This window comes from Achromobacter semiaridum (assembly GCF_053543755.1).
Window position 1 is genome coordinate 63,126 of the sequence record NZ_JBLVOL010000038.1, and the last position, 45,172, is coordinate 108,297.

General features: G+C 65.3%; 38 protein-coding genes. 25 read left to right on the top strand and 13 right to left on the bottom strand.

The genetic code is table 11. The annotated features are described in order from the left end of the window. Window positions 1-111 precede the first annotated feature (111 nt). Window positions 112-1,725, bottom strand: coding sequence for an NAD(P)/FAD-dependent oxidoreductase (locus ACNPP0_RS12060; RefSeq protein ID WP_332607785.1), 1,614 nt, complete (start codon window positions 1,723-1,725; stop codon window positions 112-114). 61 nt (window positions 1,726-1,786) lie between these two features. Beyond that, window positions 1,787-2,881, bottom strand: a complete 1,095-nt coding sequence (locus ACNPP0_RS12065) for an MBL fold metallo-hydrolase (RefSeq protein WP_448706009.1) — start codon at window positions 2,879-2,881, stop codon at window positions 1,787-1,789. Between the two features lie 170 nt (window positions 2,882-3,051). Here ACNPP0_RS12065 and ACNPP0_RS12070 point away from each other — a divergent pair, with 170 nt between their 5' ends. The 3 genes from ACNPP0_RS12070 to ACNPP0_RS12080 all read left to right on the top strand — a co-directional run bounded on the left by ACNPP0_RS12070 (window position 3,052) and on the right by ACNPP0_RS12080 (window position 4,400). Beyond that, complete coding sequence (locus tag ACNPP0_RS12070) at window positions 3,052-3,669, top strand: TetR/AcrR family transcriptional regulator (protein ID WP_332607787.1); 618 nt, start codon at window positions 3,052-3,054, stop codon at window positions 3,667-3,669. 93 nt (window positions 3,670-3,762) lie between these two features. Then, window positions 3,763-4,008 (top strand): AbrB/MazE/SpoVT family DNA-binding domain-containing protein, encoded by a 246-nt coding sequence (locus tag ACNPP0_RS12075; RefSeq protein WP_332607788.1) that lies wholly within the window; start codon window positions 3,763-3,765, stop codon window positions 4,006-4,008. Further along, on the top strand, window positions 4,005-4,400 hold the full coding sequence (locus ACNPP0_RS12080; RefSeq protein WP_448706010.1) for a type II toxin-antitoxin system VapC family toxin: 396 nt from the start codon (window positions 4,005-4,007) through the stop codon (window positions 4,398-4,400). Before ACNPP0_RS12075 ends, ACNPP0_RS12080 begins: the two co-directional genes overlap by 4 nt. Before the next feature lie 62 nt (window positions 4,401-4,462). On the opposite strand, the gene ACNPP0_RS12085 is transcribed toward ACNPP0_RS12080, so the two are convergent. Further along, window positions 4,463-5,095, bottom strand: coding sequence for a hypothetical protein (locus ACNPP0_RS12085; protein ID WP_448706011.1), 633 nt, complete (start codon window positions 5,093-5,095; stop codon window positions 4,463-4,465). A 328-nt stretch (window positions 5,096-5,423) separates the two neighbouring features. On the opposite strand from ACNPP0_RS12085, the gene ACNPP0_RS12090 reads away from it, so the two are divergent. The 6 genes from ACNPP0_RS12090 to ACNPP0_RS12115 all read left to right on the top strand — a co-directional run bounded on the left by ACNPP0_RS12090 (window position 5,424) and on the right by ACNPP0_RS12115 (window position 14,189). After that, complete coding sequence (locus ACNPP0_RS12090) at window positions 5,424-6,137, top strand: gluconate 2-dehydrogenase subunit 3 family protein (RefSeq protein WP_448706012.1); 714 nt, start codon at window positions 5,424-5,426, stop codon at window positions 6,135-6,137. Between the two features lie 6 nt (window positions 6,138-6,143). Continuing rightward, the gene (locus ACNPP0_RS12095) at window positions 6,144-7,919 is read left to right on the top strand and encodes a GMC family oxidoreductase (protein WP_332607792.1); all 1,776 of its coding nucleotides are present in this window, start codon (window positions 6,144-6,146) and stop codon (window positions 7,917-7,919) included. Window positions 7,920-7,931: 12 nt separating this feature from the next. Further along, the gene (locus tag ACNPP0_RS12100) at window positions 7,932-9,248 is read left to right on the top strand and encodes a c-type cytochrome (RefSeq protein WP_332607793.1); all 1,317 of its coding nucleotides are present in this window, start codon (window positions 7,932-7,934) and stop codon (window positions 9,246-9,248) included. Between the two features lie 221 nt (window positions 9,249-9,469). Beyond that, window positions 9,470-10,051: a P-loop nucleotide/nucleoside kinase family protein gene (locus tag ACNPP0_RS12105; RefSeq protein ID WP_448706013.1), complete on the top strand. Its 582-nt coding sequence runs from the start codon at window positions 9,470-9,472 to the stop codon at window positions 10,049-10,051. Between the two features lie 83 nt (window positions 10,052-10,134). Further along, the gene (locus ACNPP0_RS12110) at window positions 10,135-11,922 is read left to right on the top strand and encodes a VRR-NUC domain-containing protein (protein ID WP_448706014.1); all 1,788 of its coding nucleotides are present in this window, start codon (window positions 10,135-10,137) and stop codon (window positions 11,920-11,922) included. Then, window positions 11,919-14,189, top strand: a complete 2,271-nt coding sequence (locus ACNPP0_RS12115; protein WP_332607796.1) for an ATP-dependent DNA helicase — start codon at window positions 11,919-11,921, stop codon at window positions 14,187-14,189. Before ACNPP0_RS12110 ends, ACNPP0_RS12115 begins: the two co-directional genes overlap by 4 nt. On the opposite strand, the gene ACNPP0_RS12120 is transcribed toward ACNPP0_RS12115, so the two are convergent. Beyond that, a complete protein-coding gene (locus ACNPP0_RS12120) occupies window positions 14,167-15,702 on the bottom strand; it encodes an MFS transporter (protein ID WP_448706015.1) in 1,536 nt (511 codons plus the stop codon). The two genes, ACNPP0_RS12115 and ACNPP0_RS12120, sit on opposite strands and share 23 nt — an antisense overlap. Window positions 15,703-15,816: 114 nt before the next feature. On the opposite strand from ACNPP0_RS12120, the gene ACNPP0_RS12125 reads away from it, so the two are divergent. From ACNPP0_RS12125 to ACNPP0_RS12165, 9 genes are all read left to right on the top strand, one after another. After that, window positions 15,817-16,701 carry a LysR family transcriptional regulator gene (locus ACNPP0_RS12125; protein WP_448706016.1) on the top strand — a complete coding sequence of 295 codons (885 nt, stop codon included), beginning with the start codon at window positions 15,817-15,819 and terminating at the stop codon, window positions 16,699-16,701. Between the two features lie 101 nt (window positions 16,702-16,802). Next, on the top strand, window positions 16,803-18,284 hold the full coding sequence (locus ACNPP0_RS12130; RefSeq protein WP_448706017.1) for an amidase: 1,482 nt from the start codon (window positions 16,803-16,805) through the stop codon (window positions 18,282-18,284). A 317-nt stretch (window positions 18,285-18,601) separates the two neighbouring features. Then, window positions 18,602-20,218, top strand: coding sequence for a methyl-accepting chemotaxis protein (locus ACNPP0_RS12135; protein ID WP_332607800.1), 1,617 nt, complete (start codon window positions 18,602-18,604; stop codon window positions 20,216-20,218). 7 nt (window positions 20,219-20,225) lie between these two features. Continuing rightward, complete coding sequence (locus tag ACNPP0_RS12140; protein WP_448706018.1) at window positions 20,226-20,759, top strand: chemotaxis protein CheW; 534 nt, start codon at window positions 20,226-20,228, stop codon at window positions 20,757-20,759. Next, window positions 20,756-22,156 carry a CheR family methyltransferase gene (locus ACNPP0_RS12145; RefSeq protein WP_448706019.1) on the top strand — a complete coding sequence of 467 codons (1,401 nt, stop codon included), beginning with the start codon at window positions 20,756-20,758 and terminating at the stop codon, window positions 22,154-22,156. The genes ACNPP0_RS12140 and ACNPP0_RS12145 overlap by 4 nt, the downstream gene beginning before the upstream one ends. Continuing rightward, complete coding sequence (locus ACNPP0_RS12150) at window positions 22,149-22,835, top strand: chemotaxis protein CheW (protein WP_332607803.1); 687 nt, start codon at window positions 22,149-22,151, stop codon at window positions 22,833-22,835. The genes ACNPP0_RS12145 and ACNPP0_RS12150 overlap by 8 nt, the downstream gene beginning before the upstream one ends. After that, window positions 22,832-25,273 (top strand): hybrid sensor histidine kinase/response regulator, encoded by a 2,442-nt coding sequence (locus ACNPP0_RS12155; protein WP_448706020.1) that lies wholly within the window; start codon window positions 22,832-22,834, stop codon window positions 25,271-25,273. Before ACNPP0_RS12150 ends, ACNPP0_RS12155 begins: the two co-directional genes overlap by 4 nt. Then, window positions 25,270-26,280: a chemotaxis response regulator protein-glutamate methylesterase gene (gene cheB, locus ACNPP0_RS12160; RefSeq protein WP_448706021.1), complete on the top strand. Its 1,011-nt coding sequence runs from the start codon at window positions 25,270-25,272 to the stop codon at window positions 26,278-26,280. The genes ACNPP0_RS12155 and cheB overlap by 4 nt, the downstream gene beginning before the upstream one ends. A gap of 33 nt (window positions 26,281-26,313) precedes the next feature. Then, the gene (locus ACNPP0_RS12165) at window positions 26,314-27,339 is read left to right on the top strand and encodes a diguanylate cyclase (protein WP_332607806.1); all 1,026 of its coding nucleotides are present in this window, start codon (window positions 26,314-26,316) and stop codon (window positions 27,337-27,339) included. A 6-nt stretch (window positions 27,340-27,345) separates the two neighbouring features. Here ACNPP0_RS12165 and ACNPP0_RS12170 read toward each other — a convergent pair whose 3' ends face one another. Then, window positions 27,346-27,825, bottom strand: a complete 480-nt coding sequence (locus tag ACNPP0_RS12170; protein WP_332607807.1) for an Lrp/AsnC family transcriptional regulator — start codon at window positions 27,823-27,825, stop codon at window positions 27,346-27,348. A 179-nt stretch (window positions 27,826-28,004) separates the two neighbouring features. Here ACNPP0_RS12170 and ACNPP0_RS12175 point away from each other — a divergent pair, with 179 nt between their 5' ends. After that, complete coding sequence (locus tag ACNPP0_RS12175) at window positions 28,005-29,288, top strand: cystathionine gamma-synthase family protein (RefSeq protein WP_448706022.1); 1,284 nt, start codon at window positions 28,005-28,007, stop codon at window positions 29,286-29,288. 10 nt (window positions 29,289-29,298) lie between these two features. Here ACNPP0_RS12175 and ACNPP0_RS12180 read toward each other — a convergent pair whose 3' ends face one another. Further along, entirely contained in the window at window positions 29,299-30,819 is a 1,521-nt protein-coding gene (locus ACNPP0_RS12180) for an MFS transporter (protein WP_448706023.1), read from the bottom strand. Between the two features lie 141 nt (window positions 30,820-30,960). On the opposite strand from ACNPP0_RS12180, the gene ACNPP0_RS12185 reads away from it, so the two are divergent. The 6 genes from ACNPP0_RS12185 to ACNPP0_RS12210 all read left to right on the top strand — a co-directional run bounded on the left by ACNPP0_RS12185 (window position 30,961) and on the right by ACNPP0_RS12210 (window position 36,133). After that, on the top strand, window positions 30,961-31,827 hold the full coding sequence (locus tag ACNPP0_RS12185; protein WP_448706024.1) for a LysR family transcriptional regulator: 867 nt from the start codon (window positions 30,961-30,963) through the stop codon (window positions 31,825-31,827). Between the two features lie 213 nt (window positions 31,828-32,040). Beyond that, window positions 32,041-33,033, top strand: a complete 993-nt coding sequence (locus tag ACNPP0_RS12190) for a tripartite tricarboxylate transporter substrate binding protein (protein WP_448706025.1) — start codon at window positions 32,041-32,043, stop codon at window positions 33,031-33,033. 28 nt (window positions 33,034-33,061) lie between these two features. Beyond that, on the top strand, window positions 33,062-33,775 hold the full coding sequence (locus ACNPP0_RS12195) for a class II aldolase/adducin family protein (RefSeq protein WP_332607814.1): 714 nt from the start codon (window positions 33,062-33,064) through the stop codon (window positions 33,773-33,775). A 98-nt stretch (window positions 33,776-33,873) separates the two neighbouring features. Continuing rightward, on the top strand, window positions 33,874-34,455 hold the full coding sequence (locus ACNPP0_RS12200; protein WP_319300736.1) for a TetR/AcrR family transcriptional regulator: 582 nt from the start codon (window positions 33,874-33,876) through the stop codon (window positions 34,453-34,455). A 90-nt stretch (window positions 34,456-34,545) separates the two neighbouring features. After that, window positions 34,546-35,649, top strand: coding sequence for an alkene reductase (locus ACNPP0_RS12205; RefSeq protein ID WP_448706026.1), 1,104 nt, complete (start codon window positions 34,546-34,548; stop codon window positions 35,647-35,649). 97 nt (window positions 35,650-35,746) lie between these two features. After that, window positions 35,747-36,133, top strand: coding sequence for a nuclear transport factor 2 family protein (locus tag ACNPP0_RS12210; RefSeq protein WP_448706027.1), 387 nt, complete (start codon window positions 35,747-35,749; stop codon window positions 36,131-36,133). A 57-nt stretch (window positions 36,134-36,190) separates the two neighbouring features. On the opposite strand, the gene ACNPP0_RS12215 is transcribed toward ACNPP0_RS12210, so the two are convergent. The 7 genes from ACNPP0_RS12215 to ACNPP0_RS12245 all read right to left on the bottom strand — a co-directional run. Continuing rightward, window positions 36,191-36,877, bottom strand: coding sequence for a GntR family transcriptional regulator (locus ACNPP0_RS12215; RefSeq protein ID WP_332607817.1), 687 nt, complete (start codon window positions 36,875-36,877; stop codon window positions 36,191-36,193). 192 nt (window positions 36,878-37,069) lie between these two features. Next, window positions 37,070-38,056: a tripartite tricarboxylate transporter substrate binding protein gene (locus ACNPP0_RS12220; protein WP_448706028.1), complete on the bottom strand. Its 987-nt coding sequence runs from the start codon at window positions 38,054-38,056 to the stop codon at window positions 37,070-37,072. Between the two features lie 89 nt (window positions 38,057-38,145). After that, window positions 38,146-40,077 carry an acyl-CoA synthetase gene (locus ACNPP0_RS12225; protein ID WP_448706029.1) on the bottom strand — a complete coding sequence of 644 codons (1,932 nt, stop codon included), beginning with the start codon at window positions 40,075-40,077 and terminating at the stop codon, window positions 38,146-38,148. Window positions 40,078-40,094: 17 nt separating this feature from the next. Beyond that, window positions 40,095-41,228: an acyl-CoA dehydrogenase family protein gene (locus tag ACNPP0_RS12230; protein WP_332607820.1), complete on the bottom strand. Its 1,134-nt coding sequence runs from the start codon at window positions 41,226-41,228 to the stop codon at window positions 40,095-40,097. Window positions 41,229-41,237: 9 nt separating this feature from the next. Then, entirely contained in the window at window positions 41,238-42,434 is a 1,197-nt protein-coding gene (locus tag ACNPP0_RS12235) for an acyl-CoA dehydrogenase family protein (RefSeq protein WP_448706030.1), read from the bottom strand. 18 nt (window positions 42,435-42,452) lie between these two features. Continuing rightward, window positions 42,453-43,637, bottom strand: a complete 1,185-nt coding sequence (locus ACNPP0_RS12240; protein ID WP_332607822.1) for an acetyl-CoA C-acyltransferase — start codon at window positions 43,635-43,637, stop codon at window positions 42,453-42,455. Between the two features lie 32 nt (window positions 43,638-43,669). Further along, window positions 43,670-45,172 (bottom strand): 3-hydroxyacyl-CoA dehydrogenase (locus tag ACNPP0_RS12245; RefSeq protein WP_448706031.1); only part of this gene is annotated, 1,503 nt, incomplete at its 5' end.

Here is a 45,172-nt window from a genome sequence, read left to right on the forward strand (position 1 = left end):
GGCCTTTGTCCCGGGGGGGGGGCTTATCTATCCGGCCTCAGCCTTGGCTATTCAGCCTCAGCCTGCTATTCGGCCTCAGCCTGCTATTCGGCCTCAGCCTGCTATTTGGCCTCAGCCTTGGCGGCCCATGATGCTCAGCGCTACGGCTTCGGCAATCTTGATGCCGTCCACGCCCGCCGACAAGATTCCGCCCGCATAACCGGCGCCTTCGCCGGCCGGGAACAATCCCCGGGTATTCAGGCTTTGCAGCGTGTCGTTGTCGCGCTTGATGCGCACGGGCGACGACGTGCGCGTTTCCACGCCGGTCAGCACGGCGTCGTGCATGCCGAAGCCCTTGATGGTCTTGTCGAACGCGGGCAGCGCTTCGCGAATGGCCGTGATGGCAAAGTCGGGCAGCGCTGTGGCCAGGTCGGTCAGGTGCACGCCGGGCGTGTACGACGGCAGCACGGACCCGAATTCCGTGGACGCCTTGCCCGCGATGAAGTCGCCCACCAACTGGCCGGGCGCGCTGTACGTTTCGCCGCCCAGCACAAAGGCCTGCGATTCCCACTTGCGCTGGAAGTCCACGCCGGCCAGCACGTGTTCCGGGTAGTCTTCTTCGGGCGAAATCCCGACCACGATGCCGGCGTTGGCATTGCGTTCGTTGCGCGAATACTGGCTCATGCCGTTGGTCACGACGCGGTTCGGCTCCGACGTGGCGGCCACCACCGTGCCGCCCGGGCACATGCAAAAGCTATAGACCGACCGCCCGTTGCTGGCGTGATGCACCAGCTTGTAGTCGGCCGCGCCCAGGATGGGGTGGCCGGCGCTGGGGCCAAAGCGCGCCTTATCGATCAGCGACTGCGGGTGTTCGATACGGAAGCCGATCGAAAACGGCTTGGCTTCCATGAACACGCCTTGCTCGTGCAGCATCTGGAACGTGTCGCGCGCGCTGTGGCCGATGGCCAGCACCACGTGGTCGGCTTCGATGTGCTCGCCACTGGCCAGCGTGACGCCGGTGACCTGGCCGTTTTCGCGATGCAGCGTTTCCACCTTGCTGGAAAAGCGCACTTCGCCACCGAGCTTGGTGATGGTGTCGCGCATGACTTCCACCATGCCCACCAACCGGAACGTGCCGATGTGCGGCTTGCTGACGTACAGGATTTCTTCCGGTGCGCCGGCCAGCACGAATTCCTTCAGGACCTTTTCGCCGTAGTGCTTGGGGTCCTTGATCTGGCTGTACAGCTTGCCGTCCGAAAACGTGCCCGCGCCGCCTTCGCCAAACTGCACGTTGGACTCGGGGTTCAAGATGCGCTTGCGCCACAGGCCCCAGGTGTCCTTGGTGCGTTCCCGCACCGCCTTGCCCCGTTCCAGGATGATGGGCTTGAACCCCATCTGCGCCAGCACCAGGCCGGCGAACAGGCCACAGGGGCCGGTGCCGATGACGATGGGGCGCTTGGTCAGCGTGGCGGGCGCCTGGGCGACGAATTTGTATTCGGTGTCGGGCGTAGGCTTGACGTGGCGGTCGTCATGAAAGCGCGCAAGCAGCGCGGCCTCGTTTTCCACGTCGATATCCAGCGTGTAGGTCAGCAGGATATTGTGCTTTTTGCGCGCGTCGTAACTGCGCAAAAAAATGGTGAAGCCGTGCAGGTCGCTGGCCGGTATGCCCAGTTTCTTGAGAATCGCGGCGGGCAATTCCTCGGGCGTGTGGTTCAACGGCAGCTTGATTTCGGTCAGTCGCAACATGCTTCGGGTCCAGAAGGTGGGCGATCACAACGTCGCCAAACGCGGGATTGTACTGGAGCGATCAGGCGGCGGCGTGGCCGATTCGCCACCAGGGGGAGCCCACCTCCGGGGTCTCTATCGCCACCCGTTCCCCCATGACCGGCGTTGTCAGCGCGACGCCTTTGGCCGCTGCCAGCGCGGCAATGCGTTCAAACGGGTCTTCCCATGCGTGCAGCGCCAGGTCGAACGTGCCGTTGTGGATCGGCAGCAACCAGCGGCCGCGCAGGTCCAGGTGGGCTTGCAGGGTTTCTTCGGGCTGCATGTGTACGAAGGCCCAGCGCTTGTCATAGGCGCCGGTTTCCATCAGCGTCAGGTCGAAGGGGCCGTAGGTGTCGCCGATGGTTTTGAAGCCGTCGAAGTAGCCGCTGTCGCCGCTGAAGAAGACGCGCAGGTCGGCGTCCTGGATGACCCACGAGGCCCACAGGCTGCGGTCTGAGTCGGTCAGGCCGCGTCCCGAAAAGTGTTGGGCCGGTGTGGCGGTCAGGCGCAGGCCGTCGACCTCGGTGGATTGCCACCAGTCCAGTTGCTCGACGCGAGCGGGGTCCACGCCCCAGGCGATGAGCTGGTCGCCGACGCCCAAGGGCGTGATGAAACGGGCGGTCTTGGCGGCCAGCTTGGCGATGGCGGCGCGGTCCAGGTGGTCGTAGTGGTTGTGCGACAGGATCACGCCGGCAATGGGCGGCAGGTCTTCGATGGAAATGGGCGGGGCGTGAAAGCGCGCGGGGCCGGCCCATTGCACGGGCGAGGCGCGCTTGGAAAATACCGGGTCGGTCAGCCAGAAGCGGCCGCGCAGTTTCAAGAGGATGGTGGAGTGACCCAGGCGATACAGGCTGCGGTCGGGCGCGGCTTGCAGGTCGGCCAGGGTGAGGGTGCGCACGGGAATCGTTTGCTCGGGGACCGTGCCACGGGGCTTGGCGAAGAAGAACGTCCACATCAGTTTCACGCCTTGCCAGAAGCCCAGCGAGGGGCGCGGCAGTGGATTGTGGAAACGGCCTGCATGGTGTTGGGGCGACTGCGGATAGCTGGGCTGGGCGGACGGGCAGGAGGTGAGGGCGGTCACGGCTAGAGTTCCAGGCAGGGGAAGGGGCAAGGGCGTTGCGGCTGATACAACATGCATCGCGCAAAAATTACACTGCGCAGTGTTGTTTTGATTTTCTGAAAAGTACACTGGGCGGTGTAAAATTTCGCGTCGCCAATGGGGCGTATTTCGGCCACATACTTCAGCCGCGCACATCGACGCGCACCGCTCGCCCGCGTGCGCCACCCACCTGACAACGAGCCCGCTTCATGCCCAATCCCCCGCTCCGCCTGACCGACCGCAAACGCCAGGCCATCGTGCGCGCGGCGGTGGAAGAGTTTCGGTCAGCCGGATTTGATGCCACTAGCATGGACCGCATCGCCGCCGCGGCGGGGGTCTCCAAGCGGACGGTCTACAACCATTTCCCCAGCAAGGAAACGCTGTTCTCGTTGATTCTTGAAGAGCTATGGGCCAGCAGCGCGGCCAGTGTTGCGCTGGCGTATCGGGCCGACGAGGCGCTGGACCAGCAGTTGCGGCAGTTGCTGATGCAAAAGCTGGACCTGCTGGCGGACCCCAACTTCATCGACCTGGCCCGCGTGGCCATGGCTGAAATCATCCATTCCCCCGAACGCGCCCAGGCCATCGTGTGCCGCATGGGCGAAAAAGAGGGCGGCGAAACGGCCTGGATACGGGCGGCCGTCCAGGATGGGCGGCTAATGGACGTGGACCCCGAGTTCGCCGGCCACCAGTTGCAGGGGCTGGTCAAGAGCTTTGCCTTCTGGCCGCAAGTCACGCTGGGGCAACCGCCATTGAGCGCCACCGAGCGTAAGCGCGTGGCAGATTCGGCGGTGGAGATGTTCCTGGGATGCTACGCGCGGCGCGGGTGACGGGGCGCATAGGGTTGCTGCAATCCGATGGCGCGGCCTTGCGCAAGCGCGTGCCTTACATTATGGTAAGGCACACTTCCAAGGAGCTAGCCAATGCCTTCCGCCACCGTGACTTCCAAGGGCCAGATCACCATTCCGGTCGATGTACGGAACCGTCTGGGCCTGTCGACTGGCGACAGAATCGAGTTTGTTCTAAACGAGGCAAGCGGCCGTTACGAAATGGTGCCGGCAACGTACTCGGTTACGGCGCTCAAAGGCATCATCGCGAAACCACGCAAACCCGTCACGATTGAAGAGATGAACGACGCGATCGCCGAGCAGGGCAAGTCAGCGCGATGATTGGCCTGGATACCAATGTGCTGGTGCGCTACTTCGCGCAGGATGATCCGGTGCAGACGCGGAAAGCAAATGCCCTGATCGAATCTTTGACTGCCGAGCAACCCGGTTTCGTCACCTTGGTGGCTCTGGTCGAAACGGTATGGGTGCTTGGTCGGGCCTACGATGCGCCGCGCTCTTCCATTGTGGTGGTCATCGAAACCCTGCTTCGCACGAAGGAAATTCATGCCGAGGCGGGCGAGACGGTATGGAAGGCAGTGCGTTTGTACGCCGCCTCCACAGCGGATTTTGCAGATTGTCTGATCGAGCGCACCGGACACGAGGCGCTGTGTGAATACACGGCGACCTTTGACGTGAAGGCGGCAAAAGCCACCGGCATGCGCCTGATCAAATAGTCCGTGCGGGATGCATTGGCGGACGCAAAGCACTCGTGTCGTGTCGCGCGACGGCAATCGCCCTAAAACACATTCAACGCCCGCGCCACCCAAAGCGCCAAGCCCACGGCGATGCCGATTAAAAGCGCGCGCCGCAGGCCGCCGCTTTTGGGCACGGCGCCGGGGGACGCGGCGGGGTCCATCTCGACGCGCGCGCCCTGCGCGGCGGCAGTGCTTGGGGGCCTGCCGGTTTCAGCGGCGTCCGGCGCGTCAGCCACCGGCGCAGACGTTGCCGCTATCGCACCCGCGCCATCACCGTCCGTCTCAATCGTGAACACAGGTTTGCCAGTGCGGGCAGCGTGATCACCGGACATATCTTCAATCTGCACCCCGGCGTTTTTCAGCATGTCCCACAGGCCTTTCATGCCTTCGCCGTCGCGCAGCGCCTCGATGCGTTCGCGCAGGGCGCGCGGAACCTCGTCAAGGCTGTCGTAGTGGCGGCCGTTGACGGTGACGGCGCCGTTGTCGATATCAACCTTGAACGCTTCGCCGTTTTCCGTGCCGGCGTAGCTCCATTTTTCTTGGACGTTCACGGTGCCCGGCCCACCGCCCAATAGTTCTTCGATGCTTGCCTGCTGTTCGGGCGTCAAGTTCGTTGTGGAACTCCAGCTGCGTGTTGTCGTCGAACTTTTCCAGATCTTCGTCTTGTCGTTCATGCCTGCCATCCGTGGTGTTCCAACCGCGAAATATACAGAATCCGTTCACCCGGCTGTCAGAAAAGCCCGCTTTTGCGGGCTTCTTACTTTGTCCTTAAAGCAAAAGACTTTTCCATGTCAAGAATTTCGGTCTGATCCGCTCAGATGGGCAGATCAGATGCGTGAATCAGCGCATAATGCAACACCTTCTCTTACGTCCCTAATGAAGAGAAGGATCAGCTTGTTTCTGTAAGTACAGAGCGTGTTGTCACTAGCTCGGCAGTTCGTGTTTCCAGGGTTCATGTTCGGTAGCGCGCTAGGACAACTTGGAAAATTCACGGAGATGTCTATGACAGATGATGCAAAGCCGCGTCGTCGGTTTCTTCAGGCGTTGGCTATCGTGCCGGCGTCGACATTGGCGGTTGGTGCACTGACCACCGGCTGTACCAACGCTGCGGACACCAAGACCGCCGCGCCCGCCAAGCCCTACGAGCCCACCTATTTCACCAAGCCCGAATGGGACTTCATCGTTGCCGCGGTGGATCACCTGATCCCCGCCGACCAATACGGTCCCGGCGCGATCGAAGCGGGTGTGCCCGAATTCATCGACCGTCAGATGGAAACGCCGTTCGGCCACGGCAAGCTCTGGTACATGCAGGGCCCGTTCCACACCGACCAGGTGCCTGAACTGGGCTACCAACTGAATCAAAACCCGCGCGAGGTCTATCGCCACGGCATCGAAGCCTGCAATGCCTGGTGCGTGAAAACGCACGGCAAGGTGTATGCCGAACTGGACAGGGCCTTGCAGGAACAGATCCTGAAAGACCTGCAAGGCAACAAGATCAAGCTGGAAGCCGTTCCCGCTTCGACCTTCTTCAGCTTCCTGCTTTCCAACACCAAAGAAGGCTTCTTTGCCGACCCGATCTACGGCGGCAACAAGAACATGGTGGGCTGGAAGATGGTGGGCTTTCCCGGCGCGCGCGCCGACTACATGGACTGGGCTGACCAGCCCAACGTCAAGTATCCCTATGGCCCCGTGTCGATCTCTGGGGAAAAGGGTTAATCAATCATGGCAATCAAGAAAGACAAAGTTGATGCGGTCCTGGTCGGGTTCGGCTGGACCGGCGCAATCCTGGGCCAGGAGCTGACCGAAGCCGGCCTGCACGTGCTGGCGCTGGAACGCGGCGGCATGCAGGACACCCCCAAGGACGCCGAATACCCCAAGGTGATCGACGAGCTTGCCTATTCGGTGCGCGGCAAGTTGTTCCAGGACCTGTCGAAAGAAACCGTGACCATCCGCCACGGCGTGGACGACGTGGCCGTGCCGTATCGGCAGAACGGTTCGTTCCTGCTGGGCACGGGTGTGGGCGGCGCGGGCTTTCACTGGAACGGCATGCACTACCGCGTGCTGCCCGAAGAACTGGAACTGCGCACGCGCTACGAAACGCGCTACGGCAAGAACTTCATCCCGGAAGGCATGACCATCCAGGACTTCGGCGTGACCTACGACGAACTGGAACCGTACTTCTCCAAGTTCGAATACGTATGCGGCACGTCGGGCAAGGCCGGCAACCTGAACGGCAAGATCGTGGAAGGCGGCAACCCGCTGGAAGGCAAGCGCAGCAAGGAATTCCCGCTGCCCCCGCTGACCACCACCTACGGCGCGCAGCTGTTTGAAAAGGCCGCGCGTGAAGTGGGCTTCAACCCGTATCCCGCGCCCGCTGCCAACGCGTCCGGCCCGTACACCAACCCGTACGGCGTGCGCCTGGGCCCCTGTAATTTTTGCGGCTTCTGCGAAAACTACGGCTGCTACATGTATTCCAAGGCATCGCCGCAGACAACGATTCTGCCGGTGCTGCTGAAGAAGCCGAACTTTGAATTGCGCACGCATTCGCAAGTCATCAAGGTGAACCTGGATTCGACCGGCAAAAAGGCCATTGGCGTGACGTATATCGACGCCCAGGGCCGTGAAGTCGACCAGCCGGCCGACCTGGTGATCCTGTCCGCCTACCAGATGCACAACGTGCGTTTGCTGCTGCTGTCAGGCATCGGCAAGCCGTATGACCCCAAGACCAACGAAGGCGTGGTGGGCAAGAACTACGCTTACCAGATGAACGGCGCGGTCAACGTGCTGTTGCCCAAGGGCACGCAGCTGAACCCCTTCGTGGGCACGGGCGCGGGCGGCGTCGGCATGGACGACCTGAACGGCGACCAATTCGATCACGGCCCGCTGGGCTTTGTGGGCGGCGCCAGCATCCGCCACGTGCGTTACGGCGGCCGTCCGATCAAGCAGACGCCCACCACGCCGGGCACGCCGTCGTGGGGCACCGCCTGGAAAGCCGGTGTGCAGGACGCGTACCAGCGCTACATGACGATTGGCATCTCGGGCTCGGTGATGTCGTACCGCGACGCCTATCTGTCGCTGGACCCGACCTACAAGGACGCCTTCGGCCAACCGCTGCTGCGCATGACGTTCGACTGGCACGACAACGAATTCGACATGCTGGGCTACATGGGCAAGCGCATGGAAACCGTGGCCAAGGCCATGAACCCGGAAAAGCACTTCGTGGCGGTGCGCAAAAAGGGCGCGCGCTACGACACGCGCGTCTACCAAAGCACGCACAACACGGGCGGCGCGATCATGGGCTCGAACCCCAAGGAAAGCGTGGTCAACAAGTACCTGCAAAGCTGGGATGTGCCGAACGTCTTCGTGATGGGCGCCTGCGTGTTCCCGCAGAACATGGGCTACAACCCGACCGGGTTGGTGGGCGCCTTGGCCTATTGGGCCGCGCAGGCGATCCGCGATCAGTACTTGAAGAACCCCGGCCCGCTGGTCCAGGCATAAGGAGACGGAACAATGTTCAAGCAAACCATTGTTGCGGCCTTCTCGGCCCTGGTCGCCAGCGCCGCTTTCGCGGCGGACGGCACGCCGGCCTCGAACGACGCGCAGATGATCAAGCAGGGTGAATACCTGTCGCGCGCCGGCGATTGCATCGCCTGCCACACGGCCGGGGGCGGCAAGCCCTTTGCCGGCGGCCTGGGCATCGAATCGCCACTTGGCACGATCTATTCGACCAACATCACCCCCGACAAAGAAACGGGTATCGGCAACTACACGTTGGAGGACTTCGACCAGGCCGTGCGCCACGGCAAGGCCAAGGACGGGCATTCGCTGTATCCGGCCATGCCTTACACCGCGTACGCCAAAGTCACCCCCGAGGACGTGAAGGCGCTGTACGCGTACTTCATGCATGGGGTCGAGCCGGTCAAGCAGGAAAACAAGGACACGGATATCTCGTGGCCCATGTCGATGCGCTGGCCGCTGACGGTGTGGCGCTGGATGTTTGCGCCGGACGTGGTGAACGGCCCGGCTGCCAGCGACCTGAAGGGCGCCGACCGCGCGGCACTGCTGCGCGGCCAGTACCTGGTCGAAGGCCTGGGCCATTGCAGCACCTGCCACACCCCGCGCGGCTTTGCCTTGCAGGAAAAGGCGCTGAGCGATGCGGACGGTTCTGCCTTTTTGTCGGGCGGCGTGGTCGAAGGCTGGCTGGCCAAGAACCTGCGCGGCGACATGGTCGACGGCCTGGGCAGCTGGACCAAGGAAGACATCGCCGTCTTCCTGAAGTCCGGGCGCAACGGCCATTCGGCCGCGTTCGGAGGCATGGCGCAGGTGGTGCAGGACAGCACGCAACACCTGACCGATGACGATTTGAACGCCATCGCCGTGTACCTGAAGAGCTTGCCGCCGGTGAACAAGGACGCCGCCACCAAGCCCCTGGCCTATGACGAGACCGTGGCGCAAGCGCTGCGTACCGGCAAGGACAAGGGCGACGGCGCCATGGCCTTCCTGAACAACTGCGCCGCCTGCCATCGCAGCACCGGCAAGGGCTACACGGAAACGTTCCCGCAGTTGGCGCTGAGCTCGACGGTGAATTCGGCGGACCCCACGTCGCTGATCCACATCGTGCTCAAGGGCGCGCAGATGCCGGGCACGACGGCGGCCCCGACCGCCTACGCCATGCCCGGCTTTGACTGGCGCATGACCGACAAGGAAGTGGCCGACGTGGTGACCTTTGTGCGCTCCAGCTGGGGCAACAAGGGCGCGGCGGTCAGCGCCGCCGACGTGGCCAAGGTCCGCAAGGACGTCGGCGCGGCAGCGCAGCCGGCGCGTTAAGGCAGTGTGGAAGTGGCCGCTTTTCGAGGCGGCCATTGACAACATTGCGCGCCAGGCGCAATGTTGTGCCCATGCGCCTAACCCTGAACGCGTTCGCCGTGATTATTAGCCGCCTTGTCACCAAGGTGGGTTAGCGCGCATCGGTACAACGCCACACAAACCCGCCAACCGGCGGGTTTTTTGTTGGCTCGCCAGGCATAGATTCCCCAGGAGAGCCTTGCATGACGCCGCCGTCCCCGACCCAGACCCCCGCCCAAATTCGAACCCAGGCCCAAGGCCAAGCTCAAACCGAAGCTCAGGCCCGAAGCCCGTCCTTCACGCCTGCCACCCTGCATTTTCTGTGCGGCAAGATTGCCGCCGGCAAGTCCACCCTGGCCGCGCAGCTTGCCGCGCAACCCCATACGGTGCTGATCAGCGAAGATGCGTGGCTGGCGGCTTTGTATCCCGGCGAGATCCTGGGCATCGCGGATTACGCCCGCTGCGCGGATAGGCTGCGCAACGCCATGGGTAGCCATGTGGCGGCTTTGGTGGGGGCAGGGGTGTCCGTGGTGCTGGACTTTCCGGCCAATACGCTGGCGGGCCGGCAATGGCTGCTGGACGTGGCGCGGCAAGCGGGCTGCCCGCATCAGTTGCACTACTTGCGCGCGTCGGATGCGCTGTGCAAAGCGCGGTTGCGCGCGCGCAACGCGTCCGGTACGCATGCATTTTCCACATCGGATGCGCAGTACGACGCCATCACCGCCTATTTTGTCGAGCCCGATCCGCGGGAAGGGCTGACCATCGTGACACACGCGCAAGGCTGAGACCCGTCGCAAGAATGTCCCGGTACAACGCCGGGCCGCCTGCTATGATTACTGGATAAAACCCCAGCTATCCGGCCCGGCCGATGTTTCCTCCGCACCGTTACTACTATCTGCACAATTTTCAGCGCGCCCTGGCGTGGGTCGGCGACCGCTATGCCGACCTGCTGGACGCCGCCGAGCGCCGCTTCCTGGCGGACTTCCAAGCCTTGCCGCAAGCCTCGCAGGCGTTGATGGTGCGCATGCTGATGCGCCGTGGGCCGTGGTTTCGGGCCAGCCGGCTGGTTTACGAGGAAATCGGCAACGCGGTCGACGCCGCCGGGCCGCTTGCGGCGCTGGGTTGGCTGGATGCCCGGGCGCCGATGACGCTGGATGAATTGTTCGACCTGCATACCAAGCCTGAGCTTTGCCGGCTGTTTTTCGGCGCAAGTTCGGGCGCAAGTTCGGGCTCAAACTCGGGCTCAAAATCGGGCTCAAACTCGGGCTCAAATTCGGGCGCAAATCCGGGCTCAAATCCGGGCTCAAATCCGGCATCAAATTGCGGCCCAAGCACAGGCCCGGATCACTTCGCCAGCCTCAAACCCACCGCGCGCAAAGCCGATCTGCTGATCGCGCTGCGTGCCGTGCACGACGCGCCCCGGCCTTATGCCGAATGGAACCCCGTTGCGCAAGAACCCGTCTGGCGCGTCATGGTCGGCGACTTGTGCGAACGCTTGCGCCTGATGTTCTTCGGCAATCTGCACCAGGACTGGTCGGAATTCGTGTTGGCTGACCTGGGCGTCTTCCAGTATGAAACCGTACCGTTTGATGCCTCGTCCCGCGCGTTCCAGACGCGGGCGGACGTAGACGCTTATCTGGCGTTGCACGCCTGCCGGACGGCATTGGAAGAAGGCGCGAACATGCCCGACCTGCTGGCCCGAGTACACGGCTGTGTCAGCCAAAACCCCTGGCTGGAAAAGCGCCGCGCCAAGGTGCTGCTGCGCATCGGGCAGGCATGTGAACGGGCCCGCGACTGGCCCACTGCGCAAGCCGCCTATGAGCAATGCGCGTACCCCGGCGCGCGCCACCGCCGCATCCGCGTGCACGAGCGCATGGCCCGGTATGACAAAGCGCTGACCCTGGCGCTGCAAGCGCGCGACGCACCCGAAAGCGAAGAAGAAAGCCAGCGCGTGGCGCGCATGTTGCCGCGGCTGTATCGCGCGGTGGGGCAGGGCCGGCCGACCCGCCCGCCCGTTCACCCCGTGCCGCGCACCGATCTCACGCTGCAACGGCCGCCCACGCCGGCGTCGGTTGAATTCATCACGCGCGATCACCTGCATCAAGACGACGCGCCCGTGCACTACGTGGAAAACGCGCTGCTTAATTCCCTGTTCGGCCTGCTGTGCTGGCCCGCCGTGTTCGCGCCGTTGCCGGGTGCGTTCTTTCATCCGTTCCAACGCGGCCCGGCCGACCTGGACGCGCCTGATTTTTACCAGCGCCGCCAAGACCTGTTCGCCGACTGCCTGGCGCAACTGGACACGCCCGAATATCGCGACGTGATCTTGCAGCGCTACGCCGATAAAGCCGGTGTGCAATCGCCGTTTGTGTTCTGGGGCGCCTTGTCCGAAACCTTGCTGACGCTGGCGCTGGATTGCCTGCCCGCCGCGCACCTGAAACTGGTTTTCACGCGCCTGCTGCGCGACGTCAAGACCAACCGTTCCGGTTTGCCGGACCTGATTCGTTTCTGGCCCGCCCAGCGCCGCTATGAACTGATTGAAGTGAAAGGCCCGGGCGACAAGCTGCAAGACAACCAGATCCGGTGGTTGCAGTACTGCGTGTCGCACGGCATGCCGGTGCGCGTGTGCCACGTCAGCTGGCAGGAGGGCGCAGCATGAGCTATGCCGTGGCGGTGCGCGCGCTGTGCGAATTCACGGCGCGGGCCGGTGACCTGGACTTGCGCTTTACCCCCGCGCCGACCGGCCTGGAGGGCATGGCGGGGCACGCGGTTGTGACGGGGCGGCGCGGCCCGCGGTACGAAACCGAGGTCTCGTTGTCGGGCCGGCACGAGGGCCTGCTGGTGCGGGGGCGCGCCGATGGCTTTGACCCCGTCTTGAACCAGCTTGAAGAGGTCAAGACGTATCGCGGCCAGTTGGACAGCGTGCGCGACAACCACCGCGCCGTGCATTGGGCGCAGGCGCGGGTCTATGGGCATCTGCTGTGTGAATCGCGCGGGCTGGAGCAGGTGCGCGTGGCGCTGGTGTACTTCAACGTGGTCACCGAAGAAGAAACGGTGCTGACAGAAACGCATGACGCAGCAAAGCTGCGCGCGTTCTTCCAGGAACAATGCAAGCGTTTCCTGGCCTGGGCCAAGACTGAACTGGCGCATCGGCAGGCGCGCGACGCAGCACTGGAAAAACTGGCGTTTCCGCATGGCGAATTCCGTGCCGGGCAGCGCGAGCTGGCCGTGGCCGTGTACCGCACCGCGCGCGACGGCCGCTGCCTGATGGCGCAGGCGCCCACCGGTATCGGCAAGACGCTGGGCACGATTTTCCCGCTGCTCAAAGCCAGCCCCGGCGCGGGCCTGGACAAGATTTTTTTCCTGGCGGCCAAGGGCTCGGGCAGGGCGCTGGCCGTTCAAGCGCTGGACACCGTCAACGCGCAACCCGCCGCGCCCGGCCTGCGCGTGCTGGACCTGCAAGCGCGCGACAAGACCTGCGAGCATCCGGATTTGGCCTGCCACGGGGATTCCTGCCCCTTGGCGCAGGGCTTCTACGACCGCCTGCCACAAGCCCGCGCGGCGGCGGTGCAGCACGCACGGCTGGATGCGCCCACGGTGCGTGCCGTTGCCCGGGAACACCACGTTTGCCCGTATTACCTGTCGCAAGAGCTGATTCGCTGGAGCGATGTGGTGGTGGGCGACTACAACTATTACTACGACGCGTCGGCCATGCTGTACGCCATGACGCAGGCGTACCAATGGAAAGTGGCGGTGCTGGTGGACGAGGCGCACAACCTGGTGGACCGGGCGCGTCGCATGTACACGGGCGAGCTGGACCAAGCCTCGTTGTCGGCGGCGCGCTATGCCGCGCCCAAAGAACTGAAAAAGCCGCTGGATGGCTTGCAGCGGTCGTGGAACGCGCTGAACAAAAAGCAGACGGAACGCTATCAGGCGTACGACGCGGTGGCGGCCGGTGTGCTGTCGGCCGTGCAGAAAGCGGTGGGCGCCATCATGGAATACATGGCGCAAACGCCCTTGCCGCAAGACGACCCCGTGTTGAGCTTCTACTTTCAGGCGCTGCAATTCATGCGTCTGGCGGAACAATTTGGCTCGCACGCCTTGTTCGACGTGACGCTGTCTGACGTGGGAGTGGCCAGCGCCAAGACCCGGCCATCCACCCTGTGCGTGCGCAACGTGATACCCGCCCCGTACCTGGCGGCGCGCTACGCGGCGGCGCACGCTACCGTGCTATTTTCCGGCACGCTAAGCCCGCAGCAGTTCTATCGCGACACGCTGGGCTTGCCGCGCGATACGCCGTGGATCGACGTGGCCGCGCCGTTCCAGGCCGAGCAGTTGGCGGTGCGCGTGGTGGGCAATGTGTCCACCCGCTATCGCGACCGCGAGCGCTCGCTGGCGCCCATCGTTGACCTGATAGCCACCCAGTACGCCGAGCGGCCGGGCAATTACCTGGGGTTTCTCAGCAGCTTTGATTACCTGCGCCAGGTGTCCGACCTGATGCGCGAGCGCCATCCCGCCGTGCCGATCTGGTTGCAGACGCCCGGCATGGACGAAGCGGGCCGGGCGGCATTTCTGGCGCGCTTTACCGAAACGGGGCAGGGCGTGGGTTTTGCGGTGCTGGGCGGCGCGTTCTCGGAAGGGGTGGACCTGCCCGGCAAGCGTCTGATCGGCGCGTTCATCGCCACGCTGGGCTTGCCGCAGGTCAACCCCGTGAATGAAAACATGAAGCGGGCAATGGACCAGCGCTACGGCGAGGAAAACGGCTACGACTACACCTACCTGTACCCCGGGATGCAAAAGGTGGTGCAGGCGGCCGGGCGCGTCATCCGTACGGAAAACGATGTGGGCACGGTGCACCTGATCGACGACCGCTACCGCCGCGCCAAGGTGCGCGGCCTGCTGCCTAGCTGGTGGCGGGTGGACTGAGCCGCGCGGCAACCGGGTCGCGACGGCCCAACAGCAATGTGACGGCCAGCGCGGTCAGCACGGCGATGGCGGCCAGGGCATGCAAGACGTGGCGAAAGGCGTAGTCGTAGGCGCGGTGCAGCAGCGGCATGGCATCGGTCACGGATGCCGGCAGCCGCGCCGCCGCGGCGTCCAGCTGCCCCAGCGCCGCGCGGTTGGCGGCCGCCACCAAGCCTTGCGCGTCAGGCATCGCCGCCGTCAACTGCGTCTGGATCAGCAACGCCAGCAGCGCGCTGACCACGGCGATGGCCACGCCGTCCGCCGACACGCGCACCGTATTAAAAATGCCGGTTGCCATGCCGACGTTGCGGGCGTCGACCACGCTGACCGCCATTGCGTCCATCAAGCCCCACGGCAAACCGATGCCGCACCCGATCAGCAGCATCGGCATCCAAAGCGCCGCCGTGCCCGCGTCCAGGATGCCGGCCAGCCACACCAGGCCAGCCGCCACCGCCAACAGCCCCATGGCCGACAGCACGCCGGGCCGAAACCAGCGGGTCAGCAACGCGGCCACGAAGGGCACGACCAGCAAAGGCGCGGCCAGGCCGATCATCAGTTGCCCCGCTTGCAGCGCGCTATGGCCATCGATGCCGATGAAGCGGCCAGGCAGCAGCGCGACCAGCACAATGAACAAAAACGCCGGGGAAGCCGCCAGCACCTGCACGCCGACAAAGCGGGCGCTGCGGAACAGGCGCAAGTCCAGCATGGGCCGAGCCACCCGGCGTTCAATGCGCACGAAGGCCACGGCCAACAGCACGGACGCCAGCAGTGCGGCCAGGACGTGCTTGTCCGTCCAGCCCGCTTCGGGCGCCAGCAGGATGCCGTAGGTGAACAGCCCCAGCGCGCCGGTAAAACTGATGGCGCCCGGCCAGTCCAGCCGGCCTTGCACTGCGCGGGCCGTGGGGCGCACGCTGACGGCGACCATGGCGGCGCCCAACACGCCCACCGCACCGGTAGCCAGGAACACCCACTGCCAGCCGGCCGCGTCCCCCATCCAGCCGGCAGCCAGTGGCCCGAACGACAGGCCCACGCCAAACGTGGTGCCCAGCAGGCTGAACGCGCGGGTGCGCGCTACGCCGTGGAAAAGCGGCGCCAGCGACGACATGGCGGCGGCGAAGGCGGCCGCGCCACCCACGCCCTGCATCAGCCGCAACAGGTTGATCCAGCCCGTCGTCGGCACGAACGCGATGGCGAAGGTCGTGACGCAAAAGCCCGCCAGGCCCAGCAGCCAGACGCGGCGCGGCCCGTACAAATCGGTCAGACTGCCCGCCACCATGATGACGCTGCCATAGGCCAGGATGTAGCCGTTCAAGATCCAATTCAGTTGCACGGGCGTGCCGCCCAGGTCGTGGCTGATGGACGGCAGCACGACGGCGGGGCCGGTAAAGCACAGTGGAATCAACAACGCGGTCAGGCAGGCCGACAGCAATTGCAGCCACCGGTGGCGGGGGGCGGAATGATCGTGGGTGGGCATGGGACGCGCCAGGGAAATCGAAAGGACGGCCAGCTTAGGGCGCGACGCACCAAAGAAAAATAGGCTAGGATTCCCGACATTCCGGACATTCATGTCCGTATTGGAGGGCGTGGAATGGATAGCCTGAGCGGCATAGGGGTGTTTGTGCTGGTGGCGCAGGCGGGCAGCTTTGCCGAGGCGGGGCGCGCGCTGGGGGTGTCGCCCTCGGCGGTGGGCAAGAGCATCGCGCGGATGGAAGCGCGCTTGAAGGTGCGGCTGTTTCATCGCAGCACCCGGCAGCTGGCGCTGACGCCGGAAGGCGAGAAATTCCTGGATCGTTGCCGCCGTATCCTGGCCGAGGTCGAAGCGGCGGAGCTGGAGCTTTCCGCCGCCTCGCACGCCCCGCAAGGCAAGCTGCGAGTGAGCCTGCCGCGTTACAGCGGTTTGTTCGATATCAGCATCGCCAGCTTCATGCGGCAGTATCCCGATGTCGAACTGGACCTGGACTTTACCGACCGCATGGTCGATGTCATCGGCGAAGGCTACGACGCCGCGGTCCGCACGGGCGAGATGGACGACTCTGGCCTGAAGCGCCGCCGGCTGGGTCCGTTCCGCCGGGTGCTGGCGGCTTCGCCCCACTATCTGCGTCAGCATGGCACGCCCAAACGCGCCGCCGATCTGCTGGGCCACGCCTGCCTGCATTACCGGTATCCCGCCACGGGGCGCCTGGAAAAATGGCCGTTCAAGCTGGGGCCGGATGCGCAGGCGCCCGAGCTGCCGTTGACGCTGGTGTGCAACAGCGTGGAAATGCGGATTGCGCTTGCCGTGGGCGGGCAGGGCATTGCCTGCCTGCCCGACTTCACGATCCGCCGGGAATTGGCGGCGGGGCAACTGCAACTGGTGATGGAAGACCGCACGCGCGGCGGCGGCACGATGTGGGCGTTGTGGCCCGCCAGCCGTCAGGCCTCGCCCAAACTGCGCGTGTTCATTGACCACCTGGCGCAGCATTTGTTTGCGTAGCGGCGCTGGCCGGGGGGCGCCCAGGTTGCGTAGTATGTCGCCTGGGCGCACTGGCCCAGCCAGCCAGTCCGACAACCATCACGATAATCCGGAGACCCCGCATGCCTCTCGCCACGTCGATCGACGCCGTCAGCCTGAACCCCATCGTCGCCATGCCGGCGCATGCCTTGTCGGACGCGATCCGGCGCCGCGAGCTGTCCTGTGTCGAGGTCATGCGCGCCTATCTGACCCATATCGGCCAGGTCAACCCCAAGATCAACGCCATCGTCGCGCGCCGTGATGCCGACGAACTGCTGCGCGAGGCGGCTGAGCGCGATGCGCAACTGGATGCGGGCCAGTGGCTGGGCTGGATGCACGGCATGCCGCAAGCGCCGAAAGACCTGACCGCCGTGCGCGGCATGGTCACGTCGATGGGCTCACTGGTCTACAAGGACCAGGTTACGCAACACGATTCGATCATCGTCGAACGCATGCGGGCCGCGGGCGCCCTCTTTATCGGCCGCACCAACGTGCCGGAATTCGGGCTGGGGTCGCACACCTATAACCCTGTGTATGGCACCACGGGCAACCCCTACAACCCCAGCAAGACGGCGGGCGGCAGCAGCGGCGGCGCGGCGGCGGCGCTGGCCGCGCGCATGCTGCCGGTGGCCGACGGCAGCGACTTTGGCGGGTCGCTGCGCAACCCGGCGGCGTTCTGCAACGTGTACGGCATGCGGCCGTCGGCGGGGCGCGTGCCGTTCGGGCCGTCGCCCGAAGTGTTCTTGAAACAGCTGTCCTACGAAGGCCCCATGGGCCGCACTCCGCGCGATGTGGCGATGCTGCTGTCCGTCCAGGCCGGGCACGACAAGCGCTCGCCCTTGTCATTGCGTGACGACCCGGCGCAGTTCAGCGCTGCGCTGGACGCAGATATGCGCGGCAAGCGGGTGGGCTGGTTGAGCGACTGGAAAGGCTACCTGCCGATGGAGCCCGGCATTCTTGACGTTTGCGCGCAGGGCCTGGCCACGCTGGACACCGTGGGCTGCGACGTGGTCGATTACGACGTGCCGTTCGCCGGCGACCGGCTGTGGCGAATGTGGCTGACGCATCGGCACCTGATGGTGGGCGGGCAGTTCCGGGCGTTGGTGCAGGATCCGGCCACGCGCAAGCTGGTCAAGCCCGCGCTGATCTGGGAAGTGGAGGGCCTGGACGGCATCAGCGGGCTGGACGTCTATCAGGCCACGCAAGAGCGCAGCGCGTGGTACCAGACGGTGCTGCGCATGTTCGAGGAGGTGGACTTCCTGGCGGTCCCGTCGGCGCAGGTGTTTCCGTTTGACACCACGCTGGACTGGCCTAAGCACATCGCCGGGCGCCCCATGGATACCTATCACCGCTGGATGGAAACCGTTACGCCGTGGACGCTGGCCGGCTGCCCGGTGATCAGCGTGCCGGTGGGCTTCAACCCCGACGGCCTGCCGATGGGCATGCAACTGATCGGGCCGCCCCAAGCGGACCTGGACGTGCTGCGTCTGGCCCAGGCGTACGACCAGGCCTGCGACTGGGTCGCGGCGTATCCGCCCGCGGCGCTGTGGTCCGCGTCGGCGTAGCGTCGGCAGCGGCCTGAGCGTTCCGGGCTGCCTGCGCGATCCTGGCTGCCTGAGCGTTCCGGGTGGCCAAGTGTTCCGCATCGCCAGAGCGGCCCGCGCCGCGTCCCCCTGCGCGCTACGCATCCTCGTCCAGAAAATACAAGCTTTGTAAGTGATCTTTGCTTTTTTCTGACGAATGCGCCATTTTTACGGGGATTTCCCTAGTTTTTCATGGCTGGGTGGTCCGGGCTTTGCAATAATCAGCCAAATTCCCCACATCCTGTCATGGGTTCAGGGGCGGGCGTTGTCGTGTGGCACCACCACAAAGGTCTTCCAGTATGAATAATCTGACTCTTCGCCAGCGCATTTTGGCCAGCTTCATGGTCATCCTGGCCATCATGGCCTTGATGGTGGTGGTGGATTACCGCCGCCTGCTGCATATCGAAGACGAAGTGGTGATGATCAACACCGACGCCGTGCCGGGCATTTACTACAGCACGTCGATCCGGGCGTCGTGGTTTGCAAGCTTTGTCGTGGTGCAGGACGCTTTCAATAGCGACACCGAGCAGGAACGCCGCGCCACGCTGGAAACGCTGCCCAAGAGCGATCAGCAACTGCAAGAGAACGTCGATTTCTACCGCCGCACGATTGCGCGCGAGGACGATCGCGCCATGTTCGCGGAATTTGAAAAGGATCTACAGGATTACAAGCGCATCCGCGCCGACATCCTGGCCGGGGCGGTGGCCGATCCGGTCGGGGCCCGAATGCGCGTCAAGAACGAACTGCGGCCCGCCTTCTACAAGGGCCGCGACATCCTGGCCAAGATGGTGGCCGAAAACAAAAAGCAGGCCGATGACGCCGCCGTCAGCATCAAGTCCGCCGTGGATTCCGCCGAGGTCGGCATGCTGGTGTCGCTGGCGTTCGCCATTGCGGCAGCAGTGGTGTGCGGCTTCCTGCTGATGCGCGCCATCGCCAACCCCATGCGCGACATCGTCAAGACGCTGGAATCGACCGGGGGCGGTGACCTGACGCGGCGCCTGTCGCTGGCGCGCAAGGACGAATTCAACGCCATCGAAACCGGCTTCAACGGCATGGTCGATGAGCTGACCGGCCTGGTGGGCAAGACGCAGCGCTCGGCCGTGCAGGTCGCCACGTCGGTGACCGAAATCGCCGCCACCTCCAAGCAGCAGCAAGCCACGGCTTCCGAAGTGGCGGCCACCACGACCGAGATCGGCGCAACCTCGCGCGAAATCTCGGCGACCTCGCGCGAATTGGTGCGCACCATGACGGAAGTGTCCAGCGCGGCCGAGCAGACGGCGTCGCTGGCGGGCAGCGGGCAGGTGGGCCTGGCGCGCATGGAAGACACGATGCGCAACGTGGTGGGCGCAGCGGGTTCGGTCAACGCCAAGCTGGCCATCCTGAACGAGAAGGCGGGCAATATCACCCAGGTGGTGACCACGATTACCAAGGTGGCGGACCAGACGAACCTGTTGTCTTTGAACGCGGCGATTGAAGCCGAGAAGGCCGGCGAATACGGCCGTGGGTTTGTGGTGGTGGCGACCGAGATCCGCCGTCTGGCCGACCAGACCGCCGTGGCCACCTACGATATCGAACAGATGGTGCGCGAGATCCAGTCGTCCGTGTCGGCCGGTGTGATGGGCATGGACAAGTTCTCGGAAGAAGTGCGCCGGGGCATGGCCGACATGCAACAGGTGGGCGATCAGCTGTCGCAGATCATCCAGCAGGTGCAGACGCTGGCGCCGCGCGTGCAGATGGTCAACGAAGGCATGCAGGCGCAGGCCACGGGCGCCGAGCAGATCAACCAGGCCTTGCAGCAATTGAGCGACGCGGCCCAGCAAACAGTGGAATCGCTGCGCCAGTCCAGCCTGGCCATTGAAGAACTGACGCTGGTGGCCAACGACCTGCGCAGCGGCGTGTCGCGCTTCAAGGTCTGATGCTTCCATGGCGGAAACTGCTTCCTCGCCCATTGCCAGCGCTGCCGGCGCCGCCAACGCGGCGGCCCGGCGGCTGTATCTGTTGTTCCGCATCGGCGGCGACCGCTATGCGCTGGACGCGGGGGATGTGATCGAGGTGCTGGGTCTGCGCGTCTTCAAGCAAGTGCCGGGCGCCCCGTCCTGGGTGGCCGGCATGCTGCAATGGCGCGGCGCGACGGTGCCGGCCATCGACATGAGCGCGCTGGCGGGCCACGCCGACTCGGCCCGCGTTACCAGTACCCGTCTGGCGATGGTGCGCTACCGGGCCGGCGGGGCGGCGGCCGAGCACGTGCTGGGCCTGATCCTGGAACAGGCCACCGAAACCGTGCATTACGACCCCGCCGCATTTCAGCCGTTTGCGCTGGATAACGCCAATGCGCGCTACCTGGGGCCCGTGCTGAACGACGGGCAGGGCATGGTGCAGGCGGTGGGCGTGAATGAATTGCTGCCGCCGCCCGTGCGCGCGATGCTGTACCCGGCGGACCGGGAGATCACGCCATGATGCTGGTCGACGAATTCAGCGCCTTGCTAAAACGCAAGATGGGGCTGGACAGCGGCTCCATCGGCAAGGCGGCCGTCGAACGCGCGGTGCGCCACCGGATGGGCGCGGCGGGCGTGGCCGACGAACACGATTACCTGACGCGCCTGCACAGCACGCCGGCCGAGATGCAGCAGCTGATCGAAGCCGTGATCGTGCCCGAGACCTGGTTCTTTCGGTATCCGGAATCGCAGACGGCGATGGCCACGCTGGCGCGTGAACGCCTGTTCGCGGCGGGCGCGCCCGACGGTCGGGTGCTGCGCGTGTTGAGCATGCCGTGTTCCAGCGGCGAAGAACCGTATTCCATCGCCATGGCTTTGCTGGACGCCGGCGTGCCCGCTGCGCGTTTCCAGATCGATGCCGTGGACATCAGCGAACGCATGGTCCAGTTTGCGCAACGCGCCGTGTATGGCCGCAACTCGTTTCGCGGCGATGATCTGGCGTATCGCGACCGCCATTTTGCTGAGACGGCCGACGGCCACCAACTGTCCGCGCAGGTGCGGGAACGCGTGTGTTTTCGGCAGGGCAATGTGTTCGACAGCCAACTGCTGCCGGGCACGGCGCCGTATGACTTCGTGTTCTGCCGCAACCTGTTGATCTACTTCGACGGGCCGACACAGGAACGCGCGGTGCAGGTGCTGCGGCGCTTCACGCGCGGCGACGGCGTCATTTTCGTGGGCCCGGCTGAAACCAGCCTGCTGACCGCGCGGCGCCTGCCGTCGGTGGCGATGGCGCGCTCGTTCGCCTTCCGTAATCAGGCCATGCCGCCTCAAGCCGAGATGCCCGCGTCGTCCAGGCCGATCGTGCACGCGTGGACGCCGCCCCGCCGGCCCGTGGCGCAGGTTCCGACTGGACACCTGCCGGTGCCGCATGCGGCGATTCCGCCCGCTTCGGAGGCGTCGCCGGTGCGCTCGCCCGTGGCCGGCCCGACCGGGACGTCCAGGTCGACGTCGGGGGCGACAAACGCCGCTAGCTGGCAGGCATCGCCCGGCGCGGCGACCAGCGCATCGACCAGTACACCCAGCACACCGACCCGCGCATCCCCCAGCGCCGAAACTTCCCTACGCCAGATCGCCACGCTGGCTGACCGGGGCCGCGTGCAAGACGCGCTGGCGCAGTGCCGCGCGCATATCGACATCCACGGCGTCAGCGCTGATGCGCTGCATCTGCTTGGCCTGTTGCAGGATGCGGCCGGCGACTCGCGCGAGGCGCAGGCGTCCTATCGCAAGGCGCTGTACCTGGACCCCACCCATCGCGAGGCGCTGCTGCACCTGGCGGCGCTGATCGCCTCGGCTGGCGATATCGAAGGCGCCCGCCGCCTGCAAGCGCGCGCGGCGCGACAGGAGGCCCGACGTGGTTGAACCCATCGCGCTGCTGTCCGATGTTGACGATTGCTGGAACCGCATCGGCATCCGCGGCGACAAAACCTGCCCGCAATTGCCCGAGCACGTGCATTGCCGCAATTGCCCCGTCTACGCCGCCGCCGCCAAACGCATCCTGGACCGACTGCCGCCGCAGATGGACGCTATTGACGGTGATTCGTCAGACGGCGACCACGACAAGCCCCGTGAAGACGTTCGAATGTCTTCGTTGCTGGTCTTCCGGCTGGGCCGCGAATGGCTGGGCCTGCCGACGCGTGCGCTGGACGAAGTGGCCGGCACGCGAGGCATCCTGGCGCTGCCCCATCGCCGCGATCCGGCGGTGCTGGGCGTGACCAACGTGCGCGGCACCTTGACCGTCTGTGTGTCCCTGGCACGCCTGCTGGGGCTGGACATGGCGCCGGCCCCGCTGGATGTGCGCGAACGCTCGGGCGCCGCGCGCATGTTGATTTTCGGTGGCGCGGGCCGGGCCGTGGTGCTGCCCGTGGACGAGGTTGAAGGGATACACGCCGTCGACCTGGACCGGTTGGAACCGCTGCCGGCGACGGTGCAAGGCGCGGCCCTGAAATATTCGCGCGGCGTGCAGCGTTGCGGCAACCGTAGCGTGGGCGTGCTGGACGAGACCCAATTGATGCAAGCCTTGGAACGGAGTCTGGCGTGAACCCGGACGAAATGCGCGATGCCTCGCTGCTAGAGCTGTTTCAGCTTGAGACCCGCACCCAGGTGCAGGTGCTGAACAACGGCCTGTTGGCGCTGGAACACGACCCTACCTCCGCCGCGCAGCTGGAAGCCTGCATGCGAGCGGCGCATTCGCTGAAAGGGGCGGCCCGTATCGTGGACCTGCACCCCGCCGTGCGCATCGCGCACGCCATGGAAGATTGCCTGGTGGCCGCGCAGGAAGGGCGGCTGCGCTTGCAGGCAGACGATATCGACGCCTTGTTGCTGGGCACTGACCTGTTGCAGCGGGTCGCCACGCCCGGCACGGAACTGGGCGGTGAAATCGATGAACTGGTGGTGCGCCTGAGCAGCGCGCCGAACGCGCCGCCGCCCGTTGCCCCGCGCGCGGCCCGACCCTCGGATTTCCTGCCGCCGATCAAGCGTATCGAAGATGAACCGGCGGCGGCAGCGGCGCCATCTACGACGCCATATACGACGCCGTACGCAGCCCCAAGCCTGGGGCCCTACACGACCCCGAACGCGACGACGATTCAGCCGGCAAGTCCACTCGCAAACCCGCGGGCAAGTCAGCCAGCAAACCCGCCGCCAGGCGCGCCACCGCATGCGCCGCAATCTGCCTCGCCCACATCCCAGCCGTCCGGCCGCCGTAGTTCCGATCAAGGGCTTTCCGAAAGCGAACGGGTCTTGCGCGTCACCGCCGACACGCTGAACAAGCTGCTGGGTCTGTCCAGCGAAACGTTGGTGGAATCGCATTGGGTCGGGCCGTTTGGCGCGTCCATGTTGCGGCTGCGGCGCATGCAGGCGGGCGCCGCGCAAGCGCTGGACGGCGTGCGCAGCGCCCTGGCCGGGCAGCAGCTGGACTCGCGCGCGCAGGCGGCGCTGGATGACGCCCAGCGCATCGTGGACCAATGCCAGCAGGAACTGATTCAGCGCACGAATGAAGTGGATGAATTCGGCTGGCGCATGAGCCATCTGGCGCAGCGCCTGTACGACACCGCGCTGACCTGCCGCATGCGCCCGTTTGCCGACGGCGTGGGCGGCATGGCGCGCATGGTGCGCGACCTGGGCCGTGCGCTGGGCAAGCAGGTGCGCCTGGAAATTGATGGCGACGCCACGCAGGTGGACCGCGACATCCTGGAAAAGCTGGACGCGCCGCTGATGCACCTGCTGCGCAACGCCGTGGACCATGGCATTGAAATGCCGATGGACCGCATGGACGTCGGCAAGCCGCCCGAAGGCTTGATCCGGCTGTCGGCGCGCCATTCGGCCGGCATGCTGGTAATTGAACTGAGCGATGACGGTTCCGGCATTTCGCTGGACCGGCTACGCGTTGAAGTCGTGCAGCGCAAGCTGACCACGGCGGAAACGGCCGCCCGCCTGAGCGAGGCCGAGCTGCTGGAATTCCTGTTTCTGTCCGGCTTCAGCACGCGCGGTGAAGTCACTGAAATTTCGGGGCGCGGCGTCGGGCTGGACGTGGTCCAGACCATGGTGCGCCAGCTGCGCGGCGCTGTGCGTGTGCACCAGACCACCGGGCAGGGCACGCGTTTTGTGCTGGAAATGCCGCTGTCCTTATCGGTGGTGCGCAGCCTGCTGGTCGAGGTGCAGGGCGACATCTACGCGTTTCCGCTTGCCTACGTCAGCCACGCCTTGCAGGTGCGTTCGCAAGAGATCGAACAACTGGAAGGGCACCAGCACTTTCGCTTCATGGACAGGCAGGTGGGCCTGGTGTCCGCGCGGCAGATCCTGCGGGGCGGCGAGCCGGCGCCCTCGGCGGAGTCGATGGCGGTGGTGGTCGTGGGCGATCACGACAAGCGGTACGGCATCGCCGTGGACCGCTACGTCGGCGAGCGCACGCTGGTGGTGCAACCGCTGGACCCCCGGCTGGGCAAGGTGCAGGACGTGATGGCGGGGGCGTTGATGGACGACGGCACGCCGCTGTTGATCCTGGACGTTGAAGACATGCTGCTGTCGGTACAAAAACTGATCGAAGGCGGCCGGCTGACGCGGGTGGACGGTGGTGGCCCCATCGCCCAAGAGCGCCGCCGCAAGCGCGTGCTGGTGGTGGACGATTCCCTGACCGTGCGCGAGCTGGAACGCAAGCTGCTGGTGAACCGGGGCTTCGACGTGGCCGTGGCGGTGGATGGCATGGACGGCTGGAACATGCTGCGCGGCGAGGATTTCGATCTGGTCGTGACCGATGTGGACATGCCGCGCATGGACGGCATCGAGCTGGTGTCCCGCATCAAGGCCGACCCCAAGCTGCAAGGCCTGCCGGTGATGGTGGTGTCGTATAAGGATCGCGAAGAAGACAGGCGGCGCGGGCTGGATGCCGGCGCTGATTACTATCTGGCCAAGGGCAGCTTCCATGATGACGCGCTGTTGGACGCTGTCGAGGACTTGATCGGGAAGGCACTGACGTGAGAATCGGCATCGTCAACGATATGCAGATGGCCGTTGAAACCCTGCGCCGCGCCATCGCGCTGGAACCGGGGCTGGAAGTGGCGTGGGTGGCGTCCAACGGCGAGGAGGCGGTGGCGCAATGCGCGCGCGACCGGCCCGACGTGGTGTTGATGGACCTGATCATGCCCGTCATGGACGGGGTAGAGGCCACGCGCCGCATCATGGCGGAAACGCCGTGCGCCATTGTGGTGGTGACGGTGGACGTGGCCCGCCACACGGCACGGGTGTTTGACGCCATGGGCCACGGCGCGCTGGACGCGGTGGACACGCCCGTGGTCACCGGCGGCGACATGCGCGCCGCCGCCGCACCCTTGCTGCGCAAGATTCGCAACATCGGCTGGTTGATCGGGCGCTATGGCAACCGGCCCACGCTGACGCCCGTGCCCAAATCGGCGGCGCGCGCCGACGCGCAGCGCTTGCTGGTGATCGGCGCGTCGGCGGGCGGGCCGGCCACGCTGGCGCAGCTGCTAAGCGATCTGCCGCTGGATTTTCCGGCCGGCATCGTGCTGGTGCAGCACGTGGACGCTTCGTTCGCGGCGGGCATGGCGGACTGGCTGAACGATCAGGTGTTGCTGCCCGTGCGGCTGGTGCGTGAGGGCGAACGCCCGATGCCCGGCCAGATCCTGCTGGCGGGCACGGACGACCATCTGCATCTGTTGCCCGACGGCACGCTGCGCTACACCCAGGACCCCAAGGAAAGCCTGTACCGGCCTTCCATCGACGTGTTCTTTCACAGCGTGGCCCAGCACTGGCGCGGCACCGCCGTTGGCGTGCTGCTGACCGGCATGGGCCAGGACGGCGCGCGTGGCTTGAAGGCCATGCGTGAGCGGGGCTGCCTGACCATCGCGCAAGACCAGGCTACCAGTGCCGTCTACGGCATGCCCAAGGCGGCCGCCGCCATGCAGGCCGCAGTGGAAATCAAACCATTGAACCTGATCGCCCCGCGCTTGATTCAGGCCCTGGCCTGAGCGCGCAATGCGGTTCAACATCAAGGACTTACCATGCACCCACCTTTAGACAACGCAGCCTCGGCCGACTTGAACGCGCACGCGGCCATGGTGCTGCTGGTGGACGATCAGGTGATGGTCGGGGAAGCGATCCGGCGGGCGCTGGCCACCGAGGGAAACATTGATTTCCACTATTGCTCGGACCCCTACAAGGCGCTGACGGTGGCCATCCAGACGCGGCCCACCGTCATCCTGCAAGATCTGGTGCTGCCGGGCGTGGACGGGCTGAGCCTGGTCAAGGAATACCGCAACCATCCGGTGACGCGCGACATTCCCATCATCGTGCTGTCCACCAAGGAAGACCCCGCCATCAAAAGCGCCGCGTTCTCGGCCGGGGCCAACGATTACCTGGTCAAGCTGCCGGACTCTATCGAACTGGTGGCGCGCATTCGCTATCACTCGCGTTCGTACCTGGCGCTGGTGCAGCGCGACGAGGCCTACCAGGCGCTGCGCCAAAGCCAGCAGCAGCTGCTGGAAAGCAATATGGAGTTGCGCCGCCTGACCAATTCCGACGGGCTGACGGGCTTGGGCAACCGCCGGTATTTTGATGAATACCTGAACGCGGAATGGCAGCGCGCGCGACGCGACCAACGCGAGATCAGCATGCTGATGATCGACGTGGATTACTTCAAGGCCTACAACGACACGTACGGCCACATCGCGGGCGACGAGGCACTGAAGCGGGTGGCCAACACCATCTTCGCCAGCTGCGACCGGTCCACCGACCTGGCCGCGCGCTTTGGCGGAGAAGAATTTGCGCTGGTGCTGCCGGGCTCGCCGGCGGGCAGCGCACGGCTGGCGGCCGAGAAGCTGCGGCGCGCGGTCGAGGCCATGCAGATCCCGCAGAAGAACACGGGCTCGGGCCCCTGGCTGACCGTCAGCATCGGCACGGCCACCGCCATTCCGGTGGCGGACCAACCCTGCACCGACCTGATTCAGGTGGCCGATCGCGGCCTGTACCAAGCCAAGCGCGACGGCCGCAACCGCGTCGTTCCCGGGCAGATGCAAGCGTCCGCCTAGGCGCCGCTACAGGTGAAGTTTGGTTGACGACTTCACTTCATGCATCGACAACGTACTTAGCAATTCCTTCACGCCGGGCAGGGTGCGCAGGCGATTGCGCACAAATTCCGAATAGGCGTCGAAGTCCTGCGCCACGATATGCAGCAGGTAGTCGTGCTGCCCCGTGGTGTTGTGGCACGCCAGCACTTCCGGCATGGCGGCCACGGCGGCTTCAAAGGCATGGCACAGCTTCTCGGTATGGTTTTCCAGCGAGATGCTGACGAAGGCCACCACGCCCATGCCCAGCGCCCGGCGATCCAGAATGGCCTGGTAGCCGCGAATGACCCCCGAGGCCTCCAGCCGCTTCAACCGCTTCCAGCAGGGCGAGGCCGATAGCGACACGCGCTCGGCCAGCTCGGCGTTGCTGAGCCGGCCATCTTCTTGAAGGATTTTCATGATTTTCCAATCGATCGCGTCAAGTTGATGTAACAAGGCAGTGTCTTTCATGGATGGGTATGAATGGGAAACAAAGTTTCTCATTATCGTGGTGTGGCGATAGAAATGGAAAGATTGTTGGCGGCGGCCGCGCTCATACTGCAAGACATCCCGAGGCGGCTGGCGCTATCGTCGCAGCATGCGAAACGCGCCTGCCCGGTCGGCTGGAACCCCGAAGAAAGAGGCACACCATGACGTATTCGACGTATCACAAGAAAGATATCTTTGGCCGCCCGCTGCACGCGGAAACGCAGATGATGTCGTACGGCTACGACCCCTTCCTGTCCGAAGGGGCGGTCAAGCCGCCGGTATTCCTGACGTCCACCTTTGCGTTCCGGTCCGCCGAGGACGGCGCTGCGTTTTTCGACCTGGTGTCGGGCCGCAAGCCCCTGCCGCAGGGCGAATCCGCCGGGCTGGTCTACAGCCGCTTCAACCATCCCAACCTGGAAATCGTGGAAGACCGGCTGGCTTTGCTGGACGGTTCCGAGGCGGCGGCCGTGACGGCCAGCGGCATGGCCGCGATCAGCGCCGTGCTGATGGCGTTTCTGCGCCCCGGCGATCAATTGGTGCAATCGCTGCCGCTGTACGGCGGCACCGAAACCTTGATCGCCAAGATCTTTCCGGAGTGGGGAATCGGCTCGCATCCCATCCAGGACGGGTTGTCGCCCAAGCATATGCGCGCCGCGCTTGAGGCGGCCGCGGCCAAGGGCCCGGTGCGCGTCTTCTACGTGGAAACGCCCGCCAACCCCACCAACGCGCTGATCGACTTCGAAGGCATGAAGAACGAGCTGGACGCCTTCGAAACGCGCCACGGTTATCGCCCGGTTTCGGTGTGCGACAACACGCTGCTGGGGCCCATCTTCCAAAAGCCGGCCGAGCATGGCGTGGACCTGTGCGTGTATTCGCTGACCAAATACGTGGGCGGGCACAGCGATCTGGTGGCGGGAGCGGTAACGGGCACCAAGGAGCTGATCAAGAAGGTGCGCGCGATACGCAGCGCGTTCGGTTCGCAACTGGACCCGCATTCGTGCTGGATGATCACGCGGTCCATGGAAACGGTGGTGCTGCGCATGAAGCAGGCCGCGCGCACGGCAACCAAGGTGGCGCAATGGCTGGCCGGCAACCCCTACGAAAAGGTCACGCTTTTTCATCCCGAGATGATTGCGGATCGCACGTATCAAGAGGTCTACAAGCGCCAGTGCACGGGGCCGGGCTCGACGTTTGCGTTCGTGCTGGACGGGGGCCGCGAGCGCGCCTTTCGCTTCATCAACGCGTTGCATCTGTTCAAGTCGGCCGTGAGCCTGGGCGGTACGGAATCGCTGGTGTGCCATCCCGCGTCCACCACCCATTCCGGGGTGCCGGCCGCCGAACGCGAGGCGGCGGGCGTGTCGGAAGGGCTGATCCGGATCTCAATCGGGCTGGAGCACGAAGAAGACCTGATCGCCGACATGGACAACGCGTTTCGTACGCGCTGAACGTTAAGCGCTAAGCCGCCGCCGCCTGCCGCCGCGACCGGTTCAGCAACACGAACGCGGCGGTGGCCACCAGCATGACGGTGGCGGTGGCGATGACAGCGGCGTAGCCGGTGTCGAACGCCGTCCGGGCCAACTCGGTCAGCGTGGCTGCCAGGTCGGTGGGCAGGCCTTCGGCCACGATCAACGCTTCGTCCAGGCTGTCGCGCAGCGCGGGCGCCGCCGCCAACGCGGGCGGCACGTCCAGCGTGTTGGCGTACACGCCGGACAGGATGGACCCCATCAGCGTCACGCCCAACGCACCGCCCAGCTCGTACGACACTTCCTCGATCGAGGCCGCCATGCCGGCGCGTTCCGGCGTGGCGCTTTGCATGATGGAGCTGGACGCCGCCGTCATCGTCGCGCCGATGCCCAGGCCCAGCACGCTAAGGCTGATCATCTGCGGCAGCACGGCGCCGTCATAGCACAGCAGGTAAGCGCCCATGCCCGCCGCTGAAATGACCAGCGACAGGAACATCAATCGCGGTCCGCGCATGTAGGCCAGCAGCCATCCCGCCACGGGGCCGGCCACAAAGGCGGCCAACGGCAGCGGCAGGATGAACAGCGCGGCCTGGATAGGCGACATGCCCAGCACCAGCTGCAAGCGCTGGCTGAACACCAGTTCCAAGCCCAGCAGCGCGGCGCCGGCGAACAGCGCGGCGGCGACGCCCGAGCTGAAGGTGGCGTTGCGGAAGATGGCGAAGTCAATCAGCGGATAAGGCCGGCGGCGCTGGCGGCGCACGAACACCGTCAGCATGGCGACCCCGGCCACGCAGGCCAGGCCCGCATGCAGCCACGACGTGGACGCGCGTCCCAGTTCCTTCAACGCATAGGCGCACAGGATCAAGCCAGCCATGACTTGCAGCGACCCGGTCAGGTCCCACGGCCGCGCGGTGGCGGGGCGGCTGGCCGGAATCAGCCGCCAGGCCAGCGGCAGGGCCAGCAGCACAATCGGCACGTTGATCAGAAACACCGATCCCCACCAGAAATGCTCCAGCAGCACGCCACCCACCACCGGGCCCAGCGCCGCGCCGCCCGAGGCCACCGACGCCCAGATGCCGATGGCCACGGCGCGCTCGCGCTCTTGGGCGAAAGTCAGCCGGATGATGGACAGCGTGGCGGGCATCATCATGGCGGCGCCCACGGCCAGCAGCACGCGGGCGGCGATCAGCGGGGCGGCGGCCGGCGAATACGCCGCCGCCAGCGAGGCCACGCCGAACACACCCAGCCCCATCATGAACAGCCGCTTATGGCCCAGCCGGTCGCCCAGCGTGCCCATGCCCAGCAGCAGGCCCGACACCACCAGGCCATACACGTTCACGATCCACAATTTTTCGGACGCGGTGACGCCCAGCTCGTGCGTCAGCCGGGGCAGGGCGGTGTACAGCACCGTCATGTCCACCACGATCAACAACAAGGCGATGGACACAATGCCCAGCACCAGCCAACGGCGCGGATCGGCCGTGGCGACAGCGTTCGAATGAGTCCGCTGCATAGTTCTACTCCTTTGAATCCACGCTGGGATTGTTGCGCCACAAAGGCGGCTTTCCAGCGCAAGGCGGGCATTATCTATCTGTTTATTTGCCGAAAAAAGTTTGATTCCATCTATAAAATAGATGAATTAAGGAGGCGCCTCATGCAATGGACCCTGGACCAACTTCGGCATTTCGTCGCGGCGGCGGACGCCGGCTCTTTCTCGGCGGCGGCGCGCGGGCTGGGGCGGGCACAGTCCGCCATCAGCACATCGGTGGGCCTGCTGGAGGCCGACCTGGGCGTGGAATTGTTCGACCGCTCGCGCCGCAACGCGACGCTGACACCCGCCGGCGAAGTCATGCTGCAAGAAGCGCGCGAACTGCTGCGCCAGGCAAGCGGGCTGGACCAGCGGGCCTTGTCATTTGCCGCCGGGCAGGACGCGCGCCTGTCGATCGCCTTGGATGAAGCGCTGCCGTATCAGGTGCTGGGCGCGCTGGTGGTCGAAGTGGCGGACCGTTTTCCCGCCCTGGAATTGACGCAGCTGAACGGCACCGCCACCGAGGTGGCCGACTACGTGCAGCAAGGCCGCGCCAGCATCGCGTTCCACTTTGATCGGGGCGACCCGGGCAGCGCGTTCGCGCACCGCTACCTGGGCAATGTGGCGCAGGCGGTGTTCGTGGCGTCGGGGCATCCGCTGACCCAACTGGCCGAAGTCACGCGCAACGATCTGGCGCGCTATCGGCAGCTGGTGATGCAGATGGAAGGCGTGGAAGAGGTGCTGCTGAGCCCCACGGTGTGGCGCACGGACAGCTTCTACAGCATCGCCGGCATGGTGGCGGACGAGCTGGGCTGGGCGATCCTGCCGCTGAACATCGCGGAATACGAGAGCTTTCGCCGCACGCTGGCCCGGGTGCCGTGCGCGGGCTTGTCATTGCCGATGCTGTCGGTGCGCGCGCCGTGGCTCCAAGGGGCGACGCTAAGCGCGACCGAGGTTTGGTTGCAGGAACGGATGGGGCAATTGTTGGAGTGATGCGAGCCCGGGGGATCCGCGCCCACGGCGTGGCCTTTGAACATAAACCCGCGCGCATATGGCTATATGGCGACCGGGAGTTCGGTTCGATGGTGGTCGAAGCGAGCTCAAGCCATACAAAAAATGGCATGGCTAATAAGATAATTTCATTGGAAACGCCATGCCCGGCTGCCGACAATAGCGGCACATAAAAACTCATAACGGAGACAAAACGTGCGACATCCAACGCTCGTCAGGCGCTTGTGCGCGCTCAGTTCTTGTTTTTTGATGCTAGGTTTTGCGACGGCCAGGGCGGATGACTCCTATCCCAACCGGCCGATCACGGTAGTGGTGCCATTCGCGGCGGGCGGAGGTGCCGATGTCGTGGCGCGGTTAATCGCCGCCAAGCTGCCAGCCCATCTGGGAGGGCAGACGGTGATCGTGGACAACAAGCCGGGCGCATCGGGCAACATCGGTGCCAACCAGGTCGCGCGAGGCACGCCCGACGGCTATACCTTCTTGCTGACGAACAGCACGCTTACCATCAACGCGGCCCTGACGATGCGCGGCACGCCGGATGTAAAAAGGAACCTTGCACCGATTTCCTTGCTGGTTTCGGCACCGGTCGCCTTGGGCGTGAACCCGGCAATCGCCGCGAACAACGTACCGGAACTGGTTAGTTATATCCGGCAGAACAGTACCAAGCTGAGCTACTCGTCATGTGGCAACGGCACGCCTCAGCATTTCGCTGGAGAGTCGTTCAAACGGATGGCGCAGCTGGATTTGGTGCACGTACCCTACAAGGGTTGCGCCCCGGCGATCAACGATGGCCTGGGCAACCAGGTGCCTATCCTGATGAGCACCATCCCGAATCTGGCGCCGCACGCCCAAGCGGGCAAGTTAAGGCTGATCGCCGTGGCCTCTAAAAACCGGGCCTCGTTCCTTCCTGACGTGCCCGCCATCGCCGAGTCCGCGCCTTTCGGCGACCTGGACATCTCCGTGTGGTTCGGCTTGTTCGCCCCCCAGGGTCTGCCTGCGGCCGTGAAGGAAAAATTCCAGAATGCCGTCGTCGCCACCATGGCAGATCCGGCGGTGCGCAAGGAGTTCCACGAGCGCTACTACGAAACCTCGGAAACGGGGGGCGCGGCCATGGCGCGGCAGCTGGACTCGGATATCGAACTGTATGGAGCCGTGGCAAGGAAGGCCAACATTTCGCTCGACCAATAGTCGGATCCCGGCAATCAAAGGAGCCCTTATGAACGACAAATCGCCCATCAATGCCCTCATCGAAGACTTGGTCGTAGCCAACCGCATCCTGGCCCGTTTCGGCGTTCTGGATGGGTTCGGACATGTCAGCGTGCGTCATCCCGACAACCCGGGACATTTCCTGTTGTCGCGCTCGCTTGCTCCCGAATTGGTGACGGCCGACGACATCATGGAGTTCAACGAGGACTCCGAGCCCGTTGGCGCTGACACGCGCAAGCCATACTTGGAACGGTATATACACGGCGAAATCTATCGCGCGCGGCCCGACGTGCAGGCGGTGGTGCACAGCCATTCCCCCTCAGTCATTCCCTTTGCGGGTTCCAACGTGCGGTTGCGGCCGATTTACCATATGGCCGGTTTTCTGGGCGCAGGCGCGCCGGTCTTTGACATCCGCTGTTGCTTCGGCGATACCGACATGCTGGTACGCAATCGCGACCACGGTCGAGAGCTCGCCAGTTCGCTGAAACAAAGCCACGTAGCGCTGATGCGAGGGCACGGCTTTGTCACCGTGGGCAACGGCCTGCCAGTGGCCGTCTATCGCGCCGTCTATACCGAAATGAACGCTTCGCTTCAGCAGAAGGCTATCGGGCTGAACGGTGAAATCACCTTTTTGTCGGACGCCGAAGCCTCAATGGCCGACGAGATGATGGCCGGCGTGATGGGCCGGCCATGGGAGCTGTGGAAGAAAAAGGCGTTCGAATGACGGTGCCGCTTCGCGCTAACTGACCTGACGACCCCGTACGCCGCGCGGTCGTTACACCAACCTAGACGACTGGTCGGTTTTTTCTGTACACTCGCAACATGAAAAAACCAGCAGCAGAGACGCGCCAGCACATTCTTGATGTGACCCGAGCCCTGATGACCCAAAAGGGCTACACCGCCGTCGGCCTGGCCGAGGTAGTGGCGGCGGCGGGGGTGCCAAAAGGTTCGTTCTACTACTACTTCAAGTCGAAGGGGGAATTCGGCCAGGCGTTGTTGGACGAGTACTTTGCCGACTATCTGCGGACGGTGGACCGCCTGCTGGCAGCGGATGGCTCCGGCGCGGAGCGATTGCTGGGCTACTTCAAATACTGGGCTGACACGCAAGGCACGGACCTGCCGGACGATAAATGCCTGGTGGTCAAGTTAGGCCCCGAGATGTGCGACCTTTCCGAGGACATGCGCATCGTCCTTCAACGCGGGACAGACGCGATCATTGAACGGATCTCACGCTGTGTGCGGCTAGGGCAGGACGATGGCTCGATCACGTCAGCCGTGCCGGCCGAGGCTCTGGCCCAGTCCCTTTACGAGCTTTGGCTTGGCGCGTCGCTTCTTGCCAAGCTGAACAAAGCCACCACGCCTTTCGATACCGCTTTCGCCACTACCCAACGTCTGGTCGGGTAGTTTTTTTTGGCTGCCTTGTAGACGACTGGTCAACTATTTTCCCCACCCACATCCGACGACTTATGACTGATGACTGATGACCTATGCCCCATGACTGATAACAGCACGCGCACCGATTTGTTTTCCCCCGCACGCTTTGGGGCGATTGAACTGAGCAACCGGATCGTTATGGCGCCTGTCACCCGCAGCCGCTACGGCGAGGACGGCGTCCCGAACGAATTGCACGCCACCTACTACGCGCAACGCGCAGGAGCCGGACTGATCATTGGCGAGGCGACGAATATTTCAGCCCAAGGCCGCGGCTATGCCGCGACGCCCGGCATATGGAGCGACGAACAGGTAGCGGGCTGGAAGAAAGTCACCGATGCGGTGCACGCCGCTGGCGGCACGATCGTCAGCCAGCTTTGGCATGTGGGTCGCTTTTCCAGTGCGCAGTTGCAACCCGATGGCCAAGCCCCTGTCGCGCCCTCGGCCATTGCGGCGGAAGGCAACACGTATACGGTCGACGGCTTTGTACCGGTTTCCATGCCCCGCGCACTGGAAACCGAGGAAATCGCCGGGATCATCCAGCAATACAAGATCGCGGCGATGAATGCTCTACGTGCCGGTTTCGACGGGGTGGAAGTCCACGCCGCCAATAGCTATCTGCTGGATCAGTTCCTGCGCGACTCCACAAACCATCGCACCGATCGTTACGGCGGCTCGATCGAAAACCGAGCGCGCCTGACGCTGGAAGTCACCGAGGCCGTCGTCGACATCTGGGGTAGCGACAAGGTCGGCATCCGGCTATCGCCAGTGACGCCGGATGCGGGCAACACGCCGCCCGACAGCAACGTGATGGCGATGTACGGGTATTTGATCAAGCAACTGAACCGATTTGGCCTGGCCTATCTGCATGTTGTCGAAGGCGCGACCGCCACGTCGCGGGAGGTGCCCGCCGGTGTGGATCTGGACGCGCTGAGCGGACTCTTTGACGGACCTTTCATCGGCAATAACAACTATGACCTGGAAATGGCCATCAAGCGGCGCGCACAGGGAAAGATCGGTGCCGTGGCTTTCGGTCGGCTGTTTATCGGCAATCCGGACCTGGTCGAGCGCCTGCGTCGTGGCGCGGCGCTGACGGTCGCGCCGCGCGAATCGTATTACGGCGGCGGCGCGAAGGGCTACATCGATTGGCCCAACGGTTCGTATTGAGCCGACCGTCGTTCCTTCCCTTCCGTCGTTCCTTCCCTTCCGTCGTTCCTTCCCTTCCTTTACCTGCTTTCCGCACCCCGACTCCAAGGACAACATCATGAGCAAGAACCTCAAACCCGTCGCGACCCAAGACTACGATGCCGTTATCGCAGTCGCGCAGAAATACGTCGATGGCCTGCGTCTTGGCAGCGCCGAAGGCGTTGCTCAAGCCTTTCATCCCGACGCCGTGATGTACGGATTCACCAACGGTGCGCTGCTGGGTGGCCCCATCGGCAACCTGTTCGATTTTGTGAAGAGGAATGGTCGGGCGCCTGACATCGCCACGCGCCTGGACGTGCTGGCAATCACGCCGACCACGGCCGTGGTGCGTGTTGATATGGAGAAGGACGCGATCGGCGCGGATTACAACGACTTTCTGACGTTGATCAAGATCGATGGCGGCTGGAAGGTCATCGCCAAGGTCTACCACCAGTTCGAAGGCTGAACCGCCGTGCCGAACTAAGCGGGCGGCGTAGCTCGGAGACGGCCTTGGAAACAGGCTTTAGCTAAGCAACGCCGTCACCAGATCGCTGCCGCCCTGGCTGTCGTCGGTGAAGTTCAGCGCCGTCTGCACGTGTTCCAGATGCTCGTCCATCAGCGCGCAGGCGCGTTCGGTATTGCCCGCGCGCGCCGCCTCGATAAAGGCGTGGTGCTCTTGCGACGAGCAACTGGCGTCGTGCGAACTTTGGTACAGCACGGTAATCACGGCACTGCGCGCCGACAGTTCGCGCAGCATGCCGGTCAGCACCGAGTTGCCCACGGCTTCGGCCAGCAGAATGTGGAAATGGCCCAGCAAATGGTTGCGCTTTTGCACGTCGCCGGCTTCAAGCGCCGCGCGTTCTTCGGCTAGGTGGGCGTCTATGCGGCGGTAGTCGGCGGCCGTGGCGCGCGCCACGAATTCCTTGGCCAGCGCGGCTTCCAGGATGCGGCGCACGGCGTAGACCTCGCGCGCTTCGTTGGCGTCGGGCTTGCTGACGAACGCGCCTTTGTCGGGAACGATGTTGATCAGCTTGTCCTTGGACAGCATCAGCAGGGCCGCGCGAATTTTGGTGCGACTGACCTTGTAGACCCGCGCCAGCGCCTCTTCGCGCAGCCGGGTGCCGGGCGGAAGCTTGTGCGCCACGATGGCGGCGGAAACTTCGCGGGCGATATCGTCGGCGCTGGGATCTGTGGAAACTTCCTGGGTCATGGGGCGCGGCTGCGGCGGCCGCAGGGGCAAAATCATCGGGCAGCCAGTCTATCAAAAAGCCGGACAGGAAAGACAAACATTTTTTGCATACAAATTGCGGATACAAGGTGGTTTATCCGCCAATCTGCCTGCCTGTCCTGCCTGTCCGCTATGCTCGCGCCGCGTCCATGCCCGCGCGCGCAGCTCCCGGCATCAATCCTTGGCCATCAGCCCCAGGTACTCGATCAACCCCTTTTCCTTCACATACGTCGCCTGCGCCCAGGCCTTGTAGTCTTCGCTGTTGCGGTAGGCGGGTTGCTGGTTCAGTTGCTTCATCACTTCCATGCTGGCCTGGTCGAACAGCGCTTTCTTGAAGGCGTCATGCAGCGTCTTGACCACGGCCGCGTCCATGCCCTTGGGGCCGGCCAAACCATACGGCGACGTGGACACGACCTTGTAGCCCAGCTCTTGCGCCGTGGGCACGTCGGGCCAGCGCGTGGTGCGCTTTTCGCCAAAGGTCACCAGCAGCCGCATCTTGCCCGAGTCCACAAACTGGTCCCAGCCCGTGGCGTCGCTTTGCGCCATGACGTGGCCGCCCAGCAGCGCTTGCTGCATGTCGGCGTTGCCCTTGAACGGCACGTGGTTCAGCTTCACCTTGGCGTTGATGGCGATTTCTTCAATCAGCAGATGCGGCGACGAGCCAATGCCCGTGGAGCCGTAGTCGATGGTGCCGGGCGCCTTGCGGGCGGCCTCGATGTACTCGTTGAACGTCTTGTACGGCGAATCCGAGCGCACCGTGAAGCCGAACGTGTAGCCCGACAAGCCGATGATGAAGCTGAAATCGTTGATCGGGTCCCAGCTGCTTTTCTGCATGTAGGGCATGCGCAGCATTGCCAGCGTGTACAGCGCGATCGTGTAGCCGTCGGGCTTGGCGGTGCGCGCCATGGTGGCCGTGCCCAGCGTGCCGCCCGCGCCGGGGCGGTTTTCCACGATGACGGGTTGCCCCAGGTATTTCGAGGCGTCCTGCGCCACGATGCGCAGGTGCCGGTCGGTGGAGCCGCCCGCGGGGAACGGCACGATCAGGGTGATGGGCTTGGTGGGAAAAGCGGCTTGCGCGCTGGCGGCCAGCGGCACGGCGGCGCCAACGGCGGCAAGCAGCAATGCGCCCAGGCAGGCGCGGCGCAAAGGCATCTTCGGCATGGGGTTGTCTCCTGTGGTGTTGTTGTGATGTGTGGTCGTGTTGTGGTCGGTCGTCGGCTGTCGCTGAAAGGGCGGGGGGCGGCGTCGGTTCAGTCGCGCAAGGCCACCTTCACCGGCAATCGCGCCAACGCCTCGCGCAGCTGCTCCTTCAGCGGCGCGGGCGCGTCGGCGTCCGCCTGGACGGCGACGTCCGGTTGTGCATCGGCCAGCACGCGGAAGATCTTGCTGTCTTCCGTCAGGCCGGCCGCTTGCAGGGTGCGCGCCACCACGGCCTCTACCGAAACGGCAGTGGCCAGGCGGCGCAAATCGGGTTTGTAGATCTTTCCCACATTGGTCATGGGCATGGCGTCCAGCACGATCACGCGCTTGGGCCGCGCCGGGCCTTCATCCACATGGGCGGCGGCGTAGGCGACCAGTTCGGCCTCTGTGACCTGCGCGCCCTCCATCAGCGTGACGAAGGCCACGGGCAGCTCGCCGGCGTAAGCGTCCGGCGCGCCCACCGCCGCGCACAGGTGCACGCCGGGGTGCGTGGCCAGGGCGTCCTCGATGGTTTTTGGATCGATGTTGTGGCCGCCCCGGATGATCAGGTCCTTGGCGCGGCCTTGCAGGTGCAGCCGGCCTTCGTCGTCCATGAAGCCGACGTCGCCGCTGATCAGCCAGCCGTCTTCCGTGAAGGCGCGGGCGGTGTCTTCCGGGTCCAGAAAGCCGGGGATCACGTTGGGCGCCTTGAACAGCACCATGCCGGGCGTGCCGGGCGGCAGGTCGCGCGCGGCCTGGCCCGAGGGCACGTCCAGCCCCACGATGCGCACCTGCACGTAAGGCAGCGGGTAACCCACGCAATTGACCGGAAACACCGACCCGGGCGGGGTGATGGACGATATGCCGGCCATCTCCGTCATGCCCAGGCTTTCGTTCACTTGCAAGCCGAACAGCCGCTTGAAGCGCGCGGCCAGTTCGGCCGGCAAGGGGGCGGCGCCCGTGCGGCAATAGCGCAGCGATGAAATATCGGCGCCCGCCAGCGGCACGTCGGCCAAGGCCGCCAGTATCGTCGGCACGCCTTGCAACGAGGTCGCGCGGTGCTTTTCCACCAGCCGCCAGTAGTTGCGCAGCACCTCGCGGTTGCGCAGCAGCATGGGCGTGGGGATGACGGTTTCCACGCCCGCGGACAAGGCCGCCAGCGACGCCGGCAACACGCCCGCTACGTGAAACAGCGGATAGCCGTTGATGACCACGTCCGTCGGCCCGGCGTTCTGCAACTGCACGGCCGCCCAGGCGGTAAAGACCTGGTTGGCGTGGGTGTGGATGGCCAGCTTGGGCGCGCCGGTGGTGCCACCCGTGTGGAAATAGGCCGCCACGTCGCTGGCGCGAATCACGCGTTCGCTAAGCAGGCGGCTGGCGGGTTGCGCGGACCGGTTGGCGTTGAAGTCCAGCGCGTAATCGGGCAAGGCGGGCCGGTCGGACAGCGCTTCGGTGTGGGGCGCCACGCGCAGGATCGTCTGCAAGGTCGGTACGCGGTCGCGCAGGCGCAGGGCCTTGGTCCACATCTGGCATTCGGCCTCGGCGCCATAGGCGATCAGCACCTTGGCGCGCGCCGTCGTCATCAGGGACGCCAGCTTGTCTTCGGTCAGCATCGGGTTCAGCGGCTGGACGATGCCGGCCGCTTCGCCGCCCCACAGCGCCAGATGGTATTCCAGGCAGCCGGGCAGCATGACCGCCACGGCGTCATCCGCGCGCACGCCCAGGTCGTGCAGCAGGTTGGCCGTCTGGTGGATGCCGGCCAACAACTCGCGGTAGCTCCAGCGGATGGCCTCGTCGTCCGGGTCGGCGGACCGCAGGAAGGTCAGCGCGGTCTTGTCGCCGAAGGCCGCGGCCGAGTTGCGGAAGATCTCGTAGGTGCTCTGCACCGTCAGCGTTTCGGCCAGCGGCCGCGCTTGCAGGCGCTGTACGTCGGCGGCGCTGCGCACGGGGAACGGCGCCGAGAATGGTGGCGACAAGGGCGGGGCGGCGTGGGCCTGCGTCATGGTGTGCCGACCTCCGTTCACGCCTGCGCCAGCGCGATGTAGCGGCGCAGGTGGTGGTCTTCGTCACCCAGTTGGTGGTCGATCATGACCAGGCGCTTGGCGTAGTGGGCCAGCGGCAATTCCCAGGTCATGCCGATGCCGCCATGCAGCTGGATGCTTTCTTCGGCCACCAGCGTGCCGATGCGGCCGATGGTGAACTTGGCGGCGGACAGCGCGCGTTCACGCGTGGCCCGGTCCGGGTGGTCCAGCGCGGCGGCGGCGTTGATGACGGCCGAGCGCGCCTGTTCAATCTCCAGCAAGACATCCGCCATGCGGTGCTGCAAGGCCTGGAAGCTGCCGATGGGTGTGCCGAACTGGCGGCGCGTGCGCAAGTATTCCAAGGTGGCGTCGCGGGCGCAGTCCATCGCGCCCACGGCTTCGGCGCACAGCGCCAGGATGCCGCGCCCCACGGCGCGTTCCAGCAGCGCATGGCCCGCATCCACGTCGCCCAGCAGCGCATCGGGGCCCAGCTTGACGTTGTCCAGCGTGACTTCGGCCGCGCGTCCGCCGTCGATCAAGCCATAGCCGCGCACGCCCACGCCGGGCGTGCCCGCGCTGACCAGGAACAGGCTGATGCCCGCTTCGTCGTCGTCCGCGCCCGACGTGCGCGCCGACACCAGGAACAGGTCGGCATGTTCGCCCGCCGTGACGACGGCCTTGGCGCCGTTCAGCACCCAGCCGTCACCCAAGCGTTCGGCGCGCGTGCTGACGCGCGACAGTTCGTAGCCGGAGTCCGGTTCGGCCTGCGCCAGCGCCGCCGTGATGCCGCCCGCGATCAGGCCGTCCAGGGCTTCGCGCTGGGCGGGCGTGCCGGCGGCGGCAATGGCGCTGCCCACCATCAAGGCGTCCAGAAAGGGCTCGACCACCAGTCCGCGCCCCAGCGCCTCGAAGACGACGGAGATATCGAACCCCGCGCCGCCCAGCCCGCCATCGGCTTCGGTGAACAACGCGCCGATCGCGCCCAGCTCGGCGTAGCGGCGCCAGAATTGTTCGCTATACCCCTGGGGCGATTGGGCGTTGCGTTCGCGGGTCGCAAAGTCGTACTGCTCGGTGACAAAGCGGCGCAGCATGTCGGAAAGCATGCGCCGGTCTTCGGTGTGTTCAAAGTTCATGGCCGGCCCTTACAGTCCCAGGATCATCTTTGAAATGATGTTCTTTTGAATTTCATTGGAGCCGCCGAAGATCGACAGCTTGCGGTTGTTGAAGTACTGCGCGGCGGCGCTGTCGGCGCCCTCGGGGCCGATGGGTTCGGCGTCATAGCCGTCGTGCAGCGCTTCGGGCACGAAGGGGCGCGCGTACGGGCCCATCGCGCGGCGGTTCAACGCCGTGATTTCCTGGCGGATCTGCGTGCCGCGTATCTTCAGCATGGAGCTTTCAGCACCCGGCGCGCCGCCGCCCGCCACCGCCGCCACCACGCGCAGGTTGGTGGTGCGCATGTTGGCCAATTCAATTTCCACGCGCGCCAGCCGCGCGGCAAAGTCGGGGTCTTCGGCCAAGGGGCGGCCGTTCTTTTTCTGCTTGGCGGCCACCGCCTTCAAGCGTTCCAGCGCGGCGGTGGACTGGCCCACGCCGGCGATGTTGGTGCGTTCGTAAGTCAGCAGGTACTTGGCGCAGGTCCAGCCACGGTTCTCTTCGCCCACCAGGTTTGCCACCGGCACGCGCACGTCCGAGAAGAACACCTCGTTGACTTCGTGTTCGCCGTCCAGCGTGATGATGGGGCGCACTTCAATGCCGGGGCTGTTCATGTCGATCAGCAAAAAGCTGATGCCTTCCTGGCGCCGGCCTTCCTGCGATGTGCGCACCAGGCAGAAGATCATGTTGGCGTACTGGCCCAGTGTGGTCCACGTCTTTTGCCCGTTGACGATGTAGTGGTCGCCGTCGCGCACCGCCGTGGTCTTGACCGAGGCCAGGTCGGAGCCCGCGCCGGGTTCCGAATAGCCCTGGCACCACCAGTCGCTGCCGTCCAGGATGCGGGGCAGCCAGTACTGGCGCTGCGCGTCGTTGCCGTACTTGATCAGCACGGGCCCCAGCATGCTCAGGCCGAAGGGCACGATGCGCGGCGCGGCGGCCAGCGCGCATTCGTTGTCAAAGATGTACTTATGCGTGGCGCTCCAGCCGGTGCCGCCGTATTCCACGGGCCAGTGCGTGGCAAGCCAGCCTTGTTCGTTCAGGATGGCGTGCCACTGGACCATGTCGTCCTTGGTCAGCAGCTTGCCCAGGTTGACCTTGTCGGACAGGCGGCGCGGCAGCTTGGCCGCCAGGAACGCGCGCACCTCATCGCGAAAGGCGTTTTCTTCGGGGGTGAATTCCAAGTCCATGACGGTCCTCAGGCTAAATCAAGCATAGATTTCAAACAGGCCGGCCGCGCCCATGCCGCCGCCGATGCACATGGTGACCACGGCGTAGCGGGCGCCACGGCGGCGACCTTCGATCAGTACATGGCCGGCCAGGCGCGCACCGGTGACGCCAAACGGGTGGCCCAGCGCGATGGAGCCGCCGTCCACGTTCAGGCGGTCCATGGGGATACCCAGCTTTTCCTGGCAATACAGCGCTTGCGACGCAAACGCCTCGTTCAGTTCCCACAGGTCGATGTCGTCGACCTTCAAGCCGTGGCGCGCCAGCAGCTTGGGCACGGCGTAGACCGGGCCGATGCCCATTTCGTCCGGCTCGCAGCCGGCAATGGCCAGGCCCCGGAACGCGCCCAGCGGGCGGATGCCGGCGCGCTGCGCCTCGGCCGCTTCCATCAGCACGCAGGCGGCGGCGCCGTCGGACAGCTGCGACGCGTTGCCGGCCGTAACGAACTGGCCTTCGCCGCGCACGGGCGCAAGGCCTGCCAGCGCTTCGTAGGTGGTGCCGGGGCGGTTGCAGGTGTCCTTATCCACCGTGACTTCGCGTTCGCTCACCACGCCGGTGGCGCGGTCGGTGACGGACATGGTGGTGGTGACGGCGATGATTTCTTCGCGATAGCGGCCGGCGGCCTGCGCGGCTTCGGTGCGCGCCTGGCTTTGCGCGGCAAAGCGGTCCTGCGCTTCGCGGCTGATGCCGTAGCGCGCGGCCACGATGTCGGCCGTTTCGATCATGGGCAGGTAAAGCTCGGGCTTGTTGGCCAGGATCCACGGGTCCATGCCGCTGACGCCGTCATCGCGCGTGCGAATCTGGGACACCAGTTCCACGCCGCCCGCGATCACGGCCGGCGCGCCGTCCATCACGATGCGGCCGGCGGCCGACGCAATGGCTTGCAGGCCCGACGCGCAATAGCGGTTGATGGTGGCGCCGCCCACGCTGACCGGCAGGCCGGCGCGGATGACGGCTTGGCGGCCGATGTTGCGGCCGGTGGTGCCTTCCGGATAGCCGCAGCCGATGAAGGCGTCTTCGATCAGCGCGGGGTCGATGCCCGCGCGATCAACGGCGGCTCGCACCGCGTGCGCGGCCAGCGTGGGCCCGGCAATCTGGTTGAATTCGCCGCGCCCCGCCTTGGTAATGGGGGTGCGGGCGGTGGAGACGATGACGGCTTCGCGCATAAGGATTCCAAAGAAAAGTGGGGGGCGCGCGTTCAAGCGCCTTGGTTCAAGCTGGCGAAGGTGCCGCCGGATTCGGCCAGGCGCACCAGCAACGGCGACGGTTTCCAGAAGGCCGGGTCTTCCTTGGCAAAGGCGCGGATGTCGGCCAGCACCTGCGCCGCGCCCACGCTGTCGGCGTAGTGCATCGGGCCGCCGCGATGGCGCGGAAAGCCGTAGCCGGACAGGAACACCACGTCCACATCCGAGGGGCGCAGCGCGATGCCTTCGTGCAGCACGTTGGCCGCCTCGTTGACCATGGCCGCCAGATACCGGCGCAGAATGTCCTCGTGGGTAAAGGCGCGTGGCGTAACGCCGGCGCGGCGGCGTTCTTCATCGATGATGGCCAGCACCTCGGGGTCGGGCGTGCCCACGCGCGCGCCGTCGGGATATTGGTAAAAGCCCCGGCCCGTCTTCTGGCCGAACCAGCCGCGCTCGCACAGGCGGTCGGGAATGCGCACATAGCGCAGCGCCGGGTCTCGGGTGGCGGCGCGGCGCTTGCGCGTGGCCCAGCCGATGTCGCCGCCCGCCAGGTCCGCCATTTGATACGGGCCCATCGGGTAGCCGAATTCACGCGCGGCGGCGTCGATGTCATACGGCGATGCGCCGTCTTCCATCATCATGTCGGCAGCCTGGCGGTACACGGCCAGGATGCGGTTGCCGATGAAGCCGTCGCACACGCCCGCGCGCACGGGCGTCTTACGCAGGCGGCGCGCCAGTTCAAAGCCGGTGGCCACCGTGTCGGGCGCGGTTTGTTCGCCCACCACGATTTCCAGCAGCTTCATGATGTTGGCCGGCGAAAAGAAGTGCAGGCCCAGCACGTTGGCGGGGCCGCGCGTGGTCGCGGCGATGCGGTTGATATCCAGGTAAGACGTGTTTGTGGCCAGCACCGCGCCGGTTTTGGCCACGCGGTCCAGCTGCGCGAACACGGCCAGCTTGACGTCCATGTCCTCGAACACGGCCTCGATGATCAGGTCGGCGTCGCCCAGCGCATCGTAGGTGGTGGCGCCGGTCAGCCGCGCCAGCCGCGCTTCGCGTTCCTGCGCGCTGATGCGGCCATTTTTCAGCAGCCGGTCGTAGACCTGCGCCACGCGGGCGCGGCCACGTTCCAGCGCGGCTTCGTCCTGCTCGACCATGACCACGGGCAGCCCCGCGTCCAGCACCGACACGGCAATGCCTGCGCCCATCGTGCCACCGCCCACCACGCCGATCTTGTCCAGGCGGCGCGGCCTGGCATCCTTCAGCTCGGGGATTTTGGTGGTTTCGCGTTCGGCAAAAAAGGCGTGCACCAGGCCGGCGCGTTGCGGGCTGTCCAGGCATTGCAGGAACAAGGCGCGTTCGGTGCGCAGGCCCTCGTCAAACGGTTGTTCGATGGCGGCGCGCACGGCTTCGACGATCTTGGCGGGGGAATACAAGCCGCGCAGGGTCTGGGCGACGCGTTCGCCGGCGGCGGCGGCTTCGGCCAGGGCGGCGGCCTTGTCGGCCAGTGCGGCGGTGGC

What these genes read in the sequence shown, in the direction of transcription:
- ACNPP0_RS12205 (WP_448706026.1), top strand. Translation starts at nt 34,546, where the DNA reads ATGACTGATAACAGCACGCGCACCGATTTGTTTTCCCCCGCACGCTTT.
- ACNPP0_RS12130 (WP_448706017.1), top strand. Translation starts at nt 16,803, where the DNA reads ATGCCTCTCGCCACGTCGATCGACGCCGTCAGCCTGAACCCCATCGTC.
- ACNPP0_RS12175 (WP_448706022.1), top strand. Translation starts at nt 28,005, where the DNA reads ATGACGTATTCGACGTATCACAAGAAAGATATCTTTGGCCGCCCGCTG.
- ACNPP0_RS12230 (WP_332607820.1), bottom strand. Translation starts at nt 41,228, where the DNA reads ATGAACTTTGAACACACCGAAGACCGGCGCATGCTTTCCGACATGCTG.
- ACNPP0_RS12085 (WP_448706011.1), bottom strand. Translation starts at nt 5,095, where the DNA reads ATGAACGACAAGACGAAGATCTGGAAAAGTTCGACGACAACACGCAGC.
- ACNPP0_RS12185 (WP_448706024.1), top strand. Translation starts at nt 30,961, where the DNA reads ATGCAATGGACCCTGGACCAACTTCGGCATTTCGTCGCGGCGGCGGAC.
- ACNPP0_RS12165 (WP_332607806.1), top strand. Translation starts at nt 26,314, where the DNA reads ATGCACCCACCTTTAGACAACGCAGCCTCGGCCGACTTGAACGCGCAC.
- ACNPP0_RS12095 (WP_332607792.1), top strand. Translation starts at nt 6,144, where the DNA reads ATGGCAATCAAGAAAGACAAAGTTGATGCGGTCCTGGTCGGGTTCGGC.
- ACNPP0_RS12215 (WP_332607817.1), bottom strand. Translation starts at nt 36,877, where the DNA reads ATGACCCAGGAAGTTTCCACAGATCCCAGCGCCGACGATATCGCCCGC.
- ACNPP0_RS12210 (WP_448706027.1), top strand. Translation starts at nt 35,747, where the DNA reads ATGAGCAAGAACCTCAAACCCGTCGCGACCCAAGACTACGATGCCGTT.
- ACNPP0_RS12120 (WP_448706015.1), bottom strand. Translation starts at nt 15,702, where the DNA reads ATGCCCACCCACGATCATTCCGCCCCCCGCCACCGGTGGCTGCAATTG.
- ACNPP0_RS12065 (WP_448706009.1), bottom strand. Translation starts at nt 2,881, where the DNA reads ATGCATGTTGTATCAGCCGCAACGCCCTTGCCCCTTCCCCTGCCTGGA.
- ACNPP0_RS12145 (WP_448706019.1), top strand. Translation starts at nt 20,756, where the DNA reads ATGATGCTGGTCGACGAATTCAGCGCCTTGCTAAAACGCAAGATGGGG.
- ACNPP0_RS12240 (WP_332607822.1), bottom strand. Translation starts at nt 43,637, where the DNA reads ATGCGCGAAGCCGTCATCGTCTCCACCGCCCGCACCCCCATTACCAAG.
- ACNPP0_RS12110 (WP_448706014.1), top strand. Translation starts at nt 10,135, where the DNA reads ATGTTTCCTCCGCACCGTTACTACTATCTGCACAATTTTCAGCGCGCC.
- ACNPP0_RS12195 (WP_332607814.1), top strand. Translation starts at nt 33,062, where the DNA reads ATGAACGACAAATCGCCCATCAATGCCCTCATCGAAGACTTGGTCGTA.
- ACNPP0_RS12100 (WP_332607793.1), top strand. Translation starts at nt 7,932, where the DNA reads ATGTTCAAGCAAACCATTGTTGCGGCCTTCTCGGCCCTGGTCGCCAGC.
- ACNPP0_RS12235 (WP_448706030.1), bottom strand. Translation starts at nt 42,434, where the DNA reads ATGGACTTGGAATTCACCCCCGAAGAAAACGCCTTTCGCGATGAGGTG.
- ACNPP0_RS12220 (WP_448706028.1), bottom strand. Translation starts at nt 38,056, where the DNA reads ATGCCGAAGATGCCTTTGCGCCGCGCCTGCCTGGGCGCATTGCTGCTT.
- ACNPP0_RS12200 (WP_319300736.1), top strand. Translation starts at nt 33,874, where the DNA reads ATGAAAAAACCAGCAGCAGAGACGCGCCAGCACATTCTTGATGTGACC.
- ACNPP0_RS12060 (WP_332607785.1), bottom strand. Translation starts at nt 1,725, where the DNA reads ATGTTGCGACTGACCGAAATCAAGCTGCCGTTGAACCACACGCCCGAG.
- ACNPP0_RS12225 (WP_448706029.1), bottom strand. Translation starts at nt 40,077, where the DNA reads ATGACGCAGGCCCACGCCGCCCCGCCCTTGTCGCCACCATTCTCGGCG.
- ACNPP0_RS12070 (WP_332607787.1), top strand. Translation starts at nt 3,052, where the DNA reads ATGCCCAATCCCCCGCTCCGCCTGACCGACCGCAAACGCCAGGCCATC.
- ACNPP0_RS12180 (WP_448706023.1), bottom strand. Translation starts at nt 30,819, where the DNA reads ATGCAGCGGACTCATTCGAACGCTGTCGCCACGGCCGATCCGCGCCGT.
- ACNPP0_RS12140 (WP_448706018.1), top strand. Translation starts at nt 20,226, where the DNA reads ATGGCGGAAACTGCTTCCTCGCCCATTGCCAGCGCTGCCGGCGCCGCC.
- ACNPP0_RS12115 (WP_332607796.1), top strand. Translation starts at nt 11,919, where the DNA reads ATGAGCTATGCCGTGGCGGTGCGCGCGCTGTGCGAATTCACGGCGCGG.
- ACNPP0_RS12090 (WP_448706012.1), top strand. Translation starts at nt 5,424, where the DNA reads ATGACAGATGATGCAAAGCCGCGTCGTCGGTTTCTTCAGGCGTTGGCT.
- ACNPP0_RS12080 (WP_448706010.1), top strand. Translation starts at nt 4,005, where the DNA reads ATGATTGGCCTGGATACCAATGTGCTGGTGCGCTACTTCGCGCAGGAT.
- ACNPP0_RS12135 (WP_332607800.1), top strand. Translation starts at nt 18,602, where the DNA reads ATGAATAATCTGACTCTTCGCCAGCGCATTTTGGCCAGCTTCATGGTC.
- ACNPP0_RS12170 (WP_332607807.1), bottom strand. Translation starts at nt 27,825, where the DNA reads ATGAAAGACACTGCCTTGTTACATCAACTTGACGCGATCGATTGGAAA.
- ACNPP0_RS12125 (WP_448706016.1), top strand. Translation starts at nt 15,817, where the DNA reads ATGGATAGCCTGAGCGGCATAGGGGTGTTTGTGCTGGTGGCGCAGGCG.
- ACNPP0_RS12105 (WP_448706013.1), top strand. Translation starts at nt 9,470, where the DNA reads ATGACGCCGCCGTCCCCGACCCAGACCCCCGCCCAAATTCGAACCCAG.
- ACNPP0_RS12075 (WP_332607788.1), top strand. Translation starts at nt 3,763, where the DNA reads ATGCCTTCCGCCACCGTGACTTCCAAGGGCCAGATCACCATTCCGGTC.